Consider the following 56,194-nt stretch of genomic DNA (forward strand, 5'->3'; position numbering starts at 1 on the left):
TCCGCGTGCTCCCACCGTCCGCGTGCTCCCACCGTCCGCGTGCTCCCACCGTCCGCGTGCTCCCACCGTCCGCGTGCTCCCACCGTCCGCGTGCTCCCACCGTCCGCGTGCTCCCACCGTCCGGACTGCTCGGTGCCCATGCATCTCAACGTCCGCGTCAACTCAAGACCCGCACACATGACCGCCGTGCTCCTCATCACGGGCCGTACCCCACCCACGCGCCGCCTGCCCGAACGCCCGACCTCACCACGTACACCGCCTGTCCGAGTGGTCCCCCGCGCATATGACAGGCCCTGTTGCTCCTACCGCCCATGCTCCTCACCGTCCGCGTGCTCCTGACCGTCCACCCACCTCGCCGCTCGCCCACCTCGCTGTCTGCACTCCTCGACTCCCCTCAACGTCCGCGCATCGACCGTTCGCGTGCACCTGAGCGCGAACCTCACCGGCACATATCTCCTCTATCCACGCATCTCTCCGTTCGGGCACCTGACGTCGGCGCATCTCAGCATCCGCAGTCCTCACCGTCCGGACTTCTCAACTCAGCACCCGCACCCCTCACCTATTCCTCACCGTCCGCGCATCGACGAGGCCCCAAGGGAGCAGCAAGCATCGTGAACCGTCTCTCCGACGCTGTACGCGACCGGCTCGCCGGTAGTGGCGCCGAGCCGACCACAGGGTGGGTCGCCACTGCGGTACGGGCCGAAGAACGACTGCTGGGCGACCGGGAGGTTCTGGCGCTGGCCGACCAGTTACAGGCCGAGTTCGTCGGGGCGGGTCCCCTGGAACCGTTGCTGCGCTCGCCGCACGTCACCGACGTCCTCGTCAACGGACCGGGCGAGGTCTGGATCGACGCGGGGGACGGCCTGACGCGCACGTCGACCCGTTTCCCGGACGAGGCCACCCTCCGCCGCCTGGCACAACGATTGACCGCCGCGGCCGGTCGCCGACTCGACGACGCGTCCCCTTACGCCGACGCCCGCCTCCCAGGAGGCATCCGCCTGCACGCCGTGCTGCCTCCGATCGCCCCGAACGGCACGTGCCTGTCCCTGCGCCTGCCGCGCCGGCGCGCGTTCACGCTCGACGAACTGGTGGACGTCGGCACGGTCCCACCCGCCGGTGCCGAGTTGCTGGCGGCTCTCGTGGTGGCACGGGCGGCTTTTCTCATCACGGGAGGCACCGGAACCGGCAAGACGACTCTCCTGAGCTGCCTGCTGTCGATCGCGGACCCTGCCGAGCGGCTCGTCCTGGTGGAGGACTCCTCCGAGCTGAAGCCGGATCACCCGCACGTCGTACGGCTGGAAGCCCGGCCACCGAATGTGGAGGGGGCGGGCGGCGTGACGCTGGACGACCTCGTGCGCCAAGCCCTGCGCATGCGTCCTGACCGGCTCGTCGTCGGCGAGGTGAGGGGCGTCGAGGTCATAACTCTGCTGAACGCCCTCAACACGGGTCATGAAGGCGGCTGCGGCACGTTGCACGCCAACACGGCCGCCGATGTACCGGCGCGCCTGGAAGCCCTCGCCTGTGCCGCCGGGCTCAGCCGTGAGGCCGTCCACAGCCAGCTTGCCGCCGCCTTGGAGATCGTCGTCCATCTAACCCGCGAGTCCCCCAAGAAGCCAAGACGGGTCGCCGAAGTGTGCCTGCTCCGCCGCGCACCGGACGGGCTGGTCGGCGTGGTCCCCGCCGTCTCGTTCACCCCGTCGGGCGAGACGGTACTGGCGCCAGGCGCCACCACACTGGCCGCCCGCCTCGACAACCTATGGAAGCCACCCTGACCTCGAGCAACGACAAGCCTGCACCTCGCCCCGGCGCCCGCGAGTGACAGCAACCCGCCACGTGACCCCACAACCAAGAGCAGGAGGATGCGATGGAGTCGGCCTGGCTTGCGTCGTGCTGCGCCGCCGTGCTCGCATGGCTGCTTCTCCCATCGACCACGGCCAGCCAACGACTGGGGCACCTGCTCAATCTCCAGAGCACTCCCATGCCGAGCAGGGCCGAGCGGCTCGTGCAAGACGTTGCGTCCCGCTATGAGCGCGTCCGTGAACGGAGCCGGAGACGCCAACGATGGCGTGAGGCGGCCATCGAACTCTGCGACGGGATGGCCTCCGAACTCGCGGCCGGACGGTCGCCCGACGAAGCGTTCAAGATAACCGCGGCACTCCTGGATCCGCGCATCGCCACGGAGCTGCTAGGCGAGCCACAGTTTCCTGAACAGCTCGCACGCGCTCCCCAAGGCCTCAACCCCCATGCACCATCCCCCACCCAGCTTGCTCAAGCCAATCGGCCTCCGCGCGTCGGCGCACGGCAGCCGGCGGAACCGATACCGCTCTCGGCATCGGCACCCGCCCTCCCCGACCGACGAGCCTCGGGCGCCAGGGCTCCGGAGCTGCACGGCGGCCTTCCGCCTCCCGCCCGCTGGCGTCCCGGACGCAGCAGGCCCCGGCGCCACCAAAAGCCAACCGACCAGTGGCGGCAGCCACCGCCGGAGTACGGCGCTATCAGCAGCAGGCCCAACCAGCCCCTCGACGCCGACCAGCCACGTGCGGACCACCCCCAGCAGCTGGTCGCGCATACAGCCATAGGTCCACCGATCGACCGCTTGGAGAGACTGGCCGCAAACCATGGCGCAGAAGGTCTCCGAATGCTGGCGGTGAGCTGGCGTATCGGTGCCGAAAGAGGCGGCACGCTGGCCACCGTCCTGGACGGTCTGGCCACGGCGCTTCGGGACGAGGAGACACAACGCCAGGAAGTCACCACCCAACTCGCCGGCCCGCGCGCCACCGCACGGTTGCTGGCTGTGCTGCCGCTACTCGGCCTGGGAATGGCCGCCGCACTCGGCTCCAATCCTGTGTCCTTCCTCCTCGGAACAGCTCCCGGCTTCGGCTGCCTGTGCGCAGGACTGGCGTTGAACCTGGTCGGGTTCTGGTGGACACACCGGCTGGCCCGAGCAGCAGAGGAACTCCGGTGACGCCGCAGCGCCCATGGAGGCATACATGCTGATCCTGATAGCCGTACTGTGCAGCGCCGCGTGCGGATTCCTTCTCACTCAGGCGCCCCTCCGCACGCCCCGCAGGCTGACCCGCCAACTCACACCGAACCCGCCACCCTCCAAAAGCTGGCGCCTGTCTCCCCTGCGACATCGGGGTCGGGCCACACGACCCGTCCAACACCTCCACCACGCCGAAAAGCGTGCGAACGACGGCCCGTTCCTTTCACTGCCGCCACCCCAGGGGCCAACAGCAGAGAGCAGCCTGAAAGATGGCCCCCGCAAAGAACGGCTCCGTCGCCTCACCTCGGCCCTGGTCTGCGTGAGCTGCGCAGTATGCGTCGGTGGACTGGCCGGAGCCATGGTCGGGCTCGCAGCCATGGCAACGGTCTATCGTGCGTTCAACCGCGCGGAGCGTATGGAGCACCGGAAGCGCCACGCGAGGTTGGTCGCGGACCTTCCCATCGCGGTGGACCTGCTTGCCGCCTGCCTGCGCGGCGGCACACCGTGGAGCGAAGCAGTGGAAGCCGTTGCCGGTGCCGTCGGTGGTCCGCTGGGCCACGAGTTGAACAGGGTCGCCGTTCAGATCCGGCTGGGCGCCGACCCCGCCGATGCTTGGCTCGCTCTCACCCAAGACCCGGCGCTGGCACCTCTCGCCCGTACCGCGGTCCGAGCCGTACAAAGCGGCGCCGCACCCGCGACTGCACTTGCTCGGCTTGCCCGTGACCAACGGCGGAACGCCCGGACGGCCGCCGCCACGCGTGCCCGCGCCGCAGGAATCAAGGCGTTGGCACCCATGGGTGCCTGCTTCCTCCCTGCCTTCGTGCTTCTCGGAGTGGTGCCGGCCATCGCCGGAGTAGCCTCCACGATCCTCCTGCCATCGTGACCCCGTCCCCCGGCAACCGATGTAGCGTTCCGCGGTCCCGTCCTTGGCGAGGGGGTGGCTAAATCTGCGGGGACCTCGTTCGCCTAGCTCAAGCGACCCAGAACTCGTTCGCATCGCTGCGCGTTGATGCCTCGGCCAAGTAGGGCTGTTTCAGCGGTGGTGAAATGTGGACAGTGCGCGGGCTGCCGGCATGAGCGCGGCGGCCAGGCGTTGACGATCGGACTCGGGCAGGCCGCCCAGGTCGTCATCGAGGTCGGCGAGCAGGTCGGCCACCACCTCGGTGGCCAATGCGGCGGTGTCAGCGGCTGGGCCGAGCTTGCTGCGGGCCCCGTCCACTCGCGGCGGGGTGAGGCGCTCTACTGCAGCCGCCAACAGCCAAGCCGGCACTCCCGTCACTCCGCCGGGCGGTGGCACGAACGGCCGGGCGCCGCTGTAGCGGGCGTCCTCGGCAAAGTCGGGATGCTTGACCTTCAGAACCGGCCGTGGTCCCAGTTCGCTCGTATCCCAGGAGCTGGCGGGCTTGAGGACGTAGCCTTCGGCGCGGTTGCCGGGCAGTTCGGGAAGGCCCAGCGCGTTGGAGACCAGCGTCGGGAAGTCGACCGTCAGCTCTCTTAGCTTCTGCCGCTGGCCTTGACCCACCAGCGGCACGCATCCCAAGCCCACACCGGCCACGAGGTCTGCCAGTTCCGCGCGGCTCATCCAGCGCTGGCCGGGTGATGCGCCGACGGCGCCGTCGAACGCCAGCCAGACCAGGTCAGGGCTGTACCACACGCCGGTCTGCACCGGGCCGATGTCCTTGACCGGCGGTACCTGCGGGTGCGGATAGCCTCCGCCGGCCAGTTCCCCAAACAAGATCACGTCCTGTCCGGCAGCCCGGGCCGCTGCCGCCGCCGCTGTCGCCAGTACCGGCCACAGCCGCGTTACCCCGAAGAACGTCTCGAGCCGATCCTCGTCCAACAGCCCGCGTCGCCCGGCGGCCCGCGCCGTCCGGCCGTCGCTGACCAACGCGAGATGGGCGCCGTGCACCTTCTCTTCGGCCACCCAGGTCCCGCCGGGCAACGGTCCATCGCCGAACCGCTGCGGGATTTTCGGATACCACACGGCCCTGACCTCCGTTCCGTGACCGAACGCCCCGCTTGCCAGGCCGAGACAGTCTGGCGGGCAGCTTCTCGGACGCACACATGAAGATCAATTTGTTTTCGGATGTCCCGTTCAGAGGCTTCCCGAGGGCGAGCTCACCTTGACGAGAGTGCGTTGAATGGCCGGTCGCCCAGAAGCGGGCTGGACGGGCCAGCGGAACGGCAAGACGGCAAGACGGCGGGACGGCGGGACGGTGGGCTGAGCCTGTGTTAGCTGGTCACGGCCCTCGCTCGGCTGGATGACCCGTTATCCACAGAACGTGATTCGCCTGTTGCCGGCCTCGCGAAGTCTGCAGGCTTGATGTTGGCGCCGATCGGTGCCCGCAAGGCGAAAGGAGAGCGTGTATGCGCTTCATGGCGAAGCTGGCGCGGCCATGGGCCAGAACGGCGGTGGTGCGGCGATGGCGAAGCGAAGCGAGGGATCTCGGGATGTCGACGGCCGAGTACGCGGTCGGAATGCTGGCCGCGGTGGCGTTCGCGGGCGTGCTGCTCAAGGTCATGACCGGCTCGGACGTCAAAGGCTTGCTGTTAGCCGCGGTCAAGAACGCTCTGCAGCAGGTCGGGTGAGAGGTCGCGCCGACCGGGAGCGGGGGATGGTGACGGCGGAGATCGCGGTCGCGTTGCCGGCGCTCGTACTGGTCATGGCCCTATCCATCTGGGGCGTGGTCGCCGCCTCTACGCAGATCGCCTGCACGGACGCTGCGCGGAGTGGGGCCAGAGCGGCTGCCCGTGGAGAGCCCATAGACGTGGTACGAGCACGCGTCGCCCGCTCCTTGCCTGCCGGAGCTTCAGTACGCGTCTATCGAGATGCGCAAAGCACCCGTGTCGAGATCGCCGCCCCGGTCGAAGCGCCCGCAAGCGCGGATCTCCCACCGCTCGTGATCCGAGTTCGCGCGACTGCGGTCACGGAACCCGGAGTTGGCGACCACGGCATGCGGCCCATGCCTCGCGTGGCGGTGCCGGCACGGACGTTGCGTAGTTCGGCGTGAGCGAGAGCCGACAGGAGGGAGGTGTTCATGACCGCTGCGGCAAAGTGCACTGGGCCCTCGGCCGAATGGTCCTGGAAGTGAGACACGGCTGGGTCCGTGCGTGAGGAGTAGGTCCGTGAGTCGGGAGGGGGTGTGGGGGTGTTCGTTGGGAGGGGACGAGATGTGTCGCTGAGCGATGATCGGGGGGCGGGGGTGGTTTGGGTGGTGGCGTGCATGGCGCTGGTCTGGGTGGTGGGGGTCGCGGCCATGACGGTGGGGGCGGCGCGTGTGACACGGCACCGCGCAGATGCTGCGGCTGACCTTGCGGCCCTCGGGGCGGCGGCGCGGGCGCCGGAGGGGACTGAGGTGGCCTGCAAGGCGGCGGCCGAGGCGGTGAGGAAATCGGGTGGCCGCCTGTCGGCCTGCTCGGTACGTGACCGTGTCGCCGAGGTCTCGGTGGCGATGGTGCTGAGAGGGCCGGTCCGCGGGCTGGACGTCGTCTCGCGGGCGAGGGCTGGTCCTGTGGAGCGCGAAAGCGTACCCTGACGGCCCATGTTCGTTGTACTGGGCGTCAATAGGTGTTCGGAGGGTGAGCCGTATCGGCTGGATTTTTGTCACCATCGGATGACTCTTGCTACCAGGTGGTACGTTACCCTGCCGTAAGCGCACAGGTACCACTCGACACGGCGACTGCAACGGCCACTCGCCTCCGCTCCCCAAGGGTTGAGCGCGACGCGGTCGGTCGGGCGTTCGATGAAGGGAATGAGGCCGTGACAAGGATTCGCAGGACTGGTGCACTCATGCTGGCGGCACCGCTTGCGATGGGCCTCCCGGTTCTCGGTGCGTCGGTGCCCGCCGAGGCGGCGGCGACGACGGTGCTCGCTCCCCAGAACGGTGCGGTGATCACGAGCGGATCCAATGTGACCGCCCGCGCCCATTTCGACTTCGCCGTGGACATGCAGCTGCGTGCCAACATTCCGGGGTCGGGCGACACGTTCCTGACCAAGCGGAACCTTGCGGGCGACATGTCGGCGTCCATTCCGCTCCGCCGCAACGGCCGGTACACCGTGTACATGAAGGGCGGCATCACCGGCCACGTGTACGACTCGAACACCTTCACGGTGCGGATCCCGCCGGCTCAGCCCAGCGGGGTGTCGGCGAAGGCATCGGGCGGCAAGCTCGTCGTGCAGTGGAACCTCGGCCTTGAGGACGACATCTCGGGCTATACCGTGAGCGCCGGTTCGGCCGGTTCCAAGAGCGGGTCGGCCGGCTCTCTCTGTTCGGGGACGAACTGCACCACGACGCTGAGCATCCCGTCCGGCGCCAGTGGCTCGATCCCGGTGAAGGTGCGTGCCAAGCGTCCTGACGGCCTGGGCGGTTCGGTCTCCTCGGGTATCGCGGCGACCAGCGCCTCGGTCGGCAGCGGCAGCGGGTCCGGCTCGGGTTCGCTGGGATCGGTTCCGCCCGCGGCACCGGGCGCCGCCCCTCCGAGCGGAACGGCACCGTTGAGGCCGTTCAACAACGAGTCGCCGGTGACCCTGCCCTCCGTCCAGCCTGACGGCGCCGCTCCGGGCTTCACCTATCCGACCCCGCAGGTGGCCAACCAGATGTCACCGAAGGCGGAGAACGCCTCTGCGATCGACAGCCTCCAGTGGGGCAAGAGCGTGGGCATCGCCCTGGTCCTGCTCGTCGTCGCGGCTCACCTGGGAACGTGGACCAGGCGCCTGCGCGTCGCGCAGGCCGGAGTGAGCGCTCAAGGCAAGGCCGCTCGCACGGCACGGGGCGGCAGCGGTCGCACACGGGTCCGCAATGCCCGAGAGCAGATCGCACGGGCCGAGGCGGTCGCCAAGACGAGCGAGCTCGCGGTGCCCTTGGCGGCGGCAAGCGGCGGCAAGCCCGCCCGGACGACGGCAGCTCGCAGGGGTGACACGAGTTCCCGACAGGGTTCCGCGTCCGCGCCGAGGGGTGGACGGCGTCCCGGCACGTCAGCGCGCGGCTCCAGTGGCGTGAGCGTGCGAATCGCTCAGCCAGGTAGCGGCGGCCCCCGACGTGAGCCGGTCGACGGTCGTGGCCGTCACGCCAACTCCCGAGGCCGCCGCCGCAAGTAAGGCGCAGCACGGCGGCCCTGTTGGTGGGCAGGTCTGGTGGCCTTGTGAGCTTGGGTTGTCGTCCCAAATCCCGGCCGAGACGGTGCTCCCCTTCCACTCCCACCTTCCGGTTCCCTGTTTCCCCTTCCGGTTCCGCGTTCCGGTTCCGCGTTCCGGTTCCGTCTTCCGGTTCCGCGGGCAGGTAGGTCTCGATCGGCTTGTCCAGCTCGAGCTTGCCCTCGCCGACCAGTTTGCAGGACGGTCACGGCGGTGAAGGTCTTGGTGTTGCTGCCGATGCGCACCGGGACCCTGCCTTGGGTCTTCAGGTCACCGGCGCCAGCGGTGTAGTGGCGCACGCGCCCGTCCTGTCCGGTTACCGAGGCGAGCGCGGCGGGGACCCGTTCTTGTGCACCAGCGAGTCGAGCCCCTGCTGGAGGGTGTCGGTGGATGACGAGGGCGGTGCCGCGAGCGTTCCCTGGGGGGCGACAAGGGCGCCCAGCAGCCCGAGGGCGCTGAGGGTGACGATGGTGGTCAGGCGGCGGTTGCGGCGGCGGTGATTGTTCATGGGATAACGCTAGGTACGCCTGTGGTGTCGCGCCGATAAGGCGAACTCCACTTCGAGGGTAGGGCTAGGACCACCATGACGATCTTGGCCGCGCTGGATGCCGCGTCGCCGCGACGTGGCTCCGGTGACGATGTCCCTGGATGGCGGGAGGGGTGGGGTGGAGTGTCGCGCAGGTGAGCTCGCTTCAGTGTGGGCAGAGCTTTGGTTGAGTCAGCCTGTTGAGGTTGGGCGGCGGCCGTGAGCGTGCGCGTTTTAGGGCCGCGTGCGGGGGATGCGTGTCTGGTGGGGGTGGTGTTTTGGAATGGGGAGGGTTTAGGCTCCTTTGCCAGCTGAGATCTCCCGGTGTGCCCGGAATCCGGAGAGGAGACCCTCCGTATGATCTTCTTGGGACTGGTGCTGGCCGTCGCCGCCGTTGTGGCCGGTGCGGCCGTGGTCATGGGGAACTCGGAAGCGGCCGGATTGACGTCGTTCGGGAACGAGGTTCCCGGTGTCACCGAGGAGTGGCAGGTCTTCATGGCCGGTGCGGTGGTGGCGATCGTCTTCATGGCGGGTGTCACGGTCGCGGCGCTCGGGTTCAAGCGGGCGGTGGGGATCCGGCGCGAGCTGCGCGACCTTCGAGACGAGCACGCGGAGTCGATGCAGACGCTGGAGTTGGAGAAGCGGCAGCTGCAGCGGGAGCTTGCGCAGGCTCGGCGCAACGCGCCACGCAACGCCCCTGTCGCGTAGTTCAGAGGATGCGGCCGAAGGTCCAGGTTGGTCGAACGGCGCGAAGTGAACAGCGTTCCATTGGTGGTTGGCCCATGTGGTGCGCGTTTCTCGGGCGATGCCACGTGCGAGTTTCGCACCTTGGGGTTGGGGTCGTCCCAGCGGACGTGGTCAGTAGGCGGTCGAGCCGTTGCGGTCTCGGGCCAGGTGTGGAGTTTCTCTCGGAGCCCTAGTCCTGTGGGCGATTCAGGGGCGGGCCGAGGTTGTGAGGGCGTTAGCTCTGGTCGGAGCCGAAGACGTGGAGGAACGTCCAAGGTGACGTTCGAGAGGGATGGCCTTGGGGCAGTTGATGTGCGTTCCTCGAAGGCGCCCCCATCGCTGCCCATCGGGGCGGCTATGGAGTCGGCCGTGGCGGGACCCTTGTACCGCGGAGAGGCCGTAGTCCGGCATGGACAGCGGGACTCGGGCGGATGGAGTCTGGCCAGGGGTGTCGTTTTGGGGTCGGCGATGGGTCTTGGACGGTCAGGCCTGCGGCGGGGGGCTTGGTTTCTGGGGCGCGGCCAGGCTTCGCCTTGGAGATTCGCGTGGGATCTTGTGTTGGGCAGTCGTCCAGAGGCCTAGCGGTCAGGGGCCTGTCGCAGGAGTTCTGCCAGGAGGATGAGGGCGCCTTGCTTGTCCAAGGGGTCGTTGCCGTTTCCACACTTGGGCGACTGGATGCAGGACGGGCAGCCTGACGCGCATTCGCAGGCGGTGATGACGTCGCTGGTGGCGCGGAGCCATTCGGAGGCGTCGGCGTAGCCGCGTTCGGCGAAGCCCGCGCCTCCTTCGTGGCCGTCGTAGACGAAGACGGTGAGCAGGCCCGTGTCGGGGTGGACGGCCGTGGAGACGCCGCCGATGTCCCAGCGGTCGCAGGTGGCGAAGAGGGGGAGCAGGCCGATCGAGGCGTGTTCGGCGGCGTGGGCGGAGCCGGCGAGGTCGAGGTCGCCCAGGTTCTCGATCTGCGCTTCGGAGAGCGTCCACCAGACGGCGCGGGTGCGGAGGGTGCGGGGCGGGAGCTCCAGTGGCTTCTCGCCCAGCATCTCGCCGGTCTGGAGGCGGCGCATCTGGTAGGCGACGACCTGGCGGGTCACGTCCACCGTGCCGTAGGAGAGGGTCGCCTCGCCCCAGGCGGTGGAGCGGAGGCGTTCGACGATGCTGATGTCGGTGATGTCGCGGGCGGTGGTCGAGTAGTCGGGGTCGGCGGCTTCCACGAGGGCCACGGAGTCGTCCAGGTCGAGGGTCTGGACGAGGTACGACTCGCCCTGGTGGATGTAGACGGCGCCTTCGTGGACGGTGGTGTGGGCCGACGCCTCGTCCACCGTGCCCAGCAGGCGGCCCGTCAGGGCCTCCACGACCTGGATGGGGGTGCCTCCGGCGCCGCGTATGTCGGCCAGGTCGGTGGCCTTGTCGCGGCGCGTCCAGTACCAGCCCGCGGGGCGCCGGCGTAGGAAACCGCGGCGTACGAGGTCGGGTAGGAGGTCTCGGGTGGACGGCCCGAAGAGTTCTGTGTCGGCCTCGGTGAGCGGTAGCTCGGAGGCCGCCGCGCACAGGTGCGGTTCGAGGACGTAGGGGTTGTCCGGGTCGAGGACGGTCGCTTCCACCGGGGTGCCGAAAATGGCCTCCGGGTGGTGGACGAGGAAGGTGTCCAGGGGGTCGTCCCTGGCGACCAGGACCGCGAGGGCCGACTGCCCTGAACGGCCCGCGCGGCCGGCCTGCTGCCACAGGGAGGCGCGTGTCCCGGGCCAGCCGCAGACGACGACGGCGTCGAGGCCCGAGACGTCCACGCCTAGTTCGAGGGCGTTGGTGCTGGCCAACCCGATGATGGAGCGCGAGCGCAGGGCGTCCTCGAGGGCACGCCGCTCTTCGGGCAGGTACCCGGCCCGGTAGGCCGCCACCTGGTCGGCCAGCTCGGGCGCCGCCTCGTGCAGCGCGCGCTTGGCGCCGAGGGCCACCGACTCGGCGCCGCGGCGAGACCGTACGAAGGCCAGGGTCTGCACCCCCTCGACCACGAGGTCGGCCAGCAGGTCCCCTGCCTCGGCCGTCGCCGTACGGCGGACGGGGGCGCCGCGCTCACCGCGCAACTCGGTCAGGGGCGGTTCCCACAGCGCGAAGGTTGCGGGGCCGCGCGGCGAGGCGTCGTCATGGACCGCGACCACGTCCAGGCCCGTCAGGCGGGAGGCCGTGGCGGCGGGCTCCGAAGTGGTGGCCGAGGCCAGGACGAAGGTGGGCTCGGCCCCGTAACGGGCGCACACCCGGCGGAGCCTGCGCAGCACCTGGGCCACGTGGGAGCCGAACACGCCCCTGTAGCCGTGGGCCTCGTCGATGACCACGTAGCGCAGTCGCCTCAGGAACGAGGTCCAGCGCGCGTGGGCGGGCAGGATCGAGCGGTGGAGCATGTCCGGGTTGGTCAGGACGTAGTTGGCGTGCTGCCGCACCCAGGCGCGCTCGTCCCGAGGGGTGTCGCCGTCGTACGTCGCCGCGCGCACACGGGTCAGGCGCAGCCCCCTCAGCGCGCGCAACTGGTCCGCCGCCAGAGCCTTCGTCGGTGCGAGATAGAGCACAGTGCCCTCGCGCCGCGCGTCCTCCTCGTAGATCGCGGCGACCGAGGGCAGCAGGTAGGCCAGCGACTTCCCGGACGCGGTGCCAGTGGCGATGATCACAGAACGGCCAGCGCGGGCGTGCTCGGCGGCCGTGGCCTGATGCTCCCAGGGAGCCTCGATCCCGGCCGCCGCGAGCCGCTCCACCAGCAGCCCCGGCGCCCAGTCAGGCCAGCCCGCACGACGCCCCTGACGTGCGGGAACGCTCTCCACATGGGTGATGCGTCCACGGCGCGTGGGGTCGGCGAGCAGTCGGTCCAGGGGAGAAGAAGATCTTTGGACGGCCATCAGGTTTTCAGTTTGCCAGCCTGGGCAGAACAACGGGAACGCCCCGGCGCCGGTGGCTCCGTACCCCCTGCCATGACCGGTGGAACAGCAGGTCAGCGGGATGGCGCGAAGTTTCGCCCGAGTGGGCGATTATCTGCGTAAGCGACGCCGGAGCGTGGTTGAATCACGGGCGGAGTTCCGTCGCCGCAGGGCGTCCCGGCGGTGCGGCGGCTCCGAGAGCACAGTGAGTTGTAGGGCGCTGGAGGATCTGTGGACCTGAAGGTGAACGACCGCACCACCGAAGATGGCCTCACGGTCATCACCGTGGAGGGCGAGATCGACGTCTACACGGCGCCGAAGCTTCGTGAGAAGCTCATCGATCTGGTCAACAAGGGGAAGTTCCACCTGCTCGTGGATATGGAAAAGGTCGAGTTCCTCGACTCCACGGGCCTGGGCGTCCTCGTCGGCGGGTTGAAGCGGGTGCGTGCGCACGACGGCTCCCTGGAGCTGGTGTGCACCCAGGAGCGCATCCTCAAGATCTTCCGCATCACCGGGCTGACCAAGGTCTTCGGCATCCATGACTCGATCGCCGAGGCCGAGGAAAAGCGCAAGGGCGCGAAGTAGCGGCACGCGGACGACATGGCGACCGTTGAGCTCTCTTTCAGCGCGCTACCCGTCCACGTCCGGACGGCCCGGCTGATCGTCACCGCCGTGGCCCGCCGCAGCGGAGTGGCCGAGGCCCTGCTGGACGAGGTTCGGCTGGCGGTCGGTGAAGCGTGCTCCCGGGCCGTGGAGGCGCACCGGAGGCGCTGCCCGGACGAACCGGTGCGGCTGGAACTGAGTGGCGCAGGCCACCGGTTCGAAGTCGTCGTCAGCGACGCCGTCCCCGAGGACGACGCCGCCGGCGGCCTCGCCGAGACGGCCGGCCTGCCCGAGGTCAGTGGTCCGGACGAGGCGTTCGACGAGGTGTGGGGTGATGACACCGCCGAACTCGGCCTGGCCGTGATCGCGAGCCTCGCCGACGACGTGGACTTCTCCTCCACCCCCAAGGGCATGCAGATCCGGATGAGCTGGCCCGCCGCGGGAGAACCTCCTCCGATCTCCTGACGGACCGGAGAACCGACCCGACACAAAGATCGCGGCCGCCCGACCGGGCGGCCGCGATCTTTCTTTCTCGCCCTTCCGCTTCTGCCCCTCCGGCGTCTGCTGGAGGGGCAGCGGCTTGTTGGCTGGTCGGCTTGGGCTGGCCTCGGCTCCGGGATCTGCCAGAGGGAACAGAGGCTTGATCGGCGCTCGCCTTGAGTGGGCCGCCCCTCCGGCATCGGCGGAGGGGCGGAGGCTTGATGGCTCGTCGGCTTGGGTGGGCCTCGGCTCCGGTGTCTGCTGGAGGGGGGGAGGCTTGTTGGCTGGTTGCCTTGGGCTGGCCTCGGCTCTGGCGTCTGCTGGAGGGGTGGTGGCTTGATGGCTGTCGGCTTGGGCTGAGGCTGGTGTGGGGTGCTCTGGACGGCCTTAGCGGGGCTCAGGAGGCTGTGCCGAAGGGGTTGTCTATGACGTAGCGCCAGCGGCCGTCTCGCCCCTGGCGGGCCACATCGGCGGCCGTTCCGTCGTACTGGAAGCCTTGGCCGTCAGGGGTGGTGCCCTTCATCGTCCAGTCGACGACGAGGAGGGCGATGTCGTCCACGACGTAGGTGTGGCGGGGCCTGGCTTCCAGGGTGGTGCCCATGCCGATCATGTGGCGGTGGGCTGCGAGGCGTTCAGAACCGGTGACGGGGTGTCCTGGACGGGGAACGAGGAGAGCGCGGTCCTCGTAGAGACGGTCGAGCTCTTCCGCGGACGTGCCGTAGGCCGCGCTGTAGAGGCGGATGTGCTCCGCGAGCTCCGCGGTCTGTCGCGGGTCCGGTACATGGTGAGTTGCCATGTCTTACTAGCGAAACATCCGGCCATGTCGGCCGGCAACTGGTTTTCACCTGACGCATGTGCCCGGTGGGGCCGTTCGGCGGACGAGGCCCGCGCGCTCTTCGGCGGTCGCCGGTGCCTGCGACCGCTGAGGTCCTGCGGACGGCAGGGCCGCGAGGGTGGGCCGCGCGCCCCGACTGCGGTGATGCGGGCCGTCGTCGTCCGGGGGCGGCGGGGGCCCTGGGCGCGCCGAGCGTCCCGTAAGGCCGCCCTGCGGCACACATGGCACTCCTCTTGATCTCCAGGCGCTCTAGGAGGGGTACGGGCTCTCCCGGGCGGGTCCAGGGCGCTCGCGTGGGCAGTGAGCGCTCTCGCGGCCGTCGCGGGCTGTCGGTGGTTGTTCGGCGGCTCTTTGTGGTGCGCGGGTTGCGGGGGTGGGGAAGGCGTTTCGAGGGGGGCGGTGGCTGGGTGGGGTTGGGGGTTATGGGATGTTGTTTGCGGCGATCTTGGAAAGGTTGTGAATTTTGGGCGGAATGTAATTGGTATTTGTGTTGGGAGGTATCTGGGAGGTGAGGCGTGCGCGACTCGGGGGCGGCCTGGATGGTCAAGATTCAAGATCGTAATGGTCGGGGGCGTGCACCCATGGTCACCTGCGGTGATGCTGAGTGAGGGCAGGTTTCAGGGCAAATTCTGACGGACCGCAGATTGGGCTTCCCTGACTCCTCGATTGAAGCAAGGTAAGTCTTCTCTTCCGTCCACCTCGTGCGTAGACTCCCGGCACCCGCGTTGCCGTGCGGGCGTCTAAAGCGCCACCCGCGTGGGTACGCGGTAAAGATCGTCCATAGACGGTCGAGTCGCAATGCCCCTGTCGAGGAGGACGGATGTCTGGGCTTTCCCTGTCAAGCCCGGCCGGCGCAGACGTGGATCTCGGCGGCGGCGACCTCTCACTGGTTGTCGTCGTCGCCGTGATCGCGCTGCTGGCACTGGTCGTCGCCGGTGGTCTGGTACGCGAGGTACTGGCCGCGGGTCAGGGCACCGAGAAGATGCAGAACATCGCGCGAGCCGTGCAAGAAGGCGCCGGCGCGTACCTGAAACGCCAGTTCCGTACGGTCGCGGTCTTCGTGATCCTGATCCCGCTCGTCCTGCTCCTGCTCCCCGCCGACTCCACCGGTGAACGGATCGGGCGCTCGGTCTTCTTCGTCATCGGGGCGCTGTTCTCGGCCGTCACCGGGTTCGTCGGCATGTGGCTGGCGGTGCGCGGCAACGTCCGGGTCGCGGCGGCGGCCCGCGAGGAGGGCGGCGAGAAGCGGGCGATGCGGATCGCCTTCCGCACCGGCGGCGTCGCCGGGATGTTCACCGTGGGCCTGGGGCTGTTCGGCGCCGCGGTGGTCGTGCTGGCCTACCAGGGCGACGCGCCGAAGGTCCTGGAGGGCTTCGGGTTCGGCGCGGCGCTGCTGGCGATGTTCATGCGAGTCGGGGGCGGGATCTTCACCAAGGCGGCGGACGTGGGCGCCGACCTGGTGGGCAAGGTCGAACAGGGCATCCCCGAGGACGATCCGCGCAACGCCGCGACCATCGCCGACAACGTGGGCGACAACGTGGGCGACTGCGCCGGGATGGCGGCCGACCTGTTCGAGTCGTACGCGGTGATGCTGGTCGCGGCGCTGATCCTGGGCACCGCGGCGTTCGGCACCGAGGGTCTGGTGTTCCCGCTGATCGTGCCGATGATCGGTGTGATCACCGCGGTGATCGGGATCTTCGCGGTGGCGCCCCGCGACCGCGACCGTTCCGGGATGTCGGCGATCAACCGCGGCTTCTTCATCTCCGCGATCATCTCGGCGGTGCTGGTCGGGGTGGCGGCCTTCGCCTACCTGCCGTCCTCGTTCGCCGAGCTGACCGGCGTCTCGGACCGGGCGATCCAGGGACTGGACGCCGATCCGCGGGTGGTGGCGTTCGGCGCGGTACTGATCGGCATCGTGCTGGCCAGCGCGATCCAGCTGCTGACCGGCTACTTCACCGAGACCAACCGCAAGCCCGTGCAGGAGGTCACCGGCAGCGCCCGCACCGGGCCGGCCACGGTGATCCTGTCGGGCATCTCGCTGGGCCTGGAGTCGGCGGTCTACACGGCGCTGGTGATCGGTGGCGCGGTGTACGGGGCGTTCCTGCTCGGGTTCGGCAACACCACCGTCGCGCTGTTCGCGGTGGCGATGGCCGGCACCGGTCTCCTCACCACGGTCGGTGTGATCGTGTCGATGGACACCTTCGGCCCGGTCTCCGACAACGCCCAGGGCATCGCCGAGATGTCGGGCGACGTGCAGGGCGAGGGCGCCGCGGTGCTGGAGCGGCTGGACGCGGTCGGCAACACCACCAAGGCGATCACCAAGGGCATCGCGATCGCGACCGCGGTGCTGGCGGCGACGGCGCTGTTCGGGTCGTTCCGGACGACGGTGGTGTCCGCGCTCTCGGACGCCTCGGACGAGGCCCGTGAGGCGCTCGGCACGTTCGCGTCCTTCAGCCTGTCGATCGACCAGCCGAACGTGCTGATCGGGTTGATCGTGGGCGCCGCGGTGGTGTTCATGTTCTCCGGGCTGGCGATCATGGCGGTGGGCCGGGCGGCCGGCCGGGTGGTCGTCGAGGTGCGCGAGCAGTTCCGCACCAAGCCGGGGATCATGGACTTCTCCGAGAAGCCCGACTACGACCGGGTGGTCGACATCTGCACCCGGGACGCGCAGCGGGAGCTGGCCACGCCCGGCCTGCTGGCGATCCTGACCCCGATCGCGGTCGGGTTCGCGCTGGGGTACGCGCCGCTGGGCGCCTTCCTCGGCGGGGCGATCGCGGCCGGTGTGCTGATGGCGGTGTTCCTGGCCAACTCCGGCGGCGCCTGGGACAACGCCAAGAAGCTGGTCGAGGAGGGCAACCTCGGCGGCAAGGGCAGTGAGGCGCACGAGGCGACGGTCATCGGCGACACCGTGGGCGACCCGTTCAAGGACACCGCCGGTCCCGCGATCAACCCGTTGATCAAGGTGATGAACCTGGTCGCGCTGCTGATCGCGGACGCGGTGGTGACGTACGCGGGGAACGTCCCGCTGCGGATCGGGGTCACCGTGGCGGCGGTCGCCGTGGTCGTCGGCGCGATCGTGATCTCCAAGCGGCAGGCGGACCCGATCGGCGCGGGCGACGCCAAGCCCGCGGGCGGTGGCACGGGCGACGCGGTCCCTGCCGCGCGGACCGCGGTCCCGGACGAGTCGGTGGCCTCCGGCGACGCCGCGGAGGCGGTCGAGGCCGGGAACGGAACGGGTGCGAAGGGCGACGCGGCCGGTGAGGCGACCCCTGATCCGGGTCAGACCTCCTCGGCCAACAAGGCCTGATCCGAACCACCTCGGGGAAGGGGCCGGCGTCATGCCGGCCCCTTTCTCCTTGCCTGGGCGGGGGTGTGTCCGGGGTGGACGGGGGGCGCACATAGGCTGGCAGTGGACGACGATACGAAGGAGACGCGGCTGTGAACGATGGCGGGAAGTCCACCATTGCCGGGCCGAAGGGCTTTGCCATCATCCTGGGCGGGATGCTCGGGGTCATGCTGGTCCTGTGGGGGATCGCCGCCCTCGTCGCTCCCTGAGCGGGACTCCGGAGTAAAGCTTTCGCATTGCCTGGCGGCGGGTGCATGCGCGTCCTGTAAGGAAGACCGGCGGCTTCCCTGAGGAGGACTAGGGTGACGGCATGCCGTCGCTCATCGTTCTCCGCCATGCCAAGGCCGCCGCTGGGCCGGGGCTCGCCGACATAGACCGTCCTCTCAACGACCGTGGACGGCGGGACTCCACGGCCGCGGGCGAGTGGCTGCGGAACGAGGGGCTGACCCCCGACCTGGTGCTGTGCTCGACCGCCGTCCGGACCAGGCAGACCCTGGAACGGCTGGCGCTGGCGACCAACCAGGTGAGGTTCGAGTCCCAGATCTACGACAACGACGCCGACACGCTGCTGGCCCTGGCCCGGGAGGCGGGGGACGAGGCCGGACGGGTCCTCCTCGTCGGGCACAACCCGTCGGTGCATCAGCTCGTGCACGATCTGACCGGCGAGGCGCCCGAGTCCTTCCCCACGTGCGCGCTGGCCGTGATCGACGTTCCGGGGGCGTGGAGCGAGATTCGCCCGGGGGTGGGTGACCTGACCTCCTACCGCACTCCCAAGGGCGGCGCCTAGCGCGTCAGGAGACGGGGCGGGGTTCCTTGGAGTCGGCCTGCTCCGCGGCGGCCGAAGCGAGCTGTGCCTGTGGGGCCAGGGCCGCGCAAGTGTTCTCGATGAGGGTTTCGACGTCGGCCCGGAGCGAGCGTGCGGTGTAGCGGGTGCCTGAGGATTGCAGGAGGGCGTGTCGCAACGGGGTGAACTCGTCGGTGCTCACACCGGCCTTGATTTCCTCGCGGCGGCGCCTGGCCAGGGCCGACAGGTGGGTGTCCAGGTCGGAGAACTCCTCGTCCAGCCGTTCGTTAGGGGACGGGGCGTCGGGAGAGCCCTCGTCCAAGGCGGGTTCGGGCTCGTCCAAGGAGTCGGCCACCTCTTCCAGATGGTCGGCCAGGCGGTCCAGGATCTCTGGGAGCGGGCCTGCGTCGACCTCGTGTTCACGGGTCATGCGGCCGATCGCTATGAGGTTGTCGCGGACGCGGTGGGCGGCGTCGACCGCGTTGCCGAGCCGGTCGATCAGGTCTTCGTCGGGCAGGCGCTCGTGGACGAGCCGGCTCCGGGTGTCGGCCAGGGTCTCCGCGGCCCGTTCCGCGGCGACGAGCTGATCGTGCGGGAGCCGTTCCAGGTTGCCCTCGACGACGGCGGCGGCCGAACGGGCCAGGTCCGCGTGCACGCTCAGGAGGCGGTCCGCCTGGACCGGCAGCCGCTCGGCGTGCCCGGTCGGCCACAGCAGCCGGACCGCGAGGAAGGCCAGCAGCCCGCCCGCGATGGTGAGGCCGATCCGCTCGCCCGCGTCCACCCAGGTGGACGGCACGGAGAAGCCCAGCAGCATCATCGCCACGACCGTGTTGAACAGCTCCCAGTAGACGAAGTTCACCGCCCGCAGCGTGAAGCTGACCAGCGCGAACGCGAAGATGATCAGGGCGGTGGCGGTCTGGTCGGGGGCCAGGGCGAGCAGCAGCGCGGCGATGGCGGAGCCGACCGCGGTGCCGCCGACCCGCTGGACGACCCGGTCGACGGTCTGGCCGTAGGTGCCGCGCAGGCTGAACATGGCGGTGATCGTCATCCACTGGCCGTGCGGCAGGTCCAGCGCGGTGGCGAGGAACATGGCCAGGAACGCGATGAAGGTGACCCGTCCGACCTCGCGGAACCCGGGTGAGCGGGTCCGCACGGCCCGGCCCAGCCGCCCCCACGTGCTGACCGGGCCCGGGACCTCGGCGAGCAGCCGGGGCGGGCCGAAGCCGATCCGGACCCCGCCGGCCGCGAGCCGCCGGGCGGCGTTGACGCCGCCGGCGATCCGTTCGACCGACCGGCGGATCTGCACGATCAGCGCGACCGCGACCAGGTCCTCGTCGCCGGCCAGCCCGGCCCGCCGGATGCTCTCGGTCTGCCGGCCGAACCGGCGGATCGCGGCGGACTCCACGGTGCCCAGGGGCGCCTTCCCGGTCGCCTCGATGGCGCCGGCGACCAGCCGGACCCGGGCGGCCAGCGCCGCGATCGCGACCCGGGCCTCCTGCTCCCACTCGCGGTCGGGCGGGCGGCGCCGCGCGGCCTCGACCAGGGCCCGCAGCGCCACCGTCTCCTGCATGATCCGGGCGAGCGCGTCGATGAGCCGCTCCGGCCGGGTGGGCTCCTCGCGGCCGCGTCCGGAACGGTAGAAGCCGTAGGTGGCGCGGGCGGCGGTGAGGGCCTGGGACGCGGCGCGACGGCGTTCGTCCCAGTCGGGCTTGCGGGCGACGGAGGCGAGGCCGGGATCGGTGAGCTCGACGGCCTCCAGGGGGCCGGGGTCGGGGCCGCCGACGTCCTCGGCCACGGCGTCCAGGGCGGCGGCGACGGCGTCGGCGGCCTCGCTCAGCGTGGTCCGGAGCGGCCGCAGCCGGCGGGCCGGCCACGGGGCCAGCAGCAGCGCGGTGGTGAGCAGCCCGCCGAGCAGTTCCAGGAAGCCGCCGTACAGGACGTCGCCGGTGGGCGGGCGGATGGCGGTGAGCAGCACGGCGAGCCCCGCGGTGGGACCGATCCAGGGGACGGCGCTGCCGAGCGCGACGACCGGCGGGACGACGATGACCGCGAGCCAGGCGTGCGCGGCCAGGTTGCCGCCGATGGTCGCGCCGACGGCGATGACCAGTACGGCGCTGGCGAGGTTGCGGGCGCGGGCGCCGTACGGGCCCTCGGGGGTGCGCAGCGCCACGAGGTAGGCGCCGAGGGCGATGAGCCCGCCCTGGGCGGCGTGGCCGGTGAGCGTGCCGACCAGGAGCGGCAGGGAGATCGCGAGGGAGGCGGCGAGCCCGTAGAAGGGCGCCGTCTGCCCCTCGACCCTGGCGTACGCCTCGCGGGCGCGCTCCAGGGCCGCCCTTCGGTCGCCGCGCAAGAAGTGGCGCACGTCTCCCTCGCCGGTCCGTGTCGGGTCCGCTCATGTCGGTTTCGTGGCGTTCTGGACGATCAGCATGTACCCGCACGGGGCACCGGCGATAGTCCGGACGGCACGGCGGACGGCTCTTTCCGGCTGTCCGGAATCAGCCGTAGCGGACGCGCGTCAGCGAGCCCGCGGGCGACGGGCGTGGTGCCGGCAGGGAAAGGTCAGCGCGCGGTGTGGACGGCGTCGGCGGCGTCGGCGGCCTCGATCTCGTCACGGGAGATCCCCAGCAGGAAGAGGATCGTGTCGAGATAGGGCACGTTCACCGCCGTGTCGGCGGCCTTCCGGACCACCGGCTTGGCGTTGTACGCCACGCCCAGCCCGGCCGCCTGGAGCATGTCCAGGTCGTTGGCGCCGTCGCCGATCGCCACCGTCTGGCTGATCGGGATCCCGGCCTCGCGGGCGAACCGCTCCAGCGCGGCGGCCTTCCCGGCACGGTCGATCACCGGCCCGGTGACCCGCCCGGTGAGCTTCCCGTTCTCGATCTCCAGCGTGTTGGCGGCGGAGTAGTCGATCCCGAGGTCCTCCACCAGACCGTCGGTGACCTGGGTGAACCCGCCGCTGACGATGGCGAACTTGTAGTCGAGCCGTTTGAGGGTGCGCACCATCGTGCGGGCCCCGGCGGCCAGCTCCACCTGGTCGCGGACCGCGTCGATCGCGGCGGCGTCCAGGCCGGCCAGCAGCGCGACCCGCTCCCGCAGCGAGCCCTCGAAGTCGAGCTCGCCGCGCATCGCGGCCTCGGTGACCTTCGCCACCTCGTCCAGGCACCCGGCGTGCCCGGCCAGCAGCTCGATCACCTCGCCCTGGATGAGCGTGGAGTCGACGTCCATGACGATCAGCCGCTTGGCCCGCCGGTGCAGCCCGCCCTGCTGGACGGCCACGTCGACCTGCCGCTCGGCGGCCTCCACCGCCAGCGCGGCCCGCAGCGCCTCCGGATCGGCGCCCGAGACGTCCATCTCGATGCAGGTCACGGGGTAGTGGGCGAGCCGTTCGATGCGGTCGATGTTGGCTCCGCCGGCGGCGATCCGGCCCGAGATCCCGGCCATCGCGTCCGGCCGGAGCGGCGCCCCGAGCACGGTGACGTGCAGCCGGCCGCGGCGGCTGGGCATGCTCTTGTCGCGGCCGGTCGACATCTCGATCTCCATGTCGAGATCGGTGGCGACCCGTTCCGCGGACGTCCAGACCCGGCCGATGTCGGTGCCCTCGGGGTAGGTGACCAGGACGCCGAGGACGAGCCGGCCGCGGATGACGACCTGCTCCACGTCCGCCACCGTGAGCGGGAACTCGGAGAGCATGGTGAACAGCCGCGAGGTCACCCCGGGGCGGTCGCGGCCGGTGAGCGTTATGAGCAGCGTGCGCTGTGCTGACCCGTTCATGCTTTTCACCACGCTACCGGGCCGAGCCAAAGCACCGCGCATCGTGTCCACAATGCGGGACGGCGCGGCCCGCGGCAGCGGTGACGCTCCTGTATACGGGGGGTGGCCTGCGAGTATGCGTGCGGCGAGCGTCAGGGAACCAAAAGGTTAAGGTCACCGAATTCGTGCCAGAGGTAGCGTTCGGTCAGGGCGGCGTCGTAGGTGGCCTTGACGAGGTCATGGCCCGCTATGGCGGTGAGCATCATCAGGTGGGACGACCTGGGCTCGTGCAGGCCCGTGAGGAGACCGTCCACCGCGCGCACTCCTCCCCCTGCTTTTCGGTCGTCCGGTGTGACGACGTGTTCGGTCCAGCCCTTGGAGGCTCGGACGCGGCCGTTGGCGTCCACGGCGGTTTCCAGGGCTCGCACCACGGTGGTGCCCACCGCTATGACGCGTCCCCTGGGTTCCTGGGCGTGGACGTGTTCGACAAGGGCCGCGGTGGCTTGGGGCACTTCGTAGCGTTCGGCGTACGGGGGCTCGTGGGCTTCTGGAGAGGCCACCCCCGTGTGCAGGGTGAGCGGTGCGATGAGCACTCCCCTTGAGACCAGGCGTGTGACGAGGTCCGTGGTGAAGGGGCGGGCGGCGCTGGGCATTTCCGCGCTTCCCGTCTCACCGTCCTGGTCGTGGGCGAACACGGTCTGGTAGGCGGCGGTGGGCCAGGAGCGGCGCACGTACCCGTACCGGATGGGCACGCCGTAGCGGCGCAGGTACGGGACGACGCTGGTGCCGAGGCGCGCCACCCAGAGCCTTTCGGTATGGCGTCGCAGGAGAGTGAGGGTGGCGTTCCCCGGCATGGGGATCCATTCGTGGGGCGAGCCGCCGAGATAGGGGATGCTGCCCTTTCCCGTACGGCGTCGTAGCTCCACCAGCCACACTTCGCCTCCGCCAGGGGAGATCCCTTCGTCCCCTTCTGGGAAGGGGGTGGAGAAGTGGACGGCGATCTTGTCCAGGTGGACGGCCGCGGGCAGCGTCGCCGAGGTGTTGACCACCAGGAGATCTCCGGGACGCAGGAGGTCGGGCAGTTCGCGGAACCTGTGGTGGCTCACCGCCCCGCTGCCGCGCCGTCCCACCAGGAGCCGGACGTCGTCGCGCGTACGCCGGCGCAGGCGCCCCTCAGGAGCCTCTGGCGGGGGTAGAAGCCTCAGGTCATCCCCAGGGCGGGCGGGACGCTCCTCGGGTGGCTCCTGGGCTTCCAGGGCCTTGGGGAGGGTGAAATCAAGCGAGGGAGCCGTGTTCATGACGAGCCTCCACTGAGCGGAATGCGGGTTCCGGCCCCGGTTCTGGCCTTGGCCTCCAGGCGGAGGGCCGCGACGATGCCCACGGCGGCGATCGCGGCGAAGAGGGACCCGGCGACGCCGAGGCCCAGGGCGAGCCGGTCGGTGCCGAACGCCGTGACGAGCGCGCCCGCGACGCCGACCACCAGGGACGAGCCGAGCGTGTCGGCGATCTGGAGGGCGGAGGAGTTGGAGCCCTGCTCCTCCTCTGGCGACAGCTCCAGCAGCAACACGCTGAGGCTGCCGATGGCGAAGCCCATGCCGGCACCGCCGACGATCCAGGTCAGTGCGGCCGCCCAGCCCGTCACCTGGAGCACGAGCGTGGACGTCGCGATGCCCGTGGTGACCAGCGCCGCTCCGAGCCGTACGTAGAACGCCCCGGACCGCTTCGACCGGCCCTGGATCTGCGAGGCCGCGGACCAGCCCAGCGCGCCCACGGTCAGGACCAGCCCGGCCTGCGTGGGTGTGAAGCCGTGCAGCGAGGTAAGCGCGAGCGGGATGAACACGTCCGTCCCGAAGAAGGAGCCCGACAGCAGCGCCCTGACGAGCACCACGCTGGGCAGGCCGCGCCGCATCCGAAGGGTCCCGGCGGGAAACAGCGGGGGCAGCCCGATCGCCAGCCCGGCCAGGCCCGCGGCGATGAGCGGGAGGACCGCCCAGCCGGGATGGTCGAGGCCGTACAGGAACACGGCCGCGCCCAGGGCGGCGGCGATCGCGGCCAGGTATTGCCTCCTCCGGCGGGAGCCGGCCTTCGCGCCGTTGGAGTGGACGGTGCGGCGGAGGCCCCGCATCGCCGGGACCAGCATGAGCGTCGGCGGGACCACCAGGGGGATCAGCCCCAGGAACACCCACCGCCAGCCGAGCCGCTCGGCCGCCGCGCCGCCGATCGCGGGGCCGATCAGCGCGGGCAGCACCCAGGCGGCCGACAGCGCCGCGAACACCCGGGGGCGGAGCCGGTCGGGGTACACGCGGGCGATCAGGACGTACGTGGCGACCATCGCGATCCCGGTGCCCAGGCCCTGCACGGCCCGCCCGGCCACGAAGATCCACATGTCGGGGGCGGCGCCGGCGATCACGAGCCCGGCCACGAAGGCCGCCAGCCCGGTCAGCATGGGTGTGGACGGCCCGGACCGGTCCACCCAGCCGCCCGCCAGCACGTTGGCCGGGACGCCCGCGATCAGCGTGGCGCTGAACCCCCACGCGTACAGGGCCAGGCCGTCCAGCTCGCGGGCGATCACCGGCATGACGGTGGCGACCGCCATCGCCTCGAAGGCCATCAGCGTGACGACCAGGACGATGCCGAGCGTGGCGGCCCGGTGGCGGCGGCCGAGCAGACCCTCCGCCCGCCCCGGATCGGAGGCGTCCTGAACGGGGTCGGCGGCGGGCGCCGACGGGCCGGTGACCGTGGTCATCGCTCACCCGCCAGGTCGGCGGCCTGGTGGCGGCCGCTCGGGAGCCGGTCCGTGACCAGCCGGTACAGCGCCGCCGCGGCCTCCTCGGGCGGGGGCGCGGCATCGGCGTCCTCACCCGCCTCGCGCAGCATCCGGGTGCGCATCTCGCCCGGGTCGGTCCACCAGACCGCCAGGCCGGGCTCCTCGGCCGCCAGGACGCGGGAGAGCTGCTCCAGCGCGGCCTTGGTCGCCCCGTAGCCGCCCCACGTCTCGTAGCCCTCGACGGCGGCGTCGGAGGTGATGTTGAGGACGGCGCCGCCGCGTTCCCGCAGAGCGGGCAGGAGCGCCTGGACGAGCGCGAGCGGCGCCACCGTGTTGACCGCGAACGCCCGTTCCAGGTCGGCGAGGGGCTGGGCGGCGAGCCGGGGCAGCGGGGTGGTGCCCAGGACGCTCGCGTTGTTGACGAGCAGGTCGACGCCGTGCCCGATCTCCAGGGCGGTGCGGGCGAGCGCCGCGCGGTGCGCGGGATCGGCGACGTCCCCGGCGAGCGCAGCGATCACCGCCGTCCCGGAGGCCGCGGAGCTCGCGGCCGTCTCGCGGAGTTCCTCGGCCGCGTCCTCGAGCGCGGGGGCGCCGCGGGCGTCGATCACCAGGTTCCATCCGTCGCGGGCGAGTTCGCGGGCGAGGGCCAGGCCGAGGCCGCGCGACGCGCCGGTGACGACCGCGGTACGGGGGCGGGTGCGGGTATCGGGGGCTGCGTGGCCGGGATCGATGTCCGTCATGGTCTCGACGCTAGGAATCCCGGGGGCCGGCGACATCGGGCGCGCGGGTCCGGGACCGCTCGAACCATGGTCCTAGGACCTCCGGAACCCCCGCCCAATAAACCCGACATAAATGACGTAACCCGGCAGGGTGATACGGGTCGGGCGGCACCGAGACCCCGGGAGGGCGCGGTTCGCTCCCACCTACGACGCCGGGCTGATTCGGCGGCCCCCGTACGGGGAGTACGTTTTTCTCAGAGGGGCGACACGCCCGTCACCCAGGAACCACGGAAGCACGGAAACACGGAAGCACCGAACAACGGAGCCGCGACGCGTACCGGGCACGGACCGGTGACACGCGCCGCCGGACGGAACGGCGGGATGGACGAGCGGATGGACCGGAACGGATCCCCGGGGGGCGCCGACGCCGCGCTGCACGCGGTCAGCTCCGCCGTGCTCGCCGTGACCCGGCACCTGTCCGTCCACGAGGTCCTCCAGGTGATCGTGCGCGCGGCCGCGCAGCTCCTGGACGTGCGCTACGCGGCCCTGGGCGTGCCCGACGAGGAGGGCTCGTTCGCCGAGTTCGTGGTCGAGGGCATCACCGACGAGGAGTGGGAGGCCATCGGCCCGCTCCCCCGCCAGCACGGCATGCTCGCCGCGATGCTGCGCGACAACGCCCCCAAGCGGCTGGACGACATCCGCCGCGAGCCGGAGTTCGAGGGCTGGCCCGTGGCGCACCCGGTGCTCAAGGACTTCCTCGGGGTGCCCATCCGCGACGGCGAGGACGTCCTGGGCATCCTCTTCCTGGCCAACAAGAACCGCCGGGAGGGCCGCCCGCGCGGGTTCTCCGCCGAGGACGAGGAGCTCCTCACCCTCTTCGCCGCGCACGCCGCCATCGCCATGACCAACGCCCGGCTGTACGAGCACAACCGGGAGCTGACCGTGGTGGCCGAGCGCAACCGGCTGGCCCGCGAGCTGCACGACGCGGTCGCGCAGAAGCTGTTCTCGCTGCGGCTGACGGCGCGCGCCGCCGCGGCGCTGGCCGAGCGCGACCCCGGCCGCACGGTGCGGGAGCTGGAGCAGGTCGAGCGGCTGGCCGCCGAGGCCCTCGCCGAGCTGCGCGCGGTGATCTTCGAGCTGCGGCCGGCGGACCTGGCCGACGGCCTGGTCGCCTCGCTCCGCAAGCACGTGGAGGTCCTGGACCGCGCGTACGAGACCGAGGTGCGCTTCACCGCCGACTGCGCGGTCACGCTCGCCGAGGACCAGGAGGCGGTGCTGTTCCGGATCGCGCAGGAGGCGCTGCACAACGCGTTGCGGCACTCCTCGGCCCGCACGGTCGAGGTCCGGCTGCGGGTCCGCGACGGCGGCGTCCACGGTGACGGGGTCCGCGGTGACGGGGCCTGCGGTGATGAGGCCCGCGGCGACGCGCCCGGGCGTACCGCCGTGCTGGAGGTGGCCGATGACGGCACCGGCTTCGACCCCGCCGGACTGGCCGCGAACGCCGTCCCGAACGGCACCGCGCCCGCCTCAGGCACCGCGAACGGCGTCCCGGACGGTCCCGCGCGCGGGACCGCACGGGGTTTGAGCTCCGCGAACGGCGCCGCGGGCGGGCAGCCGCCCGGCGGCCAGGGGGAGGCGCAGGGCGGCGGCGGAGGGCTCGGGCTCGCCTCGATGCGCGACCGCGCGGAGTCGGTCGGCGCGGTGCTGTCCCTCGACGCCGCGCCCGGCGTCGGCACGGTGGTGCGGCTGGAGGTGCCACTGTGAGGCATGCTAAGGCCGTTCCCGGCAATGCCGCGGGGGAGGGGGACGTGATCAAGGTGCTGATCGCCGACGACCATCCGGTCGTCCGGCAGGGCCTGCGGACGTTCCTGGGCATACAGGACGACATCGAGGTGGTCGGCGAGGCGGCCGACGGCCTGGCCGCCGTGTCGCTGGCCGAATCGCTCAGGCCCGATATCGTGCTGATGGACCTCAAGATGCCGGGCGCCGACGGCTTGGCCGCGCTGACGGAGCTGCGGGCTCGCGGGGTGGCGGCGCGCGTCCTGGTCCTCACCAGCGTGACGGAACGTGGACACGTCCTGCCCGCCGTTCAGGCGGGCGCGGCGGGGTATCTCTACAAGGATGTCGACCCGCAGGCGCTCGTCCAGGCGATCAGGGCCGTCCATGATGGGCATGTCCTCTTCGCCCCGGACGCCGCCGAGGCGATGGTGCGGGCGGATCCGGCCGCCGACGACCGCGGCCCGGCCGCGCTGACCGAACGGGAGAGGGAGGTGCTCGTGCAGATCGCGCGGGGCAGGTCCAACAGGGAGATCGCCCGCGCCCTTGTCGTCTCCGAGAAGACCGTCAAGACCCACGTCAGTAATCTGCTCATGAAACTGGGAGTGCAGGACCGTACGCAGGCGGCGCTGTTCGCCGTCCGCCATGGACTGGCCGGCGAGTGATACAACTCCTCTGACAGGATCGTCATCGAAATCGGTATGAACGTAGCAATCAGGTACGCAGCAGGCAGTGACATCGGGTGCAACCGCGAGAACAACGAGGACTCGGGTTATGCCGGTGCGCGGTTGATCGCGGTCGCCGACGGCATGGGCGGGTACGCGGGCGGCGAGGTCGCCAGCTCCACCGTCATCGGTTCGCTGCGCTCGCTGGACGCCGACGCCCCCTACGACGATCTGGAGGAGACCCTCGGACGGGCGGTCGCCGAGGCCAACGAGAAGCTGCGGATCGTCCGCGAGGAGCGGCCCGACCTGAGCCGGATGGGCACCACGCTCACCGCGATGCTCTGGACCGGCACGGCGGTCGCGCTCGCCCACATCGGCGACTCCCGCGGCTACCTCCTCCGCGACGGTGAGCTCTTCCAGATCACCCAGGACCACACCATGGACGAGCTGCTCAAGCAGGAGGCCGAGCAGGCGGGCGGCGGCCCCGCCCCCGACCCGGCCGAGGCGTCGCGGCTGTCGCACGTCCTCTACCGGGTGCTGGACGGCCGCGAGGACCGCGAGCCCGACCTGCGGCTCCGCGAGGGCCGTCCGGGCGACCGGTACCTGCTCTGCTCGGACGGGCTGAGCGGCGTGGTGGACGCGCAGACGATCTACGAGGTGCTGGTGGCCGAGGCCGATCCGCAGCGCGCCGTGGAGCGGCTGATCGGGCTGGCCCGCGACGGCGGCGGCCCCGACAACATCACCGGTGTGATCGCCGACGTGGTCGAGGCCGAGCAGCTCACCGAGTCCGGTCCTCCCCTCGTCGTCGGCGCGGCGGCCCAGACCCACACCTGATCGCGAGCCCGGCCCGTACCGCACCGCACCGGACCGCGTACGCCGCCGGGCCACCGCACGGCCGCACCGCGCCGCGACGCACCGCACGAGCCGCGACGCGCCGCACCGCACCGCACGAGCCGCGACACACGAGCCGCGACACACGGAGCCCGACTCGAACCGTGCCCGGGTCGGTCTCGTGCCCGGCCCCTCCACGTGCCGGGACGCACCCCGTTCACCGCCCGTTCGCGGCCGGACGGCGCACGCGCGCGACGGGTGATCAGTGTCATAGCGGCGGCGTCCCCACCCCACCGAACGTCCGCGGCCACGGCTTCCTCCTGAAACACACGCACCCCTCCCCGCGCACCGGCCCCAACACTCCCCGCGCCCTTGCGCCCGCGCCGTTCGCGGCCCGGCGCCCGCCCCTCGCCGGCGGCCCCGGCGGACGGCGGCACGGCGAACCGGGCCCCTCGCGCACCTCTCCACCGGTCCTCCGGCGGCCCCGCGCACGGCCGCCCTCCCCGGGCTGATGCCCATAAAGACAGCCCCACCTGGTGGTGGTTTGTCCTACCCTTGCCCTTGAGGTGGAGTTGATCGCGCTCTAGGTCACGGTCCGATCGCAGATGGTCGTCGGGGCTTGACCCACCTTGGGGTGCACCCGATATACGGGTCACCCGGATTAAGTCATCGAGGCGGAGGATCCGTTGGGGGGAGTGCCCGGGGCGTCGGCCACCGGTGCGCCACGCGGTGCGCTGGGCGGCCCGGTCGCCCGGACCCTCACTGCTGCGCGGCACGGCCCTGCGGGCGTGGTGCTGCGCGTCGCTGCGATGGCCACGGCGGCCATCGGCGCGGCATGGATCCATCGTGTCAACGACCCCGGCGTGCTCTGCCCCCTCAGGGCGTTCACCGGGATCCCCTGCCCCCTGTGCGGGGGCACCACCGTGTTCGTCGAACTCGGCTCGGGCCGTCCCGCCCAGGCCGTGCTCGCGAACCCGGTGGCCTTCTCCGGGGCGGTCGCGCTCGCGATCGCGCCGCTGGGGGTGGGGGACCGGTGGTGGGCACTCCGGCCGAACACCCGCGCGTGGGTGCTCGGCGCCGCCCTCTTGGGGTCGGAGCTGTGGCAGCTTGTCCGGCTCGGTCTCCTGCGGGTTTGAAGCCGCGAGTTCCGTCGGTCAAACTTGCGGAGCCCTCCGGGTCCGGCGGGCGTCACATAACCACAGGGTCAATCAATAAGGAGCAGGTGTGGGTAACCCCTACGACCCGTACGGCCAGCAGCCGGGCTACGGTCAGCAGCCCCCGGCGCAGCCGGGCTACGGTCAGCAGCCCCCGGCGCAGCCGGGCTACGGTCAGCAGCCCGGGTACGGTCAGCAGCCCCCGGCGCAGCCCGGTTACGGTCAGCAGCCCGGGTACGGTCAGCAGCCCGGCTACGGTCAGCAGCCGCCGGCGCAGCCGGGCTACGGTCAGCAGCCTCAGGCCCAGCCGGGCTACGGCCAGGAAGTCCACCACCACCACTACGGGGCGACCGGCCAGCTCGCCGAGTGGGGCTCGCGCGTCGGCGCCTACCTCATCGACTACGTGATCATCGCCGGGCCGATGTTCGTGCTCTACATACTGTTCTTCCTGCTCGCCGGCTCGGGTGAGGGCGCCGCGGCGATGATCGGCCTGCTGCTGCTCTCGATCGGCGGGCTGGCGGCCTTCGCGGCCAGCATCTGGATGATCTACCAGGAGGGCACGACCGGGCAGACGATCGGCAAGCGGCAGATGGGCATCCGCGTGGTCGGTGCCCAGACCGGCCAGCCGATCGGTTTCGGCATGGCGTTCCTGCGCAGGATCTGCCACATCGTCGACACGATCGTCTGTGGCCTGCCCATCGGCTACCTCTGGCCGCTGTGGGACGAGCGTAAGCAGACCTGGCACGACAAGATCGTCAGCACGCTCGTCGTCCGCGCCTGACACGCCGCCGACCGGGGCGATCCGTCCCGAAGGCGCAGGTACGGCGTCCGCACGTGAGCGACGGGGCGTCCTCGCATCCGAGGCCGGCGGGACCACAGGGTCCCCGGGCCGCGGGTACGGGGGCGCCCCGTTCCGCGTGTTCGCCCGGAAATATCCGGAGTCTCATGGAAACGCCGTGGTCACCGGCTCGGGCAAAGGATTCGGGACCGCTCCAACCCGGATCGGCGCGGTGCGGAACGCCGGGTTCAGGGCACGGGATCGAACGCGCTGTTGCACGCGGCCACCCGGGCCCGCCGTACGGCGCGGTCGAGCATCCGCAGCGCCTCACTACGCCGCCGCATCTGGTCGGCGGTGAGCCCGTGCGCGTCCAGCCGGCGGGCCAGGTCGACCACCAGCGCCAGCCGTCCGGCCAGCGCGGCGACCCGGTGGGCGCGCTGAGGGTAGCCGGGCGCGAGCGGATGGTCGCCGCGGTCGGGATCGCGCAGGTCGGCCAGCGCGTCGGCGATCTCCGGCGGGACGCCGGTCACGTCGTCCACGGTCAGCAGCACCTCGGTCGCGTCCCGCATGGCCAGCGTCAACTGCCGGTCGGCGTCGGGCAGCGCGGGCACGTCCGGTGTGCCGGGCGCGCCGTCCCAGGACCGCCAGCGCACCCCGACGTAGGACGAGCCGCGGCGGTCCTCGCCGGGCACCAGCCCGATGGTGCGGTCGGGCAGCACGGCGATGACCGCTGCCTCGGCGTCGATCGCGGCCCGGTTGAAGTCGGGCGGGCCGGTCAGGCCGAGCGGGTCGCCGGGCGCGGGCAGCGCCAGCCGCAGCCCGGCCAGCCCGCAGACCCGCAGGTCGCCCAGGGCGCGGCGGAGCGGCACCTCGCCCGGCGGCGCGCCGGCGGCCCCGGCGGGCACCGCGGTGAGACCGCTCACGATCTGGGGCCCCGCGACCTTCTCGACCGCGTCCACGCCCTCGTCAAGACCGACGTGTCCGGTCAGCCACGCGTTGCCCCACGCGACCAGAGCGGTCGCCGCGTCGCCCGCGTCGTTGACCGGCCCGTCCTGTCGAGTCCCAGCGCACATGCAGACCACCATAAGTGCTCGCAATCGCATAGGTTCTCTCCTGAGGACGGATGCCCTGGCAGGCGAGATTGGGGACAAAGGCGCGCGATGACCGGTGAGGTGCTGCACCTTCGCAGGGTTGGGGTCAGGCGCGGCGGCGCCGACCTGCTGCGCGAGGTCACATGGACGGTGAACGAGAACGAGCGTTGGGTGATCGTCGGCCCGAACGGCGCGGGCAAGACGACGCTGCTGCAGATCGCCGGCGCGCTGCTGCATCCGACGTCGGGGTCGGTCGCGATCCTCGGTGAGGAGCTGGGCCGTACGGACGTGTTCGAGCTGCGCCCGCGCATCGGCATCGCCAGCGCCGCCGTGGCCGAGAAGGTCCCCGCGGGCGAGACCGTCATCGACCTGGTGCTGACGGCGTCGTACGCGATCCTCGGCCGCTGGCAGGAGGAGTACGACTCGCTCGACCTCGGCCGCGCCGTCGAGCTGCTGGAGGCGCTGGGCTGCGCGCATCTGATCCGGCGGCGGTTCGACACGCTGTCGGAGGGGGAGCGCAAGCGCGTCCAGATCGCCCGCGCCCTGATGCCCGACCCCGAGCTGCTGCTGCTGGACGAGCCCGCCGCCGGGCTCGACCTCGGCGGCCGGGAGGACCTGGTCGCCCGGCTCGCGCGCCTGGCCGACGACCCGGCCGCGCCCACGATGGTGATGGTCACGCACCACGTGGAGGAGGTCCCCGACGGGTTCACCCACGCGCTGCTGCTGCGCGGCGGGCAGGCCATCGCGCAGGGAAAGGTCGACGAGGTGTTCACGGCGGAGCGGCTGAGCGAGTGCTTCGGGCTGCGCCTCGGCGTCGAGCGCCAGGACGGCCGCTGGTACGCGCGCGCCGTCCGCTGACGACTCTTCAGTGCCTGCGAGGGCGTTTCGGCGGCGGTGTCCTCCTGAGAGCCGTCTCGAGTGGGACGTGGTTCTCTGTCCGGTCCGACCCGGTGTCGGGGGGTGGGCCGGGGTTCCCTACCATCGTTGTCCGTTGAGAAGTCACAGGCTTGGATGGTCGGTTCTTGGACGTGCTTGACGCGGCCGCGATCTTCGCGGCCGGGATCGCGGCGGGCGGTATCAACACCGTCGTCGGGTCCGGCTCCCTGATCACGTTCCCGACGATGGTGGCGCTCGGCTTCCCGCCGGTCGTCGCCAACGTCTCCAACAACATCGGGCTGGTGCCCGGTTCGGTCACCGGCGCCTACGGCTACCGCGAGGAACTGAAGGGGCAGCGACCGAGGCTGCTGCGGCTGGGCAGCGCCTCGCTGGTGGGCGCGCTGGTCGGGGCGGTGCTGCTGCTGGGGCTGCCGGCCGGGGCGTTCGACGTGATCGTGCCCGTGCTGATCGCGATCGCGCTGGTGCTGGTGGTCGTCCAGCCGAGGCTGCAGCGGTGGCTGCTGGCGCGCCGGGAGAAGCAGCACCCGCACGGCGGGCCGTGGCTGTGGGTGGGCGTGCTGCTGGCCGGGGTGTACGGCGGCTACTTCGGGGCGGCGCAGGGCATCGTGCTGATCGCCCTGCTGGGCATCGCGCTGGACGACGAGTTGCAGCGGGTGAACGCGGCCAAGAACGTGCTGTCGGCCATCGTGAACGGGTCCGCGGCGGTGGTGTTCATCGCGCTGTGGCTGCTCTCCGACACCGAGATCAGCTGGCTCGCGGTGCTGCTGGTGGCGGTGGGGGCGACCATCGGGGGGCTGGTCGGGGCCCGGGTCGGGCGGCGGATCCCGCCCATGGCGCTGCGCGCGTTCATCGTCGTGGTGGGCCTCGCCGCCCTTTACACATTGCTGTTCTGACCAGCGATTTCGGGGGTTCACTGCCGCTTTGGGTGGGTATAACTCGAATATACGTTCGAGGACCCGGAGGGGTGTGCGGATGAAGGGCGACAGGGTCGAGATCGTCATCGACGCCGGGGGCGAGGGCCCCCGCACCTACGAGGTCGGCGCCACCCGGGCGGGGCGCCGGGTCGAGATCACCAATCGCCGCGGCGTGGTGGAGGTGAGCGAGGTCACCCGTACCGGGTCGCCCGTCCGCACCGCCCGGTTCATGGCCAGTCGGGTGCTGGCGCTGGTGGAGCACCCGATCTCCGACGCGCACGTCTCCGGCGACGACCCGGGCGCCCGGCACGGCGGGGGCTCGGAGGTCGAGCCCGACTGAGCCGCTTTCAGGCCACGGGGCGCACCTGGACGGTGCCGTCCTCCAGGACGCGGGTCTCGAACGAGGGCTGGCGGCCGGTGGCGGGCCCGTGCACGACCGACCCGTCCCGGACGCGGAACGTGCTGCCGTGCCAGGGGCAGACCACGCACGTGTCGGCGTTCTCGTCGGTGACGATCCGGCCCTGGTGGAGCGGCCCGGCCAGGTGGCTGCAGCGGTCGGTGAGGACGTGGATCTCCTCGCCCTCGCGCAGCACGAACAGGCTGATGTAGCCGAGGCGGCGCTGGACGGGCCAGCCGTCCGGCAGTTCGGCGGAGTCGCACAGGTCGTGCCAGCCCAGCGGCACCAGGTGCGCGGTCTGGTCGGCGTGGCTGGCGCCCGCCGCCTGGCGGAAGGCCAGATGGCCGCCCAGGTAGCCGCCCGCCAGCAGGGCGGTGAGGCCCGCGTAGCCGAGGGCGCGGCCCGCGGCGTCGCGGCCGCGGGAGCGGGCCACGAACGAGGCCGTGTACAGCGCGCTCGCGGTCGCGGTGCTCATCGCGTGGACGAGGCCGACCCGCTGCTGCTGGCGGTGCAGGGCCGACCAGTCGGCGATCCCGGTGAGCGCGGTCGGGACGGCGCCCGCGAGGCCCGCGGCCACCAGGGCCCGGGACGCCCGGCCCGTGCCCGGGAACAGGTCGAGGACGGCGACCGACATCCAGGCGCCCATCGGCAGGTCGGTCAGCGGCGGGTGCGCGGGATGCCCGATCGGCACGCCGTGCAGCGCGTCCTTGACGAGGCCGGGGTGGATCGCCCGCTGGACCGCCGTGGAGAGCGTCCGGATGGCGCCGTCCAGGCCCTGGGCGTGCTCCAGGCTCTCGGCCAGGTCCACCGGATGCGGCCGCGCCTGCGGCCGGGGACCGCGCCGGAAGATCCTGCTCGCCCTACGGTTCATGTCCCTCCTCGGGTGCGCGTCCGGTGTCGATGGGGACGGCCGTAATGGGACGCTCGTTGCGACACTAGCCCCCGTGCTCACGTGTAGCCACCCGGGGGACGTCTTGTACGGTCTCCCAGCCGGTGGCGGGCACCCACAGTGGTGGATACCTACCTATAGGTAGCACGCCCTAAACCCGCGTTGCGGCCGACAGGTATTCGCAGGGGAAGGCCGGGTCGGTGCCGTTCGCGGTCACCCGGCCGTGGCCGTCCCGGCGCCCTCCGCCTCGGCGCGCGGGCTCGCGGCGGGGGCGGCGGGCGCGAGGACCGGTTCGAGGGTCACGGGTACGCCGTTGAAGACGGCCGTCCCCGACAGCGGGTCGATCTCGTTCTCGTCGGTGACCGCGTTGACGTTGACGCCCGCGTGCTTGCGCGCGACCTCGGTACGGGTGCCCGGACGGTCGTGGCCCCACCCGTGCGGCAGGCTCACCACGCCGGACATCACGGTGTCGGTGGTCTCGGCGACGGCTTCGAGCGAGCCCGAACGCGACACCACCCGGACCACGTCTCCGCCGCCGATGCCGAGCCGCTCCGCGTCCTCGGGGTTGAGCTGCAGCGTGCACGTGTTGGACCCGCGCACCAGCTCGGGGACGTTGTGCAGCCAGCTGTTGTTGGACCGCAGGTGGCGGCGCCCGATCAGGAGCATCTGCGCCGGGTCGCGGTCACGGTCGTCGTCCAGCGCGGCGCGCAGCCTGGCGGCGTCGGCCGCGAACGACGGCGGGCATAGCTCGATGTGGCCGGACGCCGTGCACAGCACCTCGTCCAGGCGGGGCTTGAGCGCGCCCAGGTCGAGGCCGTGCGGATGGTCGTCGCGAAGGCGCGCCAGGGTGAGGCCGTCCTGGACGGCGCCGAAGCCGTCACCGTAAGGGCCGAGCCGCAGCATCATGTCCAGGCGCTGCTCGGTGAGGGAGGCGGGCCCGTCGTCGGTCAGCATCTTGCGCAGCTCGTCGGGATCGCGGCCCTGCACCGGGGAACCGGGCGACGCCACGGCCTTGCCCAGCGTGGCGGCGATGACCATCTCGTCCAGCGCGGCCGGGTCGCCGTCCAGGCCGGAGGCGAGCACCGCCAGCCGGGCGAGGATCTCCGACTCGGCGGGACGGCCCGCGGGCAGCGGCACCGCCGCCGGCGAGTAGCGCACGTAGTCGCGGACCGCCAGGGGCAGCAGCGCCAGGTCGTAGTGCGGGGTCTGGACGGGCCGCGGCGGCGGCAGCACCACGTCGGCGTGCCGGGTGGTCTCGTTCAGGTACGGGTCGACGCTGACCATGAACTCCAGGCCGTCCAGCGCCGGGTCGAGCCGGGCCCCGTTCGGCGCGGACAGCACCGGGTTGCCGCCGATGGTGATCAGCGCCCGGATCCGGCCCTCCCCCGGGGTCTCGATCTCGTCGGCCAGCGTGGCGACCGGCAGCTCCCCGTTGACCTCCGGCAGACCGCGCACGCGGCTGACCCACCGGCCGGTGGTGAACGGGCGCTTGCGGCGGTAGGCGGGCATGTGCGCGGCGCGCGGGAACATCGCGCCGCCCTCCCGGTCGAGGTTGCCCGTCAGGACGTTGAGGACGTCCACCAGCCAGCTGTTGAGCGTCCCGTACGCCTGGGTGCAGGTGCCGATCCGCCCGTACACGGCGGCCCTGCCGGCGGCGGCGAGGTCGCGCGCCATGCGGCGGATCGCGGCGGCGGGGATCCCGGTGACGGGCGCGACGCGCTCGGGGGTGAAGTCGACGGCGAGGGCGCGCAGGTCGTCCAGCCCGTTGACGCGCCCGGCCAGGTGCGCGGGCACCTCGGCGAGGTCCTCGGCGAACAGCGTGCGGACCAGCGCCATCAGCAGGTACGCGTCGGTGCCCGGCCGGATGAACACGTGCTCGCTCGCGAGCGCAGCCGTGCGGGTGCGGCGCGGGTCGACGACGGTGACCTTCCCGCCGCGCCCCCGGATGGCCTTGAGCCGCCCGGGGAAGTCGGGCGCCGAGCACAGGCTGCCGTTGGACTCCAGCGGGTTGGCGCCGAGCATGAGCAGGTGGTCGGTGCGGTCGAGGTCGGGCACCGGGATGGCCAGCGGGTCGCCGAACATGTGGCCGCAGCTCACGTGCTTGGGCATCTGGTCGGCGGTGCTGGCGGTGTAGACGTTGCGGGTGCCGAGGGCCTTGATGATGGCCGCGCCGTAGAGCGGGCCCGCGATGGAGTGCGCGGTGGGGTTGCCGATGTAGACGGCGACCGAATCCTTGCCGTACCGCTCGGCGACCTTCCTGATGCCGTGCCGGACGACCTCGAACGCCTCGTCCCAGCCGGGGGCCTGGACGTGGCTACCGTCGGGACGGCGCAGCAGGGGCGTGTCCAGGCGGTCGGGGTCGGCGTCGAGCCGTCCCAGGGTGGCGCCCTTGGGACAGATGAACCCCTTGCTCAAGGGGTCGTCGCGGTCACCGCGCACACGGGTGACCGTGCCGGAGTCGTCCAGGGTCAACTCCAGGCCGCAGAGGGCTTCGCAGAGGGGACACGTGCGGTAGGCCATGCGGCTGCCCATCGAGACACTCCTTGTGACCGGGACCGTGTTAATAATGGCGCGCTTTCCGGAGGTGCGCCAAGCCTCGCATGTCGCGACGAAGCATTGACATAACGCCACACATAAAGGCTGACCCTCTGTTGGGACAGGGGTGGCCGATGCGACATATGGGAGAGCCCAGGCCCCGCCGTGCCGGACGCACCGGGACCGCTTCAGGCCACTCTGCCGATCCGGACCCGTCGACTCCCGGCGGCCCTCCATGATGCGAGGGCGGTTTCGGGTGGTTTGAACTTCCCGGTGGTCGACCGCATCCAAGTGGTGGACGCTCAGAGACCGGCCCCGGCGGGCCGGTCCGGACACGGGGGAGGCCGCGATGCGCGAGCGGCGTCGCCGCAAGAGACGCTCGACCGCCATGGCGGTCGTCCTGGCACTGGTCACCGGGACGGCGCTGGCGGCGGGCGGCGTCGCCGTCACCCTGGCGGCCGACGGCGGCTCCGACGGCTCCGGCGACGGGAGCGGGGGCGGGGGCGGCGGCGGGAAGGGCGGCGGCCCCAAGCGCCCCTTCACCGTCGCGTTCGGCGGCGACGTGCACTTCGAGGGCATGCTGCGGGCCCGGCTCGACTCCGCCCCCGACACCGCCCTCGGGCCCGTGGCCGAGCAGCTCAAGCGGGCCGACCTGGCCATGGTCAACCTGGAGACGGCGGTCACGACCGGCGGCACGCAGGCGCCCAAGCAGTTCGCGTTCAGGGCGCCGCCGACCGCGTTCCGCGCCCTGCGCTCCGCCGGGGTGGACGTGACCACGATGGCCAACAACCACGGCATGGACTTCGGCGAGACCGGCCTGACCGACTCCCTGGCCGCCGGACGCCAGGCCGGGATGCCGCTGGTCGGGATCGGCCGCAACGCCGCCGAGGCGTACAAGCCGTACACGGTCACGGTGAAGGGCGCCAAGGTCGCGGTCATCGGCGCCACCCAGGTCCTGGACGACAACCTCATCCAGGCGTGGACCGCCACCGACGCCAAGGCCGGGCTCGCCTCGGCCAAGAACGTGCCGCGGCTCGTCCAGGCGGTCCTGGCGGCGCGCAAGGCCGCCGACGTGGTGATCGTCAACCTGCACTGGGGTCAGGAGCTGAACTCCTGCGCCACCCCCGTCCAGCGGCAGCTCGCCGCGCAGCTCGCGGACGCGGGCGCCGACGCCGTCGTCGGCAGCCACGCGCACGTCCTCCAGGCGGGCGGCTACCTGCGCAAGTCCTACGTCCACTACGGGCTCGGGAACTTCGTCTTCTACAACTCCAGCGGCCGGACGGCGCAGAGCGGCGTGCTCACGCTGACCTTCGACCCCGGGCCCGGCGGGCAGGGCGGCGCGAAGGCGCGGGGCGCGAAGACGGGCGCGAGCCGGGTCGCCAAGGCCGACTGGGCACCCGCCGTGATCAACGGCGGGATCCCCCGGCCGCTGTCGGGCGCCGAGGCGCAGACCGCCCGCACCCGGTGGGAGTCGCTGCGCACCTGCGCCGACGTCCGCCCCGGCCCGTCCTGAACGGCCTTCCGGCGGACGGTGATGTTTCACGTGGATCCGGTCCGCGTGCGGATCCGCTCACGCAGCGTGATACCCGGTGGGACGCCCCGAGCGGCCCGGCGCGGCGTGGCATGCTGTCCCGAGCGATGACGAGGGGGACTCGGGATGCGCAGGAACTCGATGGTGGCGACGGCCCTGGGCGGGGCGGTCGTCATGGCGCTGGCCGCGGGCGCGTGCGGCGGCGACTCGGGCACGCCCAAGGCCCAGGGCGCCACCGGCACGACCGCGCCCGGCAGCGCCGGCGCGTCCCCGTCCCGGCCGGCGGCGCCCGCCGCCAAGCAGCCGATCACCCTGGCGTTCGGCGGCGACGTGCACTTCGAGGGCATCCTGCGGCCCAGGCTCGCCTCCCCCGCCACCGCGCTCGGCCCCATCGCCCGCACGCTCAAGGCCGCCGACCTGGCCATGGTCAATCTGGAGACCGCCATCACCACCGGCGGCACCAAGGCGCCCGGCAAGGAGTTCGCCTTCCGCGCGCCGCCGTCGGCGTTCACGGCCCTGAAGGCCGCCGGGGTGGACGTCGCGTCGATGGCCAACAACCACGGCATGGACTACATGGACTCCGGGCTGCGCGACTCCCTCAGGGCCATCAAGGCGACCGGGTTCCCGACGGTCGGCATCGGCCGTGACGCCGCGGAGGCGTACCGGGCGCACCGCGTCACCGTGAAGGGCAACCGGGTCGCGATCGTCGGCGCCACCCAGGTCCTGGACGACCACCTGATCCCGGCGTGGACGGCGACCGACACCAAGGGCGGGCTGGCCTCGGCGAAGGACGTCGACCGGATGGTGCAGGCCGTACGGGACGCGGCCAAGGGCTCCGACGTGGTGATCGTCCACCTGCACTGGGGGCAGGAGCTGGCGACCTGCCCGCTGCCCCGGCAGAAGGAGCTGGCGCGGCGGCTCGTGGAGGCGGGCGCGGACGCGATCGTCGGCGGCCACGCGCACGTCCTGCAGGGCGGCGGCTACATGGAGGGCGCCTACGTCCACTACGGGCTGGGCAACTTCGTCTTCTACTCCGCCAACGGCCCGACCGCCGAGTCCGGCGTCCTGGTGCTGCGGGTGGAGAACGGCAAGGTCACCGCCGACAAGTGGAAGCCCGCCCGGATCTCCGGCGGCCTCCCCAGGCTGCTCACCGGCCCCGCCGAGGCCGCCGGGCAGAAGCGGTGGGCGTCGCTGCGCGGCTGCGCCGGGCTCACCGCCCGCCCCTCCTCCTGACTTAGGGTCTGTCTCGAAGTGGCCTCAGGTATCGCGCGAGCGCGTTACCTGGGCGGTGGTGCGATGCCGGAGGCGAGCGTCACCGGCCAGATCGCGAAGCGATGCCGCGCTCGCCAAGGCTCGGTAGGCGAGAGCCGACAAGACCAGCGCCGCCAGGCGAGCGCCGTAGGCCGGGACCGTGAAACACAGCCTGGCAGCATTCGGCCTGGTCCGGGGAGCGTCCCCACCGTGAGCCCGTGGTGCACGCAAGGTGTGACCTTTCCCTTTTCTCCCCCTGATCACGTTGGTTCTCTCTAGGGTGGCGCTGCCCGCACGCACGGCGATCGTCGACGAGAGGGAGGGCCGCTATGCCGCTGTACGGCGTGGACGTGGCCTCATATCAGGGGAACCCGTCCTGGTCGAAGGTGCACGGCTCCGGGATCCGGTTCGCCTTCGGCAAGGTGACCGAGGACACCGACTACACCAACCCCACCTGGTCGCACAACCGGTCCGGGATGCTGTCGCTCGGCGACGACTTCCTGCCCGGCGCGTACCACTTCCTGCACGGCGGCGACGGGGCGGCCCAGGCGCGCTACTTCCTGTCGAAGGCGGGCGATCTGGGCGACTTCGCGGTGGCCCTGGACGTGGAGGCCTCCGGGGCGAACGCGGCCACCGCCCGCGACTGGGTCAGCGAGTTCAAGGACCGCACCGGCGGCCATCCCGTGATCGGTTACTTCCCGCGCTGGTACTGGGACCAGCAGGGGCGTCCCGACCTGTCGTTCTTCGACACGATCTGGCAGAGCCACTACGTGGAGGGCACCGGGTCGCCGTCGTCGCTGTACGCGAAGGTCCCCGACGCGTGGTGGGACTCCTTCGGCGGCGAGCCGATCAGCGTCCTGCAGTTCACCAGCAGCGCCAGCGTGCCGGGCATCTCCGGGCGCTGCGACGCCAACGCCTACCGCACGAGCCTGAACGATCTGAGGGCGCTGGCCCTCGGGACCGGCGAGGAGGATGACATGCCGATCCGCACCAGCCTCGGCAAGACGCGCGCCCAGGAGCTGAAGTGGGGCGAGTTCGTCCCGATCAGCTGGGACGCCGAGTACGCCGACCCGGCGGGCGCGCACGGGGACGGCGACTTCCCCGGCTACGTCGCGCCGCAGAGCTCGTGGGCCGACCTCACCGTGTCCGTGCGTGTGGACGGCCTGGCGCCGGGCGACGAGTACCAGCTGCGGTACGAGGTGCACGACTGGAAGGACGGGCGCAGCAGCGCCCGGTGGGACGAGATCCACGCCGACCACCCCGCGACCAAGGGGGCGCAGATCGTCACCGGGTCGATGAGTAAAGGGCTGACGAAGGGGCAGCACGTGTACGCCGCGATCGCGGTCTACCCGGCCGGCCCCGCCGACGGCCGTCCGGTGCCGCGCGCGGTGTCCGGCCGCCTCACCGTCCGCCAGGACCGCTGACCGGACGGGCCGCCGGCCGGTGACGGGAACTCCGCGCACCGGCCGGCCGGCCCGGCCCGCGCAGGGTCGCGCGGACCGCCCGTGATGACGGCCGCCCGGTGTCCGGGCGGCCGGTGTCCGGGCGGCCGGTGTCCGGGCGGGCGGGTGCCGGGTTGTGGAGCGTCGGGGCCGATCGGGTCGTTTCCGGTCGGCGATTGAGGCATGCGCGTGAAAGGCGATTTGTCGTGGTTGAGGAGGATTTCTGGAGAACGTCCAGGTGAACGGCAGATGAGCCGACCGTACGTTCCCCGCGCGGACGCGCTTCACGGCGGATAGTCGCGATGGGGCGGCCGGTGAGCGACGGCGGGAACGGCGGGGACGGCGAAGAGACGAGTGCCAATCGATCTGGGATGTGGAAGGCGATGAGCGAGAACGACGAGGCCGCGCTGGTCGAGCGCGACGTGGACCGGCACCCGGGCGTGCACACGGCCACCGAGCCCGACGAGGAGCAGATCCTGCGCGAGCTGTACGGGGAGCCCGATCCCGACGGGGTGTTCCGCGGGGAGGGCGTCTGATGGGCTCGGCCGAGGGGATGCTCGCCGAGGCCCGCAAGTCCCTGGGCATGTCGGGGCGCCCCAACACGATCACGCGCGACTACGCCAAGCGGCACGGGGACGAGTTCCTGCGGGCCGCCTGGTGCGACATGGCCGTCACGTACTGGGCGCGGCGCTCCGGCAACGCCGGGGCCGTGCTGCTGGGCGGCGACCGGGCCTACACCGTCTGGCACGCGCAGGACTTCCAGAAGGCGGACCGGTGGTTCACCGGCACGACCGCCAACGTCAACAAGGCCCGGCCCGGCGACATCGTGTTCTTCGACTGGGGCAACACCAACTCCGTCGGCGCCATCGACCACGTGGGCGTGGTGGAGAAGGCGCTCGGCGGCGGCCGGGTGCAGACCATCGAGGGGAACACGAGCGACCAGTGCCTGCGCAGGGTCCGCTCGTCGACGGCGATCGCCGGGTACGGACGCCCGGACTACCAGGAGGACGACATGCCACTGTCCAACGAGGACCTGCAGAAGATCCGCGACATCGTGTGGAACAGCGACACCGCTCCCGCGCCGTCCGGGTCCGCCGCCGACAACCCGACGTGGCGGCACGTCAACATCGTGCGGGACACCTACTCCAGCGTCCAGCAGGTCAAGGCGGCGGTGGCGGCGCTGGCGGCGCAGTCCCCGGCCGGTGACCAGCGGGCGCTCGCGCAGGGCGTGCTGACCGGGCTGCCGCCGGAGGCGATCGTCGAGGCCGTGGCCACGCTTCCTCCCGAGAACGCCCAGAAGGTCCTCGACGGCCTCCGCAGCCGCCTGGGAGGCTGACGATCCCCGTCCGCGGGGGCGGGGCGGCGGTCAGCGTGCCTGGTGGCGCTTCTTGGCGCTGTCGAGACCCCAGAGCAGGAAGAACGCCACCACGATCACCACGGACGACACGATCCACCAGAGGGGTGAGGGCATTCTCGCCGGCAGCGACAGGATGGGCTTCGTGTCGGTCGCCTTGGCGATGAACGGCACCACCCCTTCGTAGGCCCCGATGAGGAAGACGGCGGTCATGAGCGAGTCGTAGGACTTGGCGTCTTTCATGGACGCGATCGTTCCGCGTTCGGGCGCGCACGGATAGCGACCAAGGTCTACCCGTCCCGTCCGGAGGTCGGCTTTCGGCCTCCGGACGGGACGGCCGGGTTTTGAAGCGTTGCCGCTCAGGCGTTGCCGCTGATGACGCGGTAGCCGCCGTCGACAGGGATGCGGGCCCCCGTGACGCCCGCGAAGGCGCCGCCTTCGAGGCCGCCCTCCACGGTGGCGGCGATCGCCCTGGCGACGTCCGCCGGCTCCATGACGCGCCGCAGCACGGAGTTCTCGGCGAACGCGGCGCGGGCCTCGGGCGTGAACACCCCGGCGGTCGCGTCGGTGGCGACGGCGCCGGGCGCGATGGTGTTGACGGTGATCCCGTACGGTGCCGCCTCCAGCGCCACATGCCGTGCGAACGCGTTCAGGGCGGCCTTGGCGGAGGAGTGCGCGATGGCGCCCGGCCTGGTCAGCTCGGCGCTGAGGCTGGAGACGTAGACGATCGTGCCCGCGCGGCGCTCCCGCATCCGCGGCAGCGCCGCCCGGCTGACATGGAACGCCCCGGCCAGCTCGTCGCTCAGCTTGCCGTGGAACGCCTCCCAGGTCATGTCCTCCAGCGTGGCGAAGGGCGGTTGCCGGTTGGCGTTGCAGACGAGCGCGTCGACGCGCGGGCAGGCGTCCACCAGTCTCCCGGCCTGCTCGGGGTCGAACACGTCGGCCTGGACGGCCCGCGCCGTCCCGCCCGCGGCCTCGACGTCCTTCACCACGGTGCGCGCGGAAGCGGCGTCGCGGACATAGTTGACGATCACGTGGAACCCGCGACCGCCCAGTTCCCGGGCCGTCGCGGCGCCGATGCCCCGTCCGGCGCCCGTGATCAGTGCGACTCGGCTCATGCCCGTCCTTCCCTTCCGGTCATCGGGCACGACGATAGGGTATGAGCTAACTTTTAGAAAGCTCATTACGAGAAGTTTGCTTAAGAGAGCTCCCCCTTCGGTGCCGTCGCCGGGCAGAAGTTTGACGGGGGTGGCAGAGATGGCGATCGTGTCGTGCCGCGCCGGGGAAAGGTGACAATGGGGGCGTGACCGAGATCCGGACCCCGCTCCGCCGCCGCCCCGCCCAGCGCCGCAGCGCCGAACGCGTCCAGCGGATGCTCGACGCGTGCGCGGACATCCTCGACGAGGACGGCTACGACGGCCTCACCACCACCCGCATCGCGCAGCGGGCCGAGGTGGCGATCGGCTCGGTCTACCAGTTCTTCCCCGACAAGCGGGCGGTCGCGCAGGCGCTGGCGCTGCGCAACCTGGAGCAGTTCGGGCAGCGGATCTCGCGGCGGCTGGCCGAGGGCGGCTTCGCGCACTGGACCGACACGGTGGGCGCGATCATCGACATCTTCGTCGACATGCACCGCACCGTCCCCGGCTTCCGCGAGCTGCGCTTCGGCGACGTCGCCGACATCAACCTGCTCGACTCCGTCAGCGACAACAACTCGGTGGTCGCCGACCGGCTGCGGCGGATGATCGTGGAGAACTTCGCGATCTCCGACACCGCCGAGCTGGCCCGGGCGCTGGCGATCGCGGTCGAGGCCGGGGACGCGGTGCTCAAGCTGGCCTTCCGCCGCGCCCCCGGCGGCGACCCGGCGATCATCGCGGAGGCGGAACGGCTCATCCACGGTTACCTTGCCGCCTACATCAAGGACAATGAGCCGATGTCCGGTCGAACCCGGCCGGATCCCGCCTAGCCCGGCACGCCCCCGCGCCGAGCCGGACCGGGAGGCCGAAGACCGACAGTGCGGCGGGCGCGGCGAGGAGGGCCACATGACCGGCGAGGCGGCGGGCGGCGCGGCGGGCGCCGAAGGGATCCAGGCGCGGGAACGGTTCCTGGTCCGGCAGCGGCTGCGCCTGATGGTCAACCAGTACGAGGTGCGCACCGAGGCGCCCGGCGGCGCCGAGGGCGACCTCGTCGCGTTCGCGCAGCAGAAGCGGCTGGCGTTCAAGGAGCAGGTCACCCTGTACGCCGACACCGAGAAGACCCGCCCGATCCTCGGCTTCAAGGCCCGCAAGCGCATCGACCTGGCCGCGACGTACGACGTCACCGACGAGGCCGGGCGGCCCATCGGGCTCTTCCGCAAGGACTTCAAACGCTCCCTGCTCGCCTCCACCTGGCACCTGGAGCAGCCGGGACGGCGCGCGATCACCGGCAGCGAGCGCAACAAGGCGGTGGCGGTGCTGCGGCGGGTGTGGGGGATCATCCCGTACGTGGACGCGCTGCCGTTCGCGTGGCCGTACCACTTCGACTTCTACGCTGGCGACCGGCTCGCGTTCTCGGTCGAGAAGAAGTTCTCCCTCCGCGACCGGTACGTCGTCGACATCAAGGACCCCGACCTCGACCGCCGCCTGGTCATCGCGCAGGCCGTCGCGCTGGACGCCCTCCAGTCCCGCTGACCTCGCGGGTCTCCGGGTCAGGTGCGGGAGAAGGCGTCCAGGATGGTGGACGTGGCGTTGAGCCGCGTCGTGGTCTTCCCCAGGCCGATCGGCATCGTTCCGGGCCAGGTGTGACCGCCGTCCGCCACGGTGTAGAGGTCCAGCCGGGCACCGCCCTTGCAGCGCTGGTAGCTCAGCCGGCCGATCTCACCGCCGCTCTGGACGTTGCGGGCGCCGTCGCCGGTCGTACGGCAGCCGAGGGCGCGCGCCCAGCGGGCGGCGGCGGTGCGCACGGAGGGCAGCGCGAAGGCGCCGTCGGACGGGCGCATCCACGGCGGGATCCGGGTGCGGTCGCCGCCGTAGGGCTCGCCGCCCCGGTACGGGATGATCCGGTCGGCGGTGCCGTGGAAGGCGACGACCGTCGTCGGCCGGGCGCCCGCGCACGGCCTGGCCAGGTTGAACCCCGCGATCGGCGCGACGCCCGCGAGCCGTCCGTCCAGGCCGCAGATCAGCGCGGTCGCCAGGCCCGCGCCGTTGGAGAAGCCGGTCGCGAACTCGTGCGCGCGGTCGACGCACAGCGCGCTCTCCAGGTGGTCGAGGAGCCGCCCCATGTACGCGACGTCCGCCGAGCCGTCGGGCATCCCGGGCAGCTTCCAGCCCTCCCTGCCGGGGGCGCTGTCGGGCTCGACCACGATGAAGCCGCGCGCCGATCCGACGGTGGCCATCTGGCTGTAGAGGGCCTGCTGGAAGCCGCTGGAGTGGAGGCCGTGCAGGTCGAGGATCAGCGGGGCGGGTCTGCGGGGGTCGGTGTTCGGCCGTTTGAGCAGGTAGGACCGTCCGGCGAAGGTGTGCCGCCCGGTCGCGGGAGCCGCCTGCGCGGCGCGGCAGCCCGTGCTCGGCACCGCCGGCCGGCGGCCGGCGGGGACGCTCGCCTGCGGGACGGGAGCCGCCGGGCGTCCGACTGCGCCGCCGTTCCCGTTCGCGGGGCCGCGGTCGCCGGAGCCGCCGGGAAGCGCTGAGCACCCGGCGGCGGTGAGCAGGGCGAGGGCGACGGCGGTCGCGGTGTGGGCGAGTGCGGGCGCGAGAGGGCGTCGCATCGTCCGATCGTACGGTCCCGGGCGTGTGCGGAGCGTGAGGGAGCACACAGGTATGGCCAACGCGCCCTTTACATGTTACGAAGGGATGTAAAGCCGTGGGCGGTTGACCCCACCCGGCGCGACGATGCGCCGGCGCTTCCGAGGAGGCTTCCCCGTGAGTTCCCATGACCTTTACTCCAGCCCCGTCCCCCACGACACCTGGAACGTCCCCATGGCCGGGGACGCCCGCTTCACCTGGGAGTACGACGCCGGGCGCGACCGCCTGCTGAGCCTGTACCAGAAGGGCAAGGACAAGCAGTGGGACGCCCAGAAGCGCATCGACTGGGACCTGGAGGTCGACCCGGTCAACATCGCCGGGCTTCCGGAGAACTTCAACCCCCTCTTCGGCTCCGAGATCTGGGACCGGATGTCGCAGAAGGAGCGCGACGAGTTCGGCCGCCACCAGGGCGCGTGGCTGTTCAGCCAGTTCCTGCACGGCGAGCAGGGCGCGCTGAACGTCTCGGCGCGGATCGTCCAGTCGGTGCCCGACCTGGACTCCAAGTTCTACGCCGCCACCCAGACCATGGACGAGGCGCGGCACGTCGAGCTCTACACCCGGTTCGTGCACGAGAAGATCGGGATGTACTACCCGATCAACCAGGACCTGGCCAAGCTGCTGGCCGAGTCGCTGGAGGACAGCCGCTGGGACCTGCCCTACCTCGGCATGCAGGTGCTCATCGAGGGGCTGGCCCTGGCCGCGTTCGGGCTGTACCGCGACATGTCGACCAACCCGCTGGTGAAGCAGCTGCTCGCGTACGTCATGCAGGACGAGGCGCGGCACGTCGCGTTCGGGCGGCTGGCGCTCAAGGACTACTACGCCGAACTGACCGACAGGGAGCGGGCGGAACGCGAGGAGTTCGTCGTCGAGGGCTGCTACCTCATGCGGGACCGTTTCAAGGGCCGTGAGATTTTCGAGACCCTCGGCATGCCGGTCGCCGAATGCATGGAGTACGTCGACAACTCCGATATGTACACGCTCTACCAGTCGCTGCTGTTCAGCCGGATCGTTCCGTGCGTGCGCGATGTCGGGCTGTGGGGCGACAAGGTGCAGGCGGCCTACGACGACATGGGCGTCCTGGACAACGCCAAGTCCGACCTCGAGGCCCTGATGCGGCAGGACGAGGAGATCGCGGAGAAGGTCGACGAGGAGCGGCACGCCGAGGAGCTGGCGGCGCGGAAGCGGGAGGTCGACGCGGCGGTCGCCCTCGGCGGCGCCTCCGGCTGAGCCGCCGCGGCGCCCCTCGCCCTGCGGCCCGCCCCTGGGGGCCGCGAGCGCGTGCGCACGCCCGCGCCCGGCCGGTCACCGGGACCGGCCGGGCATCGGCATTTCACCGGGAATATTGGCGGATCCACCGGTAATCCAAGGGTCGCCCTTCCGTAGATCGTCCTTTCGGTTCACCATTTTCGGGAACAATTCCAGGCGCCGGTCGCGGGTTTGTACTAACGTCCCCGCACGACGCGCAGCTCAATCTGGAATTCCCGGGGGGGAAATATGAACCGTTCACTGGCTGCTCTGCGGAGAATGTCCGTGGTCGCTCCGCTGGCCGCCGCGATCGCGACCGGCACCGCGGCCACGGCGACCGTTCCGGCCGCGGCCACGCCCGCCGTTCCGGGCGCCGCCGAGGCCGGCCCGCAGGCCTTCCTGTCCAGGGACGCCGCCAAGGGCAGCCTGCCCGCGGAGGTCGCCGACGCGGCCCACCCGCTGGTGCGGATCCCCGCGACGGCCGCGAACGACGTGCTCACCGCCCAGCCCGGCCTGGCGTCGGTGAACCCGAAGGGCGCCGCGTCCCGGCTCGGCCCCGGCACGCTCCGGACCGCGCAGGGCGAGATGCGCTTCACCGGGATGACCGCGAGCTGCGAGAAGGACCTGGACGGCCTGGTGCGCGGGTTCACCCGCATCAACCCGGACGCCACGCTGAACAGGGCGCTGGGCAAGGTGCCGGCCCGCCCGGCGAAGAACCACCGCGTCCCGGCTCCCAAGGGCCGGACCGTCACCCTGAACAAGCAGCTCCGCGACGCCACCGGCGCGCTCACCGTCGTCGGCGCCGCCGTCACCGAACCGAACGGGGTCACCCGCGACTACGCCGTCGCCCGCTGCCCGGCCGGCATCCGCACGAACGGGGCCGGGCTCGGGAAGCCGACCCGCGCCAAGGCCGGCGAGCGGCGCGCCCCCGATCCGGACCGGGACGGCCTGCTGTTCAACGGGGGCGAGAGGACGCTCCGCGACCTGATCAACATGGCGCAGATGGGCGCGCTCGCGGGCCTGCCCAGCTCCGTGCCGAGGTCCGGGCCGCGGTCCGGACCGCGGTCCAACGCGTCGCCGGCGGACACCCCGGAGGTCCTGACGCAGGACACGGTGGCGGATGCCCCGCAGGGCCCGGCGCAGGACACGGCGGCGAATGTCCCGAACGCCCCGGCCGCGAACGCGCCCCAGGGCCCGGAGGCTCCGGCGGCGGGTGCGCCGAAGGCCCCGAAGAAGCCGAAGACCTCGAAGAAGCCGAAGACCACGAAGTCCACGAAGTCGAAGAAGCCGAAGACCACGAAGAAGTCGAAGAAGTCGAGGGCCGGCCAGTCGGCCGGTGCTCCGCGGCCCGCCACCGGGAACGCCTCGAAGACCGCGAAGCGGCTCGTGTCCGCGCCGCTGCCGGGTGACCTCCGGTCCACCGTCACCGGGATGCCCGGCCAGGTCGCGGGCCCGGCCACGCCTTCGACCGGCGCGATCCTCGGCGGCGCCCCGGGGCTGCCCATGGTCGGCTGACGCCGGCCGGGAGACCGGCGGTTCAGGACACCCGGACGGGCGTCCCGCGGATGCGACGGCATCCCGCGGGGCGCCCGCCGGCATTTCGCGGAAAATGATCACTTCACCGGGATTTACCGACCCGAGATCGGCCTCGCCGGACGGGTAAAGACGATCTTCATAGGCGATCACCCATTGCACATGATCGACTCCGTACCGCAAAAAGACGGGTGACAAACCCCACAAAGTCCCGCCGCACGTCTTGATCTACGCGGAATTCGACGTACGGTCTGGAACTTGTGTGCGGCTCATGACGAACGGGTTCGATTTCTCAAGTGAACAGACGCCGAGCCGCACCGACCGGACGCCGATGACCGCGATGACGCGGTAAGGCGCCCTTATCGGGGGCGTGGCGGCGGGGGCCCCGGGATTGTTTCTCCCGGCGGGCCGGCCCCTGCGCGGCGCATGAGTTCGGGGGACGAGGGTGTCGCCCGGCTGCGCCGAATTACAGACGGCGGTGCTTCGCACGCCGGGCGTCCGGGGACCTGTCCCCGACCAAAGGACTCTCTCTGTGGGCAACTCTGTGGGCCGGCGTGCCAGGCATCGCCCCAAGAACACCCGTGTCCGTACCGTCATGCTCGCCTCGGGCCTCGCCGTGGCCGTGCTCGCAGCGGGCGCGTGGGCGCTCGCCTCGGCCGCGTCCGGCGGCCGTGCCGGCAACGCGAGCGCAGCGCGGATCGCGCCGGAGGCCACCGGCGCCCAGGCGGACCCGCCGCGGCCCGTGCCGTCCAGGGCCGACCGGGGCGGTTCCCGGACGGAGACGCCCGAGCCGGCGCCGAGCATGACGGCCACCGCCAGTTCCCAGTTGGAGCGCGCGCCGCGGAAGCCGGCGAAGAAGAAGCCCGAGTACCGCGTGCTCAGGTCCGGCTCCTGCGAGGCCTCGTACTACTGGCAGGGCCAGATGACGGCCAGCGGCGAGCGCTTCGACCCCGGCGAGCTGACCGCGGCGCACAAGACGCTGCCGATGGGCTCGAAGGTGCGGGTCACCAACAAGAACAACGGCCGTTCGGTCATCGTCCGCATCAACGACCGCGGCCCGTACGCGGGCGGCCGCTGCCTGGACCTCTCCAAGGCGGCCATGACCGAGGTCCGCGGCACCGGATCCGGGGTGATCCCGGTCCGGTACCAGGTGCTCGAACGCGCCTGACCGGTCGTGGATCAGTTGTGGCAGCCCAGGCCGATCGCCTGCGACAGGTCGGCGGGATACTCGCCCATCGGGCTGCGGACCGTGCCGAACCCCATCACGGGCGCGGATCCGGCGGAACCGGAACCGAAACCGGGGCCGGGCGTGGGCTGGAAACCGTGACCGGCGTCGGAGCCGGCGTCCAGTCCGGCGCCGGTGCCGGTCATGGAGCCGCCCGCGGGGCGCGAGAAGGGCTGGGTGACGGTCTCCGCGGCCCGCGCGGCCGGCTCGACCGGGACGGGCCCGGCACCGGCCGGGCCGGTCGTGACCGGATCGGCCTCGACCGGGTCGGCCGTGGCGGGGGCGAGGTGGCCGGGATGCGGCTCCGCGTCGCCGCCGGGGTCGGTCACGACGGCCAGCCGTTCGCGGAACCAGTCGTTCAGGACGCCGTCCACCCGTACCGCCTCGGTGGTCGGGGGCTGCGCGTCGATGCCCGGCTGCGCCGCCATGGCGTGGCCCATCCGGAACGTGGCGGCCTCGACCGCGTTGAGCCCGTGCTCGCGCAGCCGGTCGCGCAGCTCGGTGATCTCCAGGGACGACACCACGCGGTCCTTGGCGCCCGCGATGAGCAGCACCGCGGCGTCACCGCCCGCGATCCGCTCGGCGAGCGGGGCGAGGTCGAGACGCTCGGCGGCCGCCGCGGCCCGGTCGTCCCAGTCGCGCTCGCGGCCGGCCAGGCGTTCCAGCGAGGTGGCGGCGCGGGCGGGCGCCAGCACGGGGGTGACCAGCGCGGCGGCGCTCACCGGGACGGTGCCGCGCGCGAGCGCGAGCAGCGCGATGCTCGCCCCGACCGAGAACCCGGCCAGGCCGACCGGCCCCTCCTCGATGCCCAGGTCGGCACGGAGCGCCGCGAGCACGGCGGGCAGGCTCTCGACGGCGCCCTCGACCGCCGCCGCGTACGCCTCCACGCCGCGGGCCTCCAGCAGCGCGCCGGAGCCCAGGCCCTCGGACGGGGCGCCGCCGGGCGCGGTCAGTTCGAGGTAGACGCGCCAGGTCGGCACGCCGGTCAGCGGCATCGCGGCGGCCAGCGCGGCCGCGGTGCGGGGCGGGTCGAACCCGGGCCAGGCGACGACGAGACGGGTGGGTCCGGACGGGCGGGCGTCGACGGCGGTGGGCGGGAGGGCGAGGTACGCGGTGCCCGCGGCGGTCCCGTGAACGGGCCTCCCGGCTTCGGGCAGGGTGGGGCGATCGCCGCTCATGTTCTGGGTCAGCTCCTGCTGTGCTCGGCAATAGTGCTGGATCGCACTCGTCTGTGCTGCCGGGGGGACGTACCCCCCGGCTCCCCCGGTAAGCGGACCGACCGAAACCCGTCACTGGCAGACACCGCTGGCGCTCCGTTCCCGATGCCGGTCGGTCAGAGAGCCGGCGCACTCCCCGTGGACCCGGAGGTTCCCACCCCCCATGTTTTCAGTGGACGGCGAAGAATGCTCCCGAATCCCCGCACCTCGCCCACGAGAGTGATGAATGCCTCACCGGCGGTAACTCGATGAAGACGCTCCTGCCCTGAATCCCCGCGGTGAGACCGGGGAAGTGCCGACATTCGGCTACGGAGCCGACGAAACATGGCATTTCGGTCTTCGCGGAAGGGAACATACTGAACCCCCGCCGCGTCGTACTAGAACGTGGGCGCCGCGGGGGCGCGCCCCAGCAACGTTGGAGGAGCGACACCTGTGGACAGGAAGCGTAGCGATGCCGCGGCCGGTCAGGCGTGGAACATCTACAGCGAGACTCTCCAGGCCGACGCGCCCCGCATGGGCGAGCGCGTCCGCGCCGTGCCGCGCATGCTGAAGGCGGCCATGCGCGGCGACTACAAGGGTCTGTCGTACAAGACGCTCGGCCTGATGGCGGTGGGGCTGGTCTACATCCTCTCCCCGCTCGACGTCGTCCCCGACGTCCTCGTGCCGCTCGGCCTGGCCGACGACACCGGCGTGGCCCTGTGGATGGCCGCCGTCCTCGTCCGGTCGGCGGGCGACTACGTCAGGTGGGAACGCGGCGGCCGTCCCAAGGTGGTCGTCGGCGACATCGCCGGCTGACCACCGGCCATCGACCACCGGCCGCCGTTCTCCGGGCGCTCAGGGGCCGCCCGGTGAGCGGCGGCCGACGGACGTCCAGGGGCCGGCAGGGGCTCAGGGGGCGCCGGGGCGCAGCTCCTTGGCGAAACCGCCGGCGATCTCGCGCATGACCGGGACCGCGTCCCGGACGGTCGCGCCGGTCATGCGCGCGGACGGTCCCGACACCGACAGCGCGGTCAGCGCGGGCGCCCCCGGTAGCGCCACGGCGACGCAGCGGACCCCGATCTCCTGCTCCTCGTCGTCCACCGCGTACCCCTGCTCCCTGATCCGCTCCAGCTCGGCCAGCAGCGCCTCCGGATCGGTGAAGGTGTTGGGCGTCTGCGCCTCCATGCCGGTGCGCTCCAGGATCTCCCGTACGCGCGACTCGGGCAGCTGGGCCAGCAGCGCCTTCCCGACGCCCGTGCAGTGCGGCCGCACCCTGCGCCCGACCTCGGTGAACATCCGCATCGAATGCCGGGACGGGACCTGCGCGACGTAGACGGCCTCGTCGCCCTCCAGCACCGCCATGTTGGCGGTCTCGCCCACCTCGTCCACCAGCCGGGTCAGCGCCGGCCGCGCCCACGACCCCAGCAGCCGGCCCGCGCTCTCGCCCAGCCTGATCAGCCGGGGCCCCAGCGCGTAGCGCTTGGACGGCTCCTGGCGGACGTAGCCGCGGTTGACCAGCGTCCGCATCAGCCGGTAGATGGTCGGCATCGGCAGGCCGGACACCTCCGTCAGCTCCGACAGCGCCATCTCGCCCCCGGCGTCCGCGAGATGCTCCAGCAGCTCGAAGGCGCGCTCCAGTGACCGTACGGCCTCCGCCACCGGCCCTCCTCTCCTCGCGATCCCCGCATTCTACGGAGTATCGATTTCGGCCAGCGAAAGGTGCACGGGACGTTACTCTCCGTGTTCGGGCGGTAATACTCACTACGGCCAGGAGAGGTCGTCATGGTGCCGTCCCCCCGGGAGCCACCGAACCGTAGAGGGAACCGTCGAAAGGGGACCGGTGTGCCAACGCCGGGCAGCACGAGAAGCGTCCAGCGCATCGGGGTCACGACGCTGTGCACGACGGCCCTGCTCGCCCTCCCGGCGCCGTCCCCCCTGAGCGGTCACCAGGTCGGGTTGGCGGCGTCCTCCACACCCCCGGCGCGCAGCGGCGAATCGCACCACAACCTGGCCACCCGGTCCCAGAGGGAGCGCTGCGTATGCCCTCGGGCATGGACCCGGCCCACGGAACCGACCTGGCCCCAGAGGCCGCCCTGGCCCAATGAACACACACCCCCGTGGCCTATGGCGCCGACCTGGTTCAAGGGGCCGGCTGGGCCGGGCGAGCCCACGCCGCCCATGCCCAAGGAGCCGTCTGGATCCGCGCAGGGGCCTGTCAGCTTGCCCAAGGGCAAGACGCCTTCCCCCTCTGGTTCCTCCCCCTCGAAGCCGTCCACCCTGCCGAAGCCCAAGAAACCGTCCGCGCCTAAGGCCATGCCGCCGTTCCCAGGTGGCCTGCCCGAGCCCGGCGCCCAACCGCCCGTGCCTCCCGGGGAAGTCCAGGACGAAGTCCAAGAGCACGGCAAGGGCAAGGGAGAGCCCAAGGGCAAGGGGGAGCCCATAGGCAAGGGAGAGGAGCAGACGTCGTTGGGAGGAGTGCCGGTGCCTCCCTCACAGGAGCCCCTGGGAGTCGGTCCGCTGTCGCCGACGTTGCCGCCCGCGCCTCCGGGACCGCCCTCCGTGCCGCCCCCGCTCACGCTGCCCTCGCCGCCGCCCATGCCGCCGCCCATGCCGCCGCGGCTGGCCACCAACGGAACGGGCCTCGCGCTGGTCGGCCAAGAGAGCGACCAGCGCGACTGGGCCGCGGTGTTCGGCGCGGCCCTGGTCACCGAGGTGGGCCTGCTGTGGATGCTCGCCTGCCTGCTCGTGCTGCGGCGCCGGTGGACCCTGGTCCGCCTGAGGCATACGCGCTGAGCGTTCGACAATCCCGCGAGACGCCCCGAGAAGCCCGCGAGAAGCCCGCGAGAAAGCCCCGGGAAAGCGCCGAGGAAAGGCACCGGAAACCGTTGGTGCGGCGGCCGTCACGGACGGTCGCCCGTGCGCACACGCGATGATCCTCTCTTGTCACCCCCGTGACAAAGCCGCGCGGAACGAATGTGCGCGTGGCCCAATGTCTTCGCGTTCTACCATCCGGTAGCTTCACGCTGCACGGTAGAACCGTTCATGCCGGGGCTCCGCGGGGGCGCCCGGCCATGGCTCGTACGCGCCGGCGGCCCCTCCCGGCGGCGCGCCCCCCGCTCACCCCCAGGAGTTGGACCCATGGCACTGGGCTCGCTGCTTCCCGAACTCCAGCCCGGCGGCTCGGGCCGCACCCCGCTGATCGAGCGGGTCGCCCGCTGGGCCGCAGAGAAGCCGGACGCACCCGCCTTCACCTTCGTCGACTACTCGCTGGACCCCTCCGGCGCGGAGGTCACCCTGACCTGGGCGGAGGTGGAGCGGCGGGCCCGTGCCACCGCGGCGCGGCTGCGCCGGTCGGCCGAGCCGGGCGAGCGGGTGGCGCTGCTGCTGCCGCAGACGCTCGAGTACATGATGACGATGCTCGGCGCGATGTACGCGCGCGTTGTCGCGGTCCCGCTGTTCTCCCCCGACCTGCCGGGCCACGCCGACCGGCTGATCGGCGCGTACGGCGACGCCGAGCCCACGCTGATCGCCACGTCCCGGAACGCGCTGCCGCACGTGGAGAAGTTCCTCGCCGACCACGACGTGCCGCGGCCCCGGGAGATCGTGTTCGCGGACGAGATCGACGAGGGCCCGGCCGAGTTCTGGCGGGACGAGCCGATCGGGTTCGACGACCTGGCGTACCTGCAGTACACCTCGGGCTCGACCCGCCGCCCCGCCGGGGTGGAGATCACCCACGGCAACGTCACCGCGAACGCGGCGCAGCTGTGGTCGGGCTGGGCGCCGGAGCGGCCGGACCCGGAGCTGGTGAGCTGGCTGCCGCTGTTCCACGACATGGGGCTGATCGCCACGATGGCGCTGCCGCTGGTGCGGGGCGACCACGCGATCTACACCGATCCGGTGTCGTTCATCATGAACCCGCTGCGGTGGCTGGAGCTGATCGCGTCGCGGCCGAACAAGAACGTCTACACGGCCGGGCCGAACTTCGCCTACGAGTACGCCGCGTCCATGGCCACCCCCGAGGCGCTCGCCCGCCTCGACCTGAGCGGCCTGGTGACGTGCCTGAACGGGGCGGAGCCGATCCGTCCCGCGACGCTGTCGGCGTTCGCGGAGACGTTCGCGGGCGCGGGGCTGCGGCCGGGCGCGCAGGCGCCG

Annotated in this window: 50 protein-coding genes (1 of these 50 cut by a window edge); 33 read left to right on the plus strand and 17 right to left on the minus strand. The window is 71.8% G+C overall.

What is annotated here, in order from left to right:
* Window positions 1–611 precede the first annotated feature (611 nt).
* The 3 genes from ACFPZN_RS26430 (at window position 612) to ACFPZN_RS26440 (ending at window position 3,869) form a co-directional block, all read left to right on the plus strand.
* A complete protein-coding gene (locus ACFPZN_RS26430) occupies window positions 612–1,772 on the plus strand; it encodes a TadA family conjugal transfer-associated ATPase (protein ID WP_378284883.1) in 1,161 nt (386 codons plus the stop codon).
* A gap of 323 nt (window positions 1,773–2,095) precedes the next feature.
* Complete coding sequence (locus ACFPZN_RS26435) at window positions 2,096–2,965, plus strand: type II secretion system F family protein (protein ID WP_378284959.1); 870 nt, start codon at window positions 2,096–2,098, stop codon at window positions 2,963–2,965.
* A gap of 397 nt (window positions 2,966–3,362) precedes the next feature.
* Window positions 3,363–3,869 carry a type II secretion system F family protein gene (locus ACFPZN_RS26440; protein ID WP_378284884.1) on the plus strand — a complete coding sequence of 169 codons (507 nt, stop codon included), beginning with the start codon at window positions 3,363–3,365 and terminating at the stop codon, window positions 3,867–3,869.
* 150 nt (window positions 3,870–4,019) lie between these two features.
* Here ACFPZN_RS26440 and ACFPZN_RS26445 read toward each other — a convergent pair whose 3' ends face one another.
* A complete protein-coding gene (locus ACFPZN_RS26445; RefSeq protein WP_378284885.1) occupies window positions 4,020–4,970 on the minus strand; it encodes an RNA ligase family protein in 951 nt (316 codons plus the stop codon).
* A gap of 383 nt (window positions 4,971–5,353) precedes the next feature.
* Here ACFPZN_RS26445 and ACFPZN_RS26450 point away from each other — a divergent pair, with 383 nt between their 5' ends.
* The 4 genes from ACFPZN_RS26450 (at window position 5,354) to ACFPZN_RS26465 (ending at window position 8,084) form a co-directional block, all read left to right on the plus strand.
* Entirely contained in the window at window positions 5,354–5,575 is a 222-nt protein-coding gene (locus tag ACFPZN_RS26450; RefSeq protein ID WP_378284886.1) for a DUF4244 domain-containing protein, read from the plus strand.
* A gap of 26 nt (window positions 5,576–5,601) precedes the next feature.
* Entirely contained in the window at window positions 5,602–5,997 is a 396-nt protein-coding gene (locus ACFPZN_RS26455; protein WP_378284887.1) for a TadE family type IV pilus minor pilin, read from the plus strand.
* Window positions 5,998–6,159: 162 nt separating this feature from the next.
* Window positions 6,160–6,522 carry an Rv3654c family TadE-like protein gene (locus ACFPZN_RS26460; protein ID WP_378284888.1) on the plus strand — a complete coding sequence of 121 codons (363 nt, stop codon included), beginning with the start codon at window positions 6,160–6,162 and terminating at the stop codon, window positions 6,520–6,522.
* A 254-nt stretch (window positions 6,523–6,776) separates the two neighbouring features.
* Complete coding sequence (locus tag ACFPZN_RS26465; RefSeq protein WP_378284889.1) at window positions 6,777–8,084, plus strand: hypothetical protein; 1,308 nt, start codon at window positions 6,777–6,779, stop codon at window positions 8,082–8,084.
* A 352-nt stretch (window positions 8,085–8,436) separates the two neighbouring features.
* Here the strand turns inward: ACFPZN_RS26465 and ACFPZN_RS26470 are convergent, their stop codons facing one another.
* Complete coding sequence (locus tag ACFPZN_RS26470; RefSeq protein ID WP_378284890.1) at window positions 8,437–8,628, minus strand: hypothetical protein; 192 nt, start codon at window positions 8,626–8,628, stop codon at window positions 8,437–8,439.
* Window positions 8,629–9,003: 375 nt separating this feature from the next.
* On the opposite strand from ACFPZN_RS26470, the gene ACFPZN_RS26475 reads away from it, so the two are divergent.
* Window positions 9,004–9,354, plus strand: coding sequence for a hypothetical protein (locus ACFPZN_RS26475; RefSeq protein WP_378284891.1), 351 nt, complete (start codon window positions 9,004–9,006; stop codon window positions 9,352–9,354).
* A 596-nt stretch (window positions 9,355–9,950) separates the two neighbouring features.
* Here the strand turns inward: ACFPZN_RS26475 and ACFPZN_RS26480 are convergent.
* On the minus strand, window positions 9,951–12,257 hold the full coding sequence (locus tag ACFPZN_RS26480; RefSeq protein ID WP_378284893.1) for a DEAD/DEAH box helicase: 2,307 nt from the start codon (window positions 12,255–12,257) through the stop codon (window positions 9,951–9,953).
* A 249-nt stretch (window positions 12,258–12,506) separates the two neighbouring features.
* Between ACFPZN_RS26480 and ACFPZN_RS26485 the strand changes: the two genes are divergently transcribed.
* Both ACFPZN_RS26485 and ACFPZN_RS26490 read left to right on the plus strand, forming a co-directional pair.
* Window positions 12,507–12,860, plus strand: coding sequence for an STAS domain-containing protein (locus ACFPZN_RS26485; protein WP_344594590.1), 354 nt, complete (start codon window positions 12,507–12,509; stop codon window positions 12,858–12,860).
* A 15-nt stretch (window positions 12,861–12,875) separates the two neighbouring features.
* Window positions 12,876–13,343, plus strand: a complete 468-nt coding sequence (locus ACFPZN_RS26490; protein ID WP_378284895.1) for an ATP-binding protein — start codon at window positions 12,876–12,878, stop codon at window positions 13,341–13,343.
* A 412-nt stretch (window positions 13,344–13,755) separates the two neighbouring features.
* On the opposite strand, the gene ACFPZN_RS26495 is transcribed toward ACFPZN_RS26490, so the two are convergent.
* Window positions 13,756–14,154: a YybH family protein gene (locus ACFPZN_RS26495; RefSeq protein WP_378284896.1), complete on the minus strand. Its 399-nt coding sequence runs from the start codon at window positions 14,152–14,154 to the stop codon at window positions 13,756–13,758.
* 859 nt (window positions 14,155–15,013) lie between these two features.
* Between ACFPZN_RS26495 and ACFPZN_RS26500 the strand changes: the two genes are divergently transcribed.
* Complete coding sequence (locus tag ACFPZN_RS26500; protein WP_378284897.1) at window positions 15,014–17,500, plus strand: sodium-translocating pyrophosphatase; 2,487 nt, start codon at window positions 15,014–15,016, stop codon at window positions 17,498–17,500.
* Between the two features lie 349 nt (window positions 17,501–17,849).
* Entirely contained in the window at window positions 17,850–18,326 is a 477-nt protein-coding gene (locus ACFPZN_RS26505) for a SixA phosphatase family protein (protein WP_378284898.1), read from the plus strand.
* Between the two features lie 4 nt (window positions 18,327–18,330).
* Here ACFPZN_RS26505 and ACFPZN_RS26510 read toward each other — a convergent pair whose 3' ends face one another.
* The 5 genes from ACFPZN_RS26510 to ACFPZN_RS26530 all read right to left on the minus strand — a co-directional run bounded on the left by ACFPZN_RS26510 (window position 18,331) and on the right by ACFPZN_RS26530 (window position 25,580).
* Window positions 18,331–20,685, minus strand: a complete 2,355-nt coding sequence (locus ACFPZN_RS26510) for an FUSC family protein (protein ID WP_378284899.1) — start codon at window positions 20,683–20,685, stop codon at window positions 18,331–18,333.
* Between the two features lie 197 nt (window positions 20,686–20,882).
* A complete protein-coding gene (gene serB, locus ACFPZN_RS26515; protein WP_378284900.1) occupies window positions 20,883–22,094 on the minus strand; it encodes a phosphoserine phosphatase SerB in 1,212 nt (403 codons plus the stop codon).
* A 131-nt stretch (window positions 22,095–22,225) separates the two neighbouring features.
* A complete protein-coding gene (locus ACFPZN_RS26520; protein ID WP_378284901.1) occupies window positions 22,226–23,371 on the minus strand; it encodes an S-adenosylmethionine:tRNA ribosyltransferase-isomerase in 1,146 nt (381 codons plus the stop codon).
* Window positions 23,368–24,819, minus strand: a complete 1,452-nt coding sequence (locus ACFPZN_RS26525; protein ID WP_378284902.1) for an MFS transporter — start codon at window positions 24,817–24,819, stop codon at window positions 23,368–23,370. Before ACFPZN_RS26525 ends, ACFPZN_RS26520 begins: the two co-directional genes overlap by 4 nt.
* A complete protein-coding gene (locus tag ACFPZN_RS26530; protein ID WP_378284903.1) occupies window positions 24,816–25,580 on the minus strand; it encodes an SDR family NAD(P)-dependent oxidoreductase in 765 nt (254 codons plus the stop codon). The genes ACFPZN_RS26525 and ACFPZN_RS26530 overlap by 4 nt, the downstream gene beginning before the upstream one ends.
* A gap of 360 nt (window positions 25,581–25,940) precedes the next feature.
* Here ACFPZN_RS26530 and ACFPZN_RS26535 point away from each other — a divergent pair, with 360 nt between their 5' ends.
* From ACFPZN_RS26535 to ACFPZN_RS26555, 5 genes are all read left to right on the plus strand, one after another.
* Window positions 25,941–27,323 (plus strand): GAF domain-containing sensor histidine kinase, encoded by a 1,383-nt coding sequence (locus tag ACFPZN_RS26535; RefSeq protein ID WP_378284904.1) that lies wholly within the window; start codon window positions 25,941–25,943, stop codon window positions 27,321–27,323.
* Between the two features lie 44 nt (window positions 27,324–27,367).
* A complete protein-coding gene (locus tag ACFPZN_RS26540) occupies window positions 27,368–28,000 on the plus strand; it encodes a response regulator (protein WP_378284905.1) in 633 nt (210 codons plus the stop codon).
* 36 nt (window positions 28,001–28,036) lie between these two features.
* A complete protein-coding gene (locus ACFPZN_RS26545; protein WP_378284906.1) occupies window positions 28,037–28,834 on the plus strand; it encodes a PP2C family protein-serine/threonine phosphatase in 798 nt (265 codons plus the stop codon).
* A gap of 692 nt (window positions 28,835–29,526) precedes the next feature.
* The gene (locus ACFPZN_RS26550; protein ID WP_378284907.1) at window positions 29,527–29,967 is read left to right on the plus strand and encodes a DUF2752 domain-containing protein; all 441 of its coding nucleotides are present in this window, start codon (window positions 29,527–29,529) and stop codon (window positions 29,965–29,967) included.
* A gap of 88 nt (window positions 29,968–30,055) precedes the next feature.
* Window positions 30,056–30,766 (plus strand): RDD family protein, encoded by a 711-nt coding sequence (locus ACFPZN_RS26555; RefSeq protein ID WP_378284908.1) that lies wholly within the window; start codon window positions 30,056–30,058, stop codon window positions 30,764–30,766.
* 245 nt (window positions 30,767–31,011) lie between these two features.
* Here the strand turns inward: ACFPZN_RS26555 and ACFPZN_RS26560 are convergent, their stop codons facing one another.
* Complete coding sequence (locus ACFPZN_RS26560) at window positions 31,012–31,836, minus strand: hypothetical protein (protein WP_378284909.1); 825 nt, start codon at window positions 31,834–31,836, stop codon at window positions 31,012–31,014.
* 87 nt (window positions 31,837–31,923) lie between these two features.
* Between ACFPZN_RS26560 and ACFPZN_RS26565 the strand changes: the two genes are divergently transcribed.
* From ACFPZN_RS26565 to ACFPZN_RS26575, 3 genes are all read left to right on the plus strand, one after another.
* Window positions 31,924–32,712 carry an ABC transporter ATP-binding protein gene (locus ACFPZN_RS26565; protein WP_378284910.1) on the plus strand — a complete coding sequence of 263 codons (789 nt, stop codon included), beginning with the start codon at window positions 31,924–31,926 and terminating at the stop codon, window positions 32,710–32,712.
* Window positions 32,713–32,876: 164 nt separating this feature from the next.
* Window positions 32,877–33,644 (plus strand): sulfite exporter TauE/SafE family protein, encoded by a 768-nt coding sequence (locus tag ACFPZN_RS26570; RefSeq protein ID WP_378284911.1) that lies wholly within the window; start codon window positions 32,877–32,879, stop codon window positions 33,642–33,644.
* A 79-nt stretch (window positions 33,645–33,723) separates the two neighbouring features.
* On the plus strand, window positions 33,724–34,005 hold the full coding sequence (locus ACFPZN_RS26575) for a hypothetical protein (RefSeq protein WP_378284912.1): 282 nt from the start codon (window positions 33,724–33,726) through the stop codon (window positions 34,003–34,005).
* Window positions 34,006–34,012: 7 nt separating this feature from the next.
* Here the strand turns inward: ACFPZN_RS26575 and ACFPZN_RS26580 are convergent, their stop codons facing one another.
* Entirely contained in the window at window positions 34,013–34,933 is a 921-nt protein-coding gene (locus ACFPZN_RS26580; RefSeq protein WP_378284914.1) for a Rieske (2Fe-2S) protein, read from the minus strand.
* A gap of 231 nt (window positions 34,934–35,164) precedes the next feature.
* A complete protein-coding gene (locus ACFPZN_RS26585; protein ID WP_378284915.1) occupies window positions 35,165–37,483 on the minus strand; it encodes a molybdopterin oxidoreductase family protein in 2,319 nt (772 codons plus the stop codon).
* Window positions 37,484–37,835: 352 nt separating this feature from the next.
* Here ACFPZN_RS26585 and ACFPZN_RS26590 point away from each other — a divergent pair, with 352 nt between their 5' ends.
* The 5 genes from ACFPZN_RS26590 (at window position 37,836) to ACFPZN_RS26610 (ending at window position 43,046) form a co-directional block, all read left to right on the plus strand.
* The gene (locus tag ACFPZN_RS26590; RefSeq protein ID WP_378284916.1) at window positions 37,836–38,999 is read left to right on the plus strand and encodes a CapA family protein; all 1,164 of its coding nucleotides are present in this window, start codon (window positions 37,836–37,838) and stop codon (window positions 38,997–38,999) included.
* A 144-nt stretch (window positions 39,000–39,143) separates the two neighbouring features.
* Complete coding sequence (locus tag ACFPZN_RS26595) at window positions 39,144–40,250, plus strand: CapA family protein (RefSeq protein ID WP_378284917.1); 1,107 nt, start codon at window positions 39,144–39,146, stop codon at window positions 40,248–40,250.
* Window positions 40,251–40,597: 347 nt separating this feature from the next.
* A complete protein-coding gene (locus ACFPZN_RS26600; RefSeq protein ID WP_378284918.1) occupies window positions 40,598–41,692 on the plus strand; it encodes a glycoside hydrolase family 25 protein in 1,095 nt (364 codons plus the stop codon).
* Window positions 41,693–42,093: 401 nt separating this feature from the next.
* On the plus strand, window positions 42,094–42,246 hold the full coding sequence (locus ACFPZN_RS26605) for a hypothetical protein (RefSeq protein ID WP_378284920.1): 153 nt from the start codon (window positions 42,094–42,096) through the stop codon (window positions 42,244–42,246).
* Window positions 42,246–43,046 (plus strand): CHAP domain-containing protein, encoded by an 801-nt coding sequence (locus ACFPZN_RS26610; protein WP_378284921.1) that lies wholly within the window; start codon window positions 42,246–42,248, stop codon window positions 43,044–43,046. The genes ACFPZN_RS26605 and ACFPZN_RS26610 overlap by 1 nt, the downstream gene beginning before the upstream one ends.
* A gap of 30 nt (window positions 43,047–43,076) precedes the next feature.
* On the opposite strand, the gene ACFPZN_RS26615 is transcribed toward ACFPZN_RS26610, so the two are convergent.
* Window positions 43,077–43,307 carry a hypothetical protein gene (locus ACFPZN_RS26615; RefSeq protein WP_378284922.1) on the minus strand — a complete coding sequence of 77 codons (231 nt, stop codon included), beginning with the start codon at window positions 43,305–43,307 and terminating at the stop codon, window positions 43,077–43,079.
* Between the two features lie 116 nt (window positions 43,308–43,423).
* Entirely contained in the window at window positions 43,424–44,182 is a 759-nt protein-coding gene (locus ACFPZN_RS26620) for an SDR family NAD(P)-dependent oxidoreductase (protein WP_378284923.1), read from the minus strand.
* 185 nt (window positions 44,183–44,367) lie between these two features.
* Here ACFPZN_RS26620 and ACFPZN_RS26625 point away from each other — a divergent pair, with 185 nt between their 5' ends.
* Together ACFPZN_RS26625 and ACFPZN_RS26630 are read left to right on the plus strand one after the other, a co-directional pair.
* Window positions 44,368–45,027 (plus strand): TetR/AcrR family transcriptional regulator, encoded by a 660-nt coding sequence (locus ACFPZN_RS26625; protein ID WP_378284924.1) that lies wholly within the window; start codon window positions 44,368–44,370, stop codon window positions 45,025–45,027.
* A 76-nt stretch (window positions 45,028–45,103) separates the two neighbouring features.
* A complete protein-coding gene (locus ACFPZN_RS26630; RefSeq protein ID WP_378284925.1) occupies window positions 45,104–45,730 on the plus strand; it encodes an LURP-one-related family protein in 627 nt (208 codons plus the stop codon).
* 17 nt (window positions 45,731–45,747) lie between these two features.
* On the opposite strand, the gene ACFPZN_RS26635 is transcribed toward ACFPZN_RS26630, so the two are convergent.
* On the minus strand, window positions 45,748–46,806 hold the full coding sequence (locus tag ACFPZN_RS26635; protein WP_378284926.1) for a CE1 family esterase: 1,059 nt from the start codon (window positions 46,804–46,806) through the stop codon (window positions 45,748–45,750).
* A 154-nt stretch (window positions 46,807–46,960) separates the two neighbouring features.
* Between ACFPZN_RS26635 and ACFPZN_RS26640 the strand changes: the two genes are divergently transcribed.
* The 3 genes from ACFPZN_RS26640 (at window position 46,961) to ACFPZN_RS26650 (ending at window position 50,789) form a co-directional block, all read left to right on the plus strand.
* Window positions 46,961–48,070: a ferritin-like domain-containing protein gene (locus ACFPZN_RS26640; protein WP_378284927.1), complete on the plus strand. Its 1,110-nt coding sequence runs from the start codon at window positions 46,961–46,963 to the stop codon at window positions 48,068–48,070.
* Between the two features lie 297 nt (window positions 48,071–48,367).
* Window positions 48,368–49,603 (plus strand): hypothetical protein, encoded by a 1,236-nt coding sequence (locus ACFPZN_RS26645; protein WP_378284928.1) that lies wholly within the window; start codon window positions 48,368–48,370, stop codon window positions 49,601–49,603.
* Between the two features lie 550 nt (window positions 49,604–50,153).
* A complete protein-coding gene (locus ACFPZN_RS26650; RefSeq protein WP_378284929.1) occupies window positions 50,154–50,789 on the plus strand; it encodes a septal ring lytic transglycosylase RlpA family protein in 636 nt (211 codons plus the stop codon).
* A gap of 11 nt (window positions 50,790–50,800) precedes the next feature.
* Here the strand turns inward: ACFPZN_RS26650 and ACFPZN_RS26655 are convergent, their stop codons facing one another.
* The gene (locus ACFPZN_RS26655) at window positions 50,801–52,024 is read right to left on the minus strand and encodes an alpha/beta hydrolase (protein ID WP_378284930.1); all 1,224 of its coding nucleotides are present in this window, start codon (window positions 52,022–52,024) and stop codon (window positions 50,801–50,803) included.
* 471 nt (window positions 52,025–52,495) lie between these two features.
* Between ACFPZN_RS26655 and ACFPZN_RS26660 the strand changes: the two genes are divergently transcribed.
* The gene (locus ACFPZN_RS26660; protein WP_378284931.1) at window positions 52,496–52,858 is read left to right on the plus strand and encodes a YkvA family protein; all 363 of its coding nucleotides are present in this window, start codon (window positions 52,496–52,498) and stop codon (window positions 52,856–52,858) included.
* Window positions 52,859–52,951: 93 nt separating this feature from the next.
* On the opposite strand, the gene ACFPZN_RS26665 is transcribed toward ACFPZN_RS26660, so the two are convergent.
* Window positions 52,952–53,701 carry an IclR family transcriptional regulator gene (locus tag ACFPZN_RS26665; protein WP_378284932.1) on the minus strand — a complete coding sequence of 250 codons (750 nt, stop codon included), beginning with the start codon at window positions 53,699–53,701 and terminating at the stop codon, window positions 52,952–52,954.
* An 822-nt stretch (window positions 53,702–54,523) separates the two neighbouring features.
* Here ACFPZN_RS26665 and ACFPZN_RS26670 point away from each other — a divergent pair.
* Together ACFPZN_RS26670 and ACFPZN_RS26675 are read left to right on the plus strand one after the other, a co-directional pair.
* Window positions 54,524–54,835 carry a hypothetical protein gene (locus ACFPZN_RS26670; RefSeq protein ID WP_378284933.1) on the plus strand — a complete coding sequence of 104 codons (312 nt, stop codon included), beginning with the start codon at window positions 54,524–54,526 and terminating at the stop codon, window positions 54,833–54,835.
* Window positions 54,836–55,180: 345 nt separating this feature from the next.
* Window positions 55,181–56,194, plus strand: the 5' portion of a protein-coding gene (locus ACFPZN_RS26675; RefSeq protein WP_378284934.1) for a fatty acyl-AMP ligase. It continues 783 nt past the right edge of the window; 1,014 of the gene's 1,797 nt are visible here — the first part of the coding sequence; the start codon lies at window positions 55,181–55,183; the stop codon falls past the right edge of the window.

It is taken from the genome of Actinomadura rugatobispora (assembly GCF_042656285.1).
Taxonomy (GTDB): Bacteria; Actinomycetota; Actinomycetes; order Streptosporangiales; family Streptosporangiaceae; genus Spirillospora; species Spirillospora rugatobispora.

Coding starts and splice junctions, on each gene's coding strand:
- ACFPZN_RS26575 (WP_378284912.1), top strand. CDS start 33,724: ATGAAGGGCGACAGGGTCGAGATCGTCATCGACGCCGGGGGCGAGGGC.
- ACFPZN_RS26635 (WP_378284926.1), bottom strand. CDS start 46,806: ATGCGACGCCCTCTCGCGCCCGCACTCGCCCACACCGCGACCGCCGTC.
- ACFPZN_RS26470 (WP_378284890.1), bottom strand. CDS start 8,628: ATGAACAATCACCGCCGCCGCAACCGCCGCCTGACCACCATCGTCACC.
- ACFPZN_RS26565 (WP_378284910.1), top strand. CDS start 31,924: ATGACCGGTGAGGTGCTGCACCTTCGCAGGGTTGGGGTCAGGCGCGGC.
- ACFPZN_RS26505 (WP_378284898.1), top strand. CDS start 17,850: ATGCCGTCGCTCATCGTTCTCCGCCATGCCAAGGCCGCCGCTGGGCCG.
- ACFPZN_RS26620 (WP_378284923.1), bottom strand. CDS start 44,182: ATGAGCCGAGTCGCACTGATCACGGGCGCCGGACGGGGCATCGGCGCC.
- ACFPZN_RS26595 (WP_378284917.1), top strand. CDS start 39,144: ATGCGCAGGAACTCGATGGTGGCGACGGCCCTGGGCGGGGCGGTCGTC.
- ACFPZN_RS26610 (WP_378284921.1), top strand. CDS start 42,246: ATGGGCTCGGCCGAGGGGATGCTCGCCGAGGCCCGCAAGTCCCTGGGC.
- ACFPZN_RS26605 (WP_378284920.1), top strand. CDS start 42,094: ATGAGCGAGAACGACGAGGCCGCGCTGGTCGAGCGCGACGTGGACCGG.
- ACFPZN_RS26455 (WP_378284887.1), top strand. CDS start 5,602: ATGGTGACGGCGGAGATCGCGGTCGCGTTGCCGGCGCTCGTACTGGTC.
- ACFPZN_RS26535 (WP_378284904.1), top strand. CDS start 25,941: ATGGACGAGCGGATGGACCGGAACGGATCCCCGGGGGGCGCCGACGCC.
- serB (WP_378284900.1), bottom strand. CDS start 22,094: ATGAACGGGTCAGCACAGCGCACGCTGCTCATAACGCTCACCGGCCGC.
- ACFPZN_RS26560 (WP_378284909.1), bottom strand. CDS start 31,836: ATGTGCGCTGGGACTCGACAGGACGGGCCGGTCAACGACGCGGGCGAC.
- ACFPZN_RS26465 (WP_378284889.1), top strand. CDS start 6,777: ATGCTGGCGGCACCGCTTGCGATGGGCCTCCCGGTTCTCGGTGCGTCG.
- ACFPZN_RS26520 (WP_378284901.1), bottom strand. CDS start 23,371: ATGAACACGGCTCCCTCGCTTGATTTCACCCTCCCCAAGGCCCTGGAA.
- ACFPZN_RS26545 (WP_378284906.1), top strand. CDS start 28,037: ATGAACGTAGCAATCAGGTACGCAGCAGGCAGTGACATCGGGTGCAAC.
- ACFPZN_RS26590 (WP_378284916.1), top strand. CDS start 37,836: ATGCGCGAGCGGCGTCGCCGCAAGAGACGCTCGACCGCCATGGCGGTC.
- ACFPZN_RS26600 (WP_378284918.1), top strand. CDS start 40,598: ATGCCGCTGTACGGCGTGGACGTGGCCTCATATCAGGGGAACCCGTCC.
- ACFPZN_RS26475 (WP_378284891.1), top strand. CDS start 9,004: ATGATCTTCTTGGGACTGGTGCTGGCCGTCGCCGCCGTTGTGGCCGGT.
- ACFPZN_RS26630 (WP_378284925.1), top strand. CDS start 45,104: ATGACCGGCGAGGCGGCGGGCGGCGCGGCGGGCGCCGAAGGGATCCAG.
- ACFPZN_RS26525 (WP_378284902.1), bottom strand. CDS start 24,819: ATGACCACGGTCACCGGCCCGTCGGCGCCCGCCGCCGACCCCGTTCAG.
- ACFPZN_RS26585 (WP_378284915.1), bottom strand. CDS start 37,483: ATGGGCAGCCGCATGGCCTACCGCACGTGTCCCCTCTGCGAAGCCCTC.
- ACFPZN_RS26500 (WP_378284897.1), top strand. CDS start 15,014: ATGTCTGGGCTTTCCCTGTCAAGCCCGGCCGGCGCAGACGTGGATCTC.
- ACFPZN_RS26450 (WP_378284886.1), top strand. CDS start 5,354: ATGCGCTTCATGGCGAAGCTGGCGCGGCCATGGGCCAGAACGGCGGTG.
- ACFPZN_RS26645 (WP_378284928.1), top strand. CDS start 48,368: ATGTCCGTGGTCGCTCCGCTGGCCGCCGCGATCGCGACCGGCACCGCG.
- ACFPZN_RS26435 (WP_378284959.1), top strand. CDS start 2,096: ATGGCCTCCGAACTCGCGGCCGGACGGTCGCCCGACGAAGCGTTCAAG.
- ACFPZN_RS26580 (WP_378284914.1), bottom strand. CDS start 34,933: ATGAACCGTAGGGCGAGCAGGATCTTCCGGCGCGGTCCCCGGCCGCAG.
- ACFPZN_RS26530 (WP_378284903.1), bottom strand. CDS start 25,580: ATGACGGACATCGATCCCGGCCACGCAGCCCCCGATACCCGCACCCGC.
- ACFPZN_RS26655 (WP_378284930.1), bottom strand. CDS start 52,024: ATGAGCGGCGATCGCCCCACCCTGCCCGAAGCCGGGAGGCCCGTTCAC.
- ACFPZN_RS26440 (WP_378284884.1), top strand. CDS start 3,363: ATGGCAACGGTCTATCGTGCGTTCAACCGCGCGGAGCGTATGGAGCAC.
- ACFPZN_RS26615 (WP_378284922.1), bottom strand. CDS start 43,307: ATGAAAGACGCCAAGTCCTACGACTCGCTCATGACCGCCGTCTTCCTC.
- ACFPZN_RS26480 (WP_378284893.1), bottom strand. CDS start 12,257: ATGGCCGTCCAAAGATCTTCTTCTCCCCTGGACCGACTGCTCGCCGAC.
- ACFPZN_RS26490 (WP_378284895.1), top strand. CDS start 12,876: ATGGCGACCGTTGAGCTCTCTTTCAGCGCGCTACCCGTCCACGTCCGG.
- ACFPZN_RS26495 (WP_378284896.1), bottom strand. CDS start 14,154: ATGGCAACTCACCATGTACCGGACCCGCGACAGACCGCGGAGCTCGCG.